56 protein-coding genes, 1 tRNA gene and 1 pseudogene (2 of these 58 running past the window's edge) are annotated in these 55,374 nt (G+C 65.4%); 32 read left to right on the top strand and 26 right to left on the bottom strand.

Going from position 1 to position 55,374, the window contains the following annotated elements; translation table 11 throughout:
* From bioB to GEV01_RS24525, 4 genes are all read left to right on the top strand, one after another.
* Positions 1-229, top strand: the 3' portion of a protein-coding gene (gene bioB / locus GEV01_RS24540) for a biotin synthase BioB (protein ID WP_152808082.1). The gene continues 821 nt to the left of window position 1, outside the view; 229 of the gene's 1,050 nt are visible here — the last part of the coding sequence; its start codon lies beyond the left edge, outside the window; the stop codon is at positions 227-229.
* 122 nt (positions 230-351) lie between these two features.
* Positions 352-2,388: an acetyl/propionyl/methylcrotonyl-CoA carboxylase subunit alpha gene (locus GEV01_RS31555; protein WP_152808080.1), complete on the top strand. Its 2,037-nt coding sequence runs from the start codon at positions 352-354 to the stop codon at positions 2,386-2,388.
* A 10-nt stretch (positions 2,389-2,398) separates the two neighbouring features.
* Positions 2,399-3,331, top strand: a complete 933-nt coding sequence (locus GEV01_RS24530) for a 2-hydroxyacid dehydrogenase (protein ID WP_152808078.1) — start codon at positions 2,399-2,401, stop codon at positions 3,329-3,331.
* Between the two features lies 1 nt (position 3,332).
* Entirely contained in the window at positions 3,333-4,244 is a 912-nt protein-coding gene (locus GEV01_RS24525; protein ID WP_152808076.1) for a hydroxymethylglutaryl-CoA lyase, read from the top strand.
* Positions 4,245-4,246: 2 nt separating this feature from the next.
* On the opposite strand, the gene GEV01_RS24520 is transcribed toward GEV01_RS24525, so the two are convergent.
* From GEV01_RS24520 to GEV01_RS24495, 6 genes are all read right to left on the bottom strand, one after another.
* Positions 4,247-6,598 (bottom strand): beta-galactosidase, encoded by a 2,352-nt coding sequence (locus tag GEV01_RS24520; RefSeq protein ID WP_152808074.1) that lies wholly within the window; start codon positions 6,596-6,598, stop codon positions 4,247-4,249.
* Positions 6,599-9,373, bottom strand: a complete 2,775-nt coding sequence (locus GEV01_RS24515; protein WP_152808072.1) for a TonB-dependent receptor — start codon at positions 9,371-9,373, stop codon at positions 6,599-6,601.
* A gap of 341 nt (positions 9,374-9,714) precedes the next feature.
* Positions 9,715-10,446 (bottom strand): hypothetical protein, encoded by a 732-nt coding sequence (locus GEV01_RS24510; protein WP_152808070.1) that lies wholly within the window; start codon positions 10,444-10,446, stop codon positions 9,715-9,717.
* Positions 10,443-11,288 (bottom strand): CPBP family intramembrane glutamic endopeptidase, encoded by an 846-nt coding sequence (locus tag GEV01_RS24505; protein WP_152808068.1) that lies wholly within the window; start codon positions 11,286-11,288, stop codon positions 10,443-10,445. The genes GEV01_RS24510 and GEV01_RS24505 overlap by 4 nt, the downstream gene beginning before the upstream one ends.
* An 11-nt stretch (positions 11,289-11,299) precedes the next feature.
* Entirely contained in the window at positions 11,300-11,773 is a 474-nt protein-coding gene (locus GEV01_RS24500) for a MarR family winged helix-turn-helix transcriptional regulator (protein ID WP_152808067.1), read from the bottom strand.
* Positions 11,774-11,886: 113 nt separating this feature from the next.
* Positions 11,887-11,963, bottom strand: a tRNA-Pro gene (locus GEV01_RS24495).
* A gap of 123 nt (positions 11,964-12,086) precedes the next feature.
* On the opposite strand from GEV01_RS24495, the gene GEV01_RS24490 reads away from it, so the two are divergent.
* Positions 12,087-12,737: a hypothetical protein gene (locus GEV01_RS24490; RefSeq protein WP_152808066.1), complete on the top strand. Its 651-nt coding sequence runs from the start codon at positions 12,087-12,089 to the stop codon at positions 12,735-12,737.
* On the opposite strand, the gene rsmI is transcribed toward GEV01_RS24490, so the two are convergent.
* Positions 12,738-13,646 carry a 16S rRNA (cytidine(1402)-2'-O)-methyltransferase gene (gene rsmI, locus GEV01_RS24485; protein ID WP_008443181.1) on the bottom strand — a complete coding sequence of 303 codons (909 nt, stop codon included), beginning with the start codon at positions 13,644-13,646 and terminating at the stop codon, positions 12,738-12,740.
* 10 nt (positions 13,647-13,656) lie between these two features.
* Between rsmI and GEV01_RS24480 the strand changes: the two genes are divergently transcribed.
* The 5 genes from GEV01_RS24480 to GEV01_RS24460 are packed head-to-tail and all read left to right on the top strand — an operon-like array spanning position 13,657 to position 17,284.
* Entirely contained in the window at positions 13,657-15,060 is a 1,404-nt protein-coding gene (locus GEV01_RS24480; protein WP_152808065.1) for a penicillin-binding protein activator, read from the top strand.
* 7 nt (positions 15,061-15,067) lie between these two features.
* Positions 15,068-15,418 (top strand): YraN family protein, encoded by a 351-nt coding sequence (locus GEV01_RS24475; protein WP_152808064.1) that lies wholly within the window; start codon positions 15,068-15,070, stop codon positions 15,416-15,418.
* Positions 15,419-15,475: 57 nt separating this feature from the next.
* On the top strand, positions 15,476-16,072 hold the full coding sequence (locus GEV01_RS24470; protein WP_008443191.1) for a phosphoheptose isomerase: 597 nt from the start codon (positions 15,476-15,478) through the stop codon (positions 16,070-16,072).
* On the top strand, positions 16,065-16,715 hold the full coding sequence (locus GEV01_RS24465; protein ID WP_008443193.1) for a BON domain-containing protein: 651 nt from the start codon (positions 16,065-16,067) through the stop codon (positions 16,713-16,715). The genes GEV01_RS24470 and GEV01_RS24465 overlap by 8 nt, the downstream gene beginning before the upstream one ends.
* Positions 16,716-16,765: 50 nt before the next feature.
* A complete protein-coding gene (locus GEV01_RS24460; protein WP_152808063.1) occupies positions 16,766-17,284 on the top strand; it encodes a peroxiredoxin family protein in 519 nt (172 codons plus the stop codon).
* Here GEV01_RS24460 and GEV01_RS24455 read toward each other — a convergent pair.
* The 5 genes and pseudogenes from GEV01_RS24455 to GEV01_RS24440 form a co-directional block, all read right to left on the bottom strand.
* Positions 17,281-18,138: a DUF3034 family protein gene (locus tag GEV01_RS24455; protein ID WP_152808334.1), complete on the bottom strand. Its 858-nt coding sequence runs from the start codon at positions 18,136-18,138 to the stop codon at positions 17,281-17,283. The two genes, GEV01_RS24460 and GEV01_RS24455, sit on opposite strands and share 4 nt — an antisense overlap.
* Positions 18,136-18,582 (bottom strand): annotated as a pseudogene (locus GEV01_RS31355) (group I truncated hemoglobin); the annotation flags it as partial. The pseudogene GEV01_RS31355 and the gene GEV01_RS24455, both read right to left, overlap by 3 nt.
* 49 nt (positions 18,583-18,631) lie before the next feature.
* Positions 18,632-19,054, bottom strand: a complete 423-nt coding sequence (locus tag GEV01_RS24450; protein ID WP_152808062.1) for a PaaI family thioesterase — start codon at positions 19,052-19,054, stop codon at positions 18,632-18,634.
* Positions 19,055-19,114: 60 nt separating this feature from the next.
* A complete protein-coding gene (locus GEV01_RS24445) occupies positions 19,115-19,819 on the bottom strand; it encodes an anti-sigma factor (protein ID WP_328595613.1) in 705 nt (234 codons plus the stop codon).
* Positions 19,816-20,403: a sigma-70 family RNA polymerase sigma factor gene (locus tag GEV01_RS24440; RefSeq protein WP_328595612.1), complete on the bottom strand. Its 588-nt coding sequence runs from the start codon at positions 20,401-20,403 to the stop codon at positions 19,816-19,818. The genes GEV01_RS24445 and GEV01_RS24440 overlap by 4 nt, the downstream gene beginning before the upstream one ends.
* 146 nt (positions 20,404-20,549) lie before the next feature.
* On the opposite strand from GEV01_RS24440, the gene GEV01_RS24435 reads away from it, so the two are divergent.
* The 5 genes from GEV01_RS24435 to GEV01_RS24415 all read left to right on the top strand — a co-directional run bounded on the left by GEV01_RS24435 (position 20,550) and on the right by GEV01_RS24415 (position 26,798).
* Complete coding sequence (locus tag GEV01_RS24435; protein WP_152808060.1) at positions 20,550-22,571, top strand: TonB-dependent receptor; 2,022 nt, start codon at positions 20,550-20,552, stop codon at positions 22,569-22,571.
* A 108-nt stretch (positions 22,572-22,679) separates the two neighbouring features.
* Complete coding sequence (locus GEV01_RS24430) at positions 22,680-24,206, top strand: DUF4331 domain-containing protein (protein ID WP_152808059.1); 1,527 nt, start codon at positions 22,680-22,682, stop codon at positions 24,204-24,206.
* A complete protein-coding gene (locus GEV01_RS24425; RefSeq protein WP_152808058.1) occupies positions 24,203-24,445 on the top strand; it encodes a hypothetical protein in 243 nt (80 codons plus the stop codon). The genes GEV01_RS24430 and GEV01_RS24425 overlap by 4 nt, the downstream gene beginning before the upstream one ends.
* Positions 24,446-24,504: 59 nt before the next feature.
* On the top strand, positions 24,505-25,680 hold the full coding sequence (locus GEV01_RS24420; RefSeq protein WP_152808057.1) for a tetratricopeptide repeat protein: 1,176 nt from the start codon (positions 24,505-24,507) through the stop codon (positions 25,678-25,680).
* The gene (locus tag GEV01_RS24415; RefSeq protein ID WP_152808056.1) at positions 25,677-26,798 is read left to right on the top strand and encodes a HupE/UreJ family protein; all 1,122 of its coding nucleotides are present in this window, start codon (positions 25,677-25,679) and stop codon (positions 26,796-26,798) included. Before GEV01_RS24420 ends, GEV01_RS24415 begins: the two co-directional genes overlap by 4 nt.
* On the opposite strand, the gene GEV01_RS24410 is transcribed toward GEV01_RS24415, so the two are convergent.
* The 6 genes from GEV01_RS24410 to yfcF all read right to left on the bottom strand — a co-directional run bounded on the left by GEV01_RS24410 (position 26,799) and on the right by yfcF (position 30,539).
* Positions 26,799-27,461, bottom strand: a complete 663-nt coding sequence (locus GEV01_RS24410) for a uracil-DNA glycosylase (protein ID WP_152808055.1) — start codon at positions 27,459-27,461, stop codon at positions 26,799-26,801. It abuts the gene before it with no gap.
* A gap of 12 nt (positions 27,462-27,473) precedes the next feature.
* Positions 27,474-27,779, bottom strand: a complete 306-nt coding sequence (locus tag GEV01_RS24405) for a Txe/YoeB family addiction module toxin (protein WP_152808054.1) — start codon at positions 27,777-27,779, stop codon at positions 27,474-27,476.
* Positions 27,742-28,032, bottom strand: coding sequence for a type II toxin-antitoxin system Phd/YefM family antitoxin (locus GEV01_RS24400; RefSeq protein WP_408014837.1), 291 nt, complete (start codon positions 28,030-28,032; stop codon positions 27,742-27,744). The genes GEV01_RS24405 and GEV01_RS24400 overlap by 38 nt, the downstream gene beginning before the upstream one ends.
* A gap of 123 nt (positions 28,033-28,155) precedes the next feature.
* Positions 28,156-29,142, bottom strand: coding sequence for a lipoyl synthase (gene lipA, locus GEV01_RS24395; protein ID WP_152808053.1), 987 nt, complete (start codon positions 29,140-29,142; stop codon positions 28,156-28,158).
* Between the two features lie 31 nt (positions 29,143-29,173).
* Complete coding sequence (gene lipB / locus GEV01_RS24390; RefSeq protein WP_070267974.1) at positions 29,174-29,860, bottom strand: lipoyl(octanoyl) transferase LipB; 687 nt, start codon at positions 29,858-29,860, stop codon at positions 29,174-29,176.
* 43 nt (positions 29,861-29,903) lie between these two features.
* Positions 29,904-30,539, bottom strand: coding sequence for a glutathione transferase (gene yfcF, locus GEV01_RS24385; protein WP_152808052.1), 636 nt, complete (start codon positions 30,537-30,539; stop codon positions 29,904-29,906).
* Between the two features lie 122 nt (positions 30,540-30,661).
* Here yfcF and GEV01_RS24380 point away from each other — a divergent pair, with 122 nt between their 5' ends.
* The gene (locus GEV01_RS24380) at positions 30,662-31,561 is read left to right on the top strand and encodes a transcriptional regulator GcvA (RefSeq protein ID WP_152808051.1); all 900 of its coding nucleotides are present in this window, start codon (positions 30,662-30,664) and stop codon (positions 31,559-31,561) included.
* Position 31,562: 1 nt separating this feature from the next.
* Here GEV01_RS24380 and GEV01_RS24375 read toward each other — a convergent pair whose 3' ends face one another.
* The 4 genes from GEV01_RS24375 to GEV01_RS24360 form a co-directional block, all read right to left on the bottom strand.
* Complete coding sequence (locus tag GEV01_RS24375) at positions 31,563-31,838, bottom strand: DUF493 family protein (protein ID WP_152808050.1); 276 nt, start codon at positions 31,836-31,838, stop codon at positions 31,563-31,565.
* A gap of 79 nt (positions 31,839-31,917) precedes the next feature.
* Positions 31,918-32,730 (bottom strand): coiled-coil domain-containing protein, encoded by an 813-nt coding sequence (locus tag GEV01_RS24370; protein WP_152808049.1) that lies wholly within the window; start codon positions 32,728-32,730, stop codon positions 31,918-31,920.
* Positions 32,731-32,756: 26 nt separating this feature from the next.
* A complete protein-coding gene (locus GEV01_RS24365; RefSeq protein WP_152808048.1) occupies positions 32,757-33,542 on the bottom strand; it encodes a DUF2491 family protein in 786 nt (261 codons plus the stop codon).
* 1 nt (position 33,543) lies between these two features.
* Positions 33,544-34,317 (bottom strand): flagellar biosynthesis protein FlhF, encoded by a 774-nt coding sequence (locus tag GEV01_RS24360; RefSeq protein ID WP_235914557.1) that lies wholly within the window; start codon positions 34,315-34,317, stop codon positions 33,544-33,546.
* Positions 34,318-34,451: 134 nt separating this feature from the next.
* Between GEV01_RS24360 and GEV01_RS24355 the strand changes: the two genes are divergently transcribed.
* Positions 34,452-34,916: a phage regulatory CII family protein gene (locus GEV01_RS24355; RefSeq protein ID WP_235914556.1), complete on the top strand. Its 465-nt coding sequence runs from the start codon at positions 34,452-34,454 to the stop codon at positions 34,914-34,916.
* A 111-nt stretch (positions 34,917-35,027) separates the two neighbouring features.
* Here the strand turns inward: GEV01_RS24355 and GEV01_RS24350 are convergent, their stop codons facing one another.
* Together GEV01_RS24350 and GEV01_RS24345 are read right to left on the bottom strand one after the other, a co-directional pair.
* The gene (locus GEV01_RS24350) at positions 35,028-36,929 is read right to left on the bottom strand and encodes a DUF6600 domain-containing protein (RefSeq protein WP_152808045.1); all 1,902 of its coding nucleotides are present in this window, start codon (positions 36,927-36,929) and stop codon (positions 35,028-35,030) included.
* An 89-nt stretch (positions 36,930-37,018) separates the two neighbouring features.
* Positions 37,019-37,660, bottom strand: coding sequence for a LysE family transporter (locus tag GEV01_RS24345; protein WP_152808044.1), 642 nt, complete (start codon positions 37,658-37,660; stop codon positions 37,019-37,021).
* 155 nt (positions 37,661-37,815) lie between these two features.
* On the opposite strand from GEV01_RS24345, the gene GEV01_RS24340 reads away from it, so the two are divergent.
* The 3 genes from GEV01_RS24340 (at position 37,816) to GEV01_RS24330 (ending at position 41,412) form a co-directional block, all read left to right on the top strand.
* Positions 37,816-38,748, top strand: coding sequence for a DUF808 domain-containing protein (locus tag GEV01_RS24340; RefSeq protein WP_152808043.1), 933 nt, complete (start codon positions 37,816-37,818; stop codon positions 38,746-38,748).
* 63 nt (positions 38,749-38,811) lie between these two features.
* The gene (yiaA, locus tag GEV01_RS24335) at positions 38,812-39,246 is read left to right on the top strand and encodes an inner membrane protein YiaA (protein WP_152808042.1); all 435 of its coding nucleotides are present in this window, start codon (positions 38,812-38,814) and stop codon (positions 39,244-39,246) included.
* 66 nt (positions 39,247-39,312) lie between these two features.
* On the top strand, positions 39,313-41,412 hold the full coding sequence (locus tag GEV01_RS24330) for an EAL domain-containing protein (protein WP_152808041.1): 2,100 nt from the start codon (positions 39,313-39,315) through the stop codon (positions 41,410-41,412).
* Here GEV01_RS24330 and GEV01_RS24325 read toward each other — a convergent pair.
* Complete coding sequence (locus GEV01_RS24325; RefSeq protein WP_175023203.1) at positions 41,409-42,206, bottom strand: glutamate racemase; 798 nt, start codon at positions 42,204-42,206, stop codon at positions 41,409-41,411. The genes GEV01_RS24330 and GEV01_RS24325 overlap by 4 nt on opposite strands.
* A 136-nt stretch (positions 42,207-42,342) precedes the next feature.
* Here GEV01_RS24325 and GEV01_RS24320 point away from each other — a divergent pair, with 136 nt between their 5' ends.
* From GEV01_RS24320 to GEV01_RS24270, 11 genes are all read left to right on the top strand, one after another.
* On the top strand, positions 42,343-43,980 hold the full coding sequence (locus GEV01_RS24320) for a methyl-accepting chemotaxis protein (protein ID WP_152808039.1): 1,638 nt from the start codon (positions 42,343-42,345) through the stop codon (positions 43,978-43,980).
* Positions 43,977-45,395 carry an oxygen-independent coproporphyrinogen III oxidase gene (gene hemN / locus GEV01_RS24315; RefSeq protein ID WP_152808038.1) on the top strand — a complete coding sequence of 473 codons (1,419 nt, stop codon included), beginning with the start codon at positions 43,977-43,979 and terminating at the stop codon, positions 45,393-45,395. The genes GEV01_RS24320 and hemN overlap by 4 nt, the downstream gene beginning before the upstream one ends.
* Before the next feature lie 7 nt (positions 45,396-45,402).
* Positions 45,403-46,179 (top strand): sulfite exporter TauE/SafE family protein, encoded by a 777-nt coding sequence (locus GEV01_RS24310; RefSeq protein ID WP_152808037.1) that lies wholly within the window; start codon positions 45,403-45,405, stop codon positions 46,177-46,179.
* Positions 46,158-48,641: a heavy metal translocating P-type ATPase gene (locus GEV01_RS24305; RefSeq protein WP_152808036.1), complete on the top strand. Its 2,484-nt coding sequence runs from the start codon at positions 46,158-46,160 to the stop codon at positions 48,639-48,641. Before GEV01_RS24310 ends, GEV01_RS24305 begins: the two co-directional genes overlap by 22 nt.
* The gene (ccoS, locus tag GEV01_RS24300; protein WP_152808329.1) at positions 48,641-48,796 is read left to right on the top strand and encodes a cbb3-type cytochrome oxidase assembly protein CcoS; all 156 of its coding nucleotides are present in this window, start codon (positions 48,641-48,643) and stop codon (positions 48,794-48,796) included. Before GEV01_RS24305 ends, ccoS begins: the two co-directional genes overlap by 1 nt.
* 97 nt (positions 48,797-48,893) lie before the next feature.
* The gene (gene ccoN / locus GEV01_RS24295) at positions 48,894-50,321 is read left to right on the top strand and encodes a cytochrome-c oxidase, cbb3-type subunit I (protein WP_008443253.1); all 1,428 of its coding nucleotides are present in this window, start codon (positions 48,894-48,896) and stop codon (positions 50,319-50,321) included.
* Positions 50,322-50,335: 14 nt separating this feature from the next.
* Positions 50,336-50,950 (top strand): cytochrome-c oxidase, cbb3-type subunit II, encoded by a 615-nt coding sequence (gene ccoO / locus GEV01_RS24290; protein ID WP_152808034.1) that lies wholly within the window; start codon positions 50,336-50,338, stop codon positions 50,948-50,950.
* A gap of 1 nt (position 50,951) precedes the next feature.
* The gene (locus tag GEV01_RS24285) at positions 50,952-51,119 is read left to right on the top strand and encodes a cbb3-type cytochrome oxidase subunit 3 (RefSeq protein ID WP_152808033.1); all 168 of its coding nucleotides are present in this window, start codon (positions 50,952-50,954) and stop codon (positions 51,117-51,119) included.
* Positions 51,112-52,065 carry a cytochrome-c oxidase, cbb3-type subunit III gene (gene ccoP, locus GEV01_RS24280; protein WP_152808032.1) on the top strand — a complete coding sequence of 318 codons (954 nt, stop codon included), beginning with the start codon at positions 51,112-51,114 and terminating at the stop codon, positions 52,063-52,065. The genes GEV01_RS24285 and ccoP overlap by 8 nt, the downstream gene beginning before the upstream one ends.
* Positions 52,062-53,447, top strand: a complete 1,386-nt coding sequence (gene ccoG, locus GEV01_RS24275) for a cytochrome c oxidase accessory protein CcoG (protein ID WP_152808031.1) — start codon at positions 52,062-52,064, stop codon at positions 53,445-53,447. Before ccoP ends, ccoG begins: the two co-directional genes overlap by 4 nt.
* A gap of 10 nt (positions 53,448-53,457) precedes the next feature.
* Positions 53,458-53,982 carry a FixH family protein gene (locus GEV01_RS24270; protein ID WP_152808030.1) on the top strand — a complete coding sequence of 175 codons (525 nt, stop codon included), beginning with the start codon at positions 53,458-53,460 and terminating at the stop codon, positions 53,980-53,982.
* On the opposite strand, the gene fnr is transcribed toward GEV01_RS24270, so the two are convergent.
* The gene (gene fnr / locus GEV01_RS24265) at positions 53,983-54,741 is read right to left on the bottom strand and encodes a fumarate/nitrate reduction transcriptional regulator Fnr (RefSeq protein WP_070268356.1); all 759 of its coding nucleotides are present in this window, start codon (positions 54,739-54,741) and stop codon (positions 53,983-53,985) included.
* Between the two features lie 224 nt (positions 54,742-54,965).
* Between fnr and GEV01_RS24260 the strand changes: the two genes are divergently transcribed.
* Positions 54,966-55,374, top strand: the 5' portion of a protein-coding gene (locus GEV01_RS24260) for an alpha/beta fold hydrolase (protein ID WP_152808029.1). Its footprint extends 338 nt past the window's final position; the window shows 409 of its 747 coding nt (coding positions 1-409); it begins with the start codon at positions 54,966-54,968; its stop codon lies off the right edge, out of view.

The following is a 55,374-nucleotide window of genomic DNA, read 5'->3' as shown; positions in this document are numbered from 1 at the left end:
CACGATGCCGAAGGCGCGCGTGCGTTTGTCGGCGGGCCGTCGCCAGATGGGCGAAGCGGTGCAAGCCATGTGCTTCCTGGCCGGCGCCAATTCGATCTTCTACGGCGACAAGCTGCTGACCACCGATAACCCGGAAGCGGAAGACGACCGCACGCTGCTGGCAAAACTGGGCCTGAAAACCCGCGGTGCCGTGCTGGACTCGGCACCGAAGGAGAAGTGCGGCTGCTAATGCGTCACTCCCGCGAAAGCGGGAGTCCATGCTGAGTATGGATTCCCGCCTGCGCGGGAATGACGGTTTCACGGTTAACTAAAGAAAAAAACTTCCAGCCACAAGCTGCAAAGAGAGAGACCATGTTCACAAAAATACTGATCGCCAACCGTGGTGAAATCGCCTGCCGTGTGGCCGCTACCGCGCGCCGCATGGGCATCAAGACCGTCGCCGTGTACTCGGAGGCGGACGCCAATGCCAAGCACGTCGCGGTGTGCGATGAAGCGGTCCTGATCGGCCCCGCCGCCGCCAAGGAAAGCTATCTGCGCGGCGAGAAGATCATCGCCGTCGCCAAGGCCACCGGCGCGCAAGCGATCCATCCCGGCTATGGCTTCCTGTCCGAGAACGCCGAATTCGCCGACGCCTGCGCCGAAGCGGGCCTGGTGTTCATTGGTCCTCCTGCATCGGCGATGCGCGCGATGGGCTCCAAGTCCGCCGCCAAGCAGCTGATGGAAAAGGCTAACGTGCCGCTGGTGCCCGGCTACCACGGCGAACAGCAGGACGCCGACTTCCTGCACGCGCAGGCCGACAAGATCGGCTACCCGGTACTGCTGAAGGCTTCGGCCGGCGGCGGCGGCAAGGGCATGCGCGTGATCGAGAACTCGGCGCAGTTCAAGGACGCGCTGGCATCGTGCAAGCGCGAGGCGATCAGTTCCTTCGGCGACGACAAGGTGCTGGCGGAGAAATACCTCCAGCGTCCGCGCCACATTGAAATCCAGGTGTTTGCCGATACCCTCGGCAACTGTATCTACCTGTTCGAGCGCGATTGCTCGGTACAGCGCCGCCACCAGAAGGTGCTGGAAGAAGCACCCGCACCGAACATGCCGGCCGAACGCCGCGCAGCCATGGGCGACGCTGCCGTCGCCGCCGCCAAGGCCGTCGGTTACGTGGGCGCCGGCACGGTGGAGTTCATCGCCAACCAGGACGGTTCGTTCTACTTCATGGAGATGAACACCCGCCTGCAAGTCGAACACCCTGTCACCGAAATGATCACCGGGACCGACCTGGTGGAATGGCAGCTGCGCGTGGCCGCAGGCGAGCCGCTGCCCAAGCAGCAGCACGAGCTGGCCATCAACGGCCACTCGATCGAAGCCCGCATCTACGCGGAGAACCCGGAGAAGGGCTTCCTGCCGTCGATCGGCACGCTGCGCCACATGGAGACGCCCGGCGCGGTCTCCTTCGAACTGGGTGGCGCCGTCAACCTGCCGGCGGGCGTGCGTATCGATTCCGGCGTGCGCGCCGGCGACGCCATCTCGCCGTTCTACGATCCGATGATCGCAAAGCTGATCGTCTGGGGCGCGGACCGCAAGCAGGCCTTGGCCCGCATGGCGCAGGCGCTGTCGCAGTACCAGATCGTCGGCCTGGCCACCAACATCGCCTTCCTGAAACGCCTGGTCGAAGGCCAGGCCTTCTCGACGGCCGACCTGGACACGGGCCTGATCGAACGCAATCACGACGCGCTGTTCCCGGCCGCCCACGCGGCGCCGGATGCTGCGCTGGCGCTGGCCGCCGTGTCGCTGATCGAATCCGAGAAGGACCGCTCGGCCGCGCAATCCGGCGCCAACGCCGCCGACCCGTGGGGCCAGGCGCTGGGCTGGCGCATGAACCATCCGTATCTGCGCACGCTGTCCTTCGGCGACGAGTTCGCGGCGGAGCAGCCGTACAAGGTCAACATCAGCTACCGCGCCGCCGACTGGCTGTTCAGCGTCGGCGCCGCGCAGCCGCAGGTATTGAGCCTGATGTCGCAAGATGGCAATGACTTGAGCATCAAGCTGGGCGAGCAGGCCGTGCACGGCACCGTGCGCCGCGATGGCGACGTGCTGCACGTATTCACCAACGGCGCGCACTACCCGCTGTCCTACAACGATCCGATGGCACACGCCGGCGAGACCGAGGCCGAAGGCGGACGCCTGACCGCGCCGATGCCGGGCAAGGTAGTGGCCGTGCTGGCCGCCAAAGGCCAGGAAGTGAAGAAGGGCGACGCGCTGGTCATCATGGAAGCAATGAAGATGGAGCACACCATCGCCGCGCCGCACGACGGTGTGATCGACGACATCCTGTACAGCGTGGGCGACCAGGTCGCCGACGGTGCACCGCTGCTGGCGTTCAAGACGGCGTAAGGAGGACATCATGCGTATTCTGCTACATCGAGCGGACGGCAAGACCGAGCCGTGGATCAAGGACTTCGCCAAGTACCTGCCGGAGGCCGAAGTCGAAATCTGGCATGCGGGTGAAAAAAACCGCGCCTGCGACTACGCCGTCGTGTGGTCGCCGCCGGAGGCCATGCTGCCGGAACTGGCGCAGGTAAAGGCGATCTTCGTCACCGGCGCCGGCGTCGACGCGCTGCTCAAGTTTAACGACGCGCTGCCGTCGCACATCCCCATCATCCGCCTGGAAGATGCCGGCATGGCGCTGCAGATGGCGGAATACGTGACGCACTCGGTGCTGCGCTACTTCCGCCGCCTGGACGAATACGAAGTCCAGGCGCGCGCCGGGCAATGGCTGCCGCTGCCGCAGCATCCGAAGGAAGACTTCGCGGTCGGCGTGCTGGGCATGGGCGTGCTGGGCACGCGCGTGCTGGAGGCGCTGGCGCCGTTCGGCTTCCCGCTGCGCGGCTGGAGCCGCACAGAAAAGAGCATGGCGGGCGTGCAGTGCTTCCATGGCGCCGACGGCTTGGACACCTTCCTGCGCGGCAGCCGCGTGCTGGTCTGCATGCTGCCGCTGACACAGGACACCAACAACCTGATCAACCGCACCAATATGAGCAAGCTGCCGCAAGGCTCGTACCTGATCAACGTGGCGCGCGGCGCACATGTGGCCGAGCCGGACCTGCTGGCGCTGATCAAGTCGGGCCACATCGCCGCCGCCACGCTGGACGTGTTCCGCAACGAGCCCTTGCCGGCGCAGCATCCGTTCTGGCAGGAGCCGCGCATCACGATCACGCCGCACATCTCGGCGCTGACCCTGCGCCGCGAGAGCGTGCAGCAGATCGCCGAAAAAATCCGCAAGACTGCACAGGGCGAAACCGTCGCCGGCGTGGTCGACCGCAACCGAGGATATTGATATGAACAGTTTGCCGAAACAGGTAAAGATCGTCGAAGTCGGCCCGCGCGACGGCCTGCAAAATGAAAAAGAGAGCGTTCCCGCCGAAGTGAAGATCGAGCTGGTGAACCGCCTGACCAGCGCCGGTTTCCAGAACATCGAAGCGGCGTCCTTCGTGTCGCCGAAATGGGTGCCGCAGATGGCGACCAGCAAAGAGGTGATGGCCGCGATTGCGCGCAAGCCGGGCGTGATCTACTCCGCGCTGACGCCGAACATGCAGGGCTTCGAAGCGGCGCTGGCCGCGCAAGCCGATGAAGTGGTGATCTTCGGTTCGGCCTCGGAGGCGTTCTCGCAGAAGAACATCAACTGCTCGATCGCCGAATCGATCGCGCGCTTTGAAGGCGTGGCGAAAGCGGCCAAGGATAACGGCCTGCGCCTGCGCGGCAGCATCAGCTGCTCGTTCGGCTGCCCGTACCAGGGCGAAGTGCCGCTGGAGGCGGTGGCCGACGTGGTGGGCCGCATGCGCGACCTGGGCTGCGACGAGATCGACATCGCCGACACCATCGGCGTGGCCACGCCGCGCAAGACGCAGGCGGTGATGGAGACGGCGATCCGCGCTTTCCGCATCGACGGTTTGTCCGGCCACTTCCACGACACGTATGGACAGGCGCTGGCCAACATCTACGCCAGCCTGGAGCTGGGCATCGCGATTTATCACTCGTCGGTGTCGGGCCTGGGCGGTTGCCCGTACGCCAAGGGCGCCACCGGCAACGTGGCCACCGAGGACGTGCTGTACATGATGCAGGGGCTGGGAATTGAAACCGGCATCGACCTCGATATCGTGGTCGACGCCGGCCAGTTCATCTCGCAGTTCCTGGGCCGCAAAGGCGCCAGCCGCGCCGGCAACGCCATCGCCGCCAAGCGCGCGGGCTGACCTCATTCGCGGACCAGTTTGTCCGCGACGTACATGCGGTACTGCCTGATGCGCCCGGTGACGGTGTCGGGCCCCTGGCGCGGCGTGTAGCGCACGCCCGCCACTTCCACTTGCTGCCCCAGGTCGATGATCAGCTGATGCGGATGGCCGGCCGCCGCGCCCGAAAACGCGGTGTGCCAGTGATCCGACGCCTGGCCGTTGATGGCGTTGAGCGCCGAACCGTCTTCCTTCTTCAACTCCTCGCTGCTGGCATAGGCGATCGTCCACGACTGCTGGTTGATCGTCTTGCCGTCCTTGCCCAACAACGAAATCTCCGCCACCGCAGCGTACTGCTTGCCATCGAAAGCGTTCAACGACTCCAGGCAGAACTGGCGGCCCTTCACCGGCGCGGCGAACAGCACATCCTGCGTCGCGCCACCGGCGGCGAATTCGCCCGTGTGCGCCGGTGCGACGCCTTCCAGCGCCGGCTTGACCGTGCTGGCGGGACGCGCCAGATCCAGCTCGGGATTGAGCTGGTCGAGTATCGGCTCGGTCAGTCCGGCGATGCGCGCGCTTCGCGGGCCGGTCAGGTCCAGCACCACGATTTCGTTGCGGCCCTTGTTGATCCATGGGCCGGGCAGATACATGGTCTGCGTCGGCCCGATGCTCCAGTAGCGCCCGAGGCAGCGGCCATTGATCCACACGATGCCCTGTCCCCAGCTGGACATGTCGAGGAAGGTGTCGGCCTGCTTGCCCGCCTCGAAGCCGCCGCGCCAGAAGGCCGGACCCTTGGCCCGCCCGCGCTTGAAGGCCAGCGGCGGCAGCGTGCCGTCGGCGTCGAAGTCGATGGCGCGTATCTCCCAGTTCTCCAACGCCTGCGCCGCACCGCCCTTGGCCGTGAACGTCACAGGACCGTGCAGGCCCTTACGGTCGTGCACCTCCACGCCGAAATTCACGCGGGCGATGGTGTACAGCAGGATCTCCACCGTCACCGCCTTGCTGCGCGCCGGAACCGCAACCGAGAAGCGCCGATGGCGCGTATCCATCGTGCCCACTTGCTTGCCGTCGATGTAGACCCAGGCCAGATCGCGCACCTTGGCGGCTGCCAGCAAGCCCGCCGGCCCGGCCGGCAGCTGCACGCGATAGGCCACCAGGCCGCGGCTAATGTCGTACTGTTCGATCGGCGCCGGCGTCCGTGCCTTGATCGTGCGCGGCGGCAGATTGGCCAGCACCGGCGCCGATTCGCTCAGCGCGAACGCGTCGATGCGCATGACCGGATTGCGCGCCGGCGGCTCGGGCAGCACTTCGCCCGCCGCCAGGAACGGCCGCATGCCTTCGCGGTAGGCGTTGAACTTTGCGCCCACCCATCCCGCCTCGCTGATCGGCGCGTCGTAATCGTAGCTGGTGGTGTCCGGCCGGAAGGGACGGTCGCAGCCGCCCCACAGGCCGAAGGTGGTGCCGCCGTGGGCCATGTAAAGGCTAAACGAACCATTCGCCTTGAGCATGGCCTGGATGTCGACAACGGCGCTCGTGTTGTCGCCACGGCGGTGCGGATTGCCCCAGGTGTCGAACCAGCCCGAGTAGTATTCGCCGCACATCAACGGCGCCTGCTGCACCGCCGCCAGCGCCTTGAAGCCGCCGGCCGGATCGCTGCCGAAGTTAGCCACCGTCAGCATGCCGGGCAAGTGGGTCTTCGCCACCGCGTTGGTCGGGTTGCACTGGAATAGCGGCACGTCGAAGCGCGCGTCGAGCAAGGCCTGGCGCATCGTGCGCATGTACTCCAGGTCTTCGCCGAAGAAACCGTACTCGTTTTCCACCTGCACCATCAGGATAGGACCGCCCTGCGTGACCTGCATCGGCCCGAGCACCCGGCCCACTTCGCGCAGGTAGCGCCGCGCCGGATCGACGAAGGCCGGATCGCGTGTGCGCAGGAAGGCGTCGCCCGGGTGCTTGTTGAGCAGCCACCATGGCAGGCCGCCCATCTCCCACTCGGCGCAGGCATATGGCCCGGGGCGCAGGATCACCCACAGCCCCTCCTGCTGCGCCAGGCGGCAGAACTCGACGGCGTCGCGCTGGCCGCTCCAGTCGAACTTCCCTTCGCGCCATTCGTGGTAATTCCAGAACAGGTAGGCGCATACCGTATTCAGGCCCATGGCCTTGATGGCCTTCAGGCGGTGCGGCCAGTACTCGCGCGGCACGCGGGCGAAGTGCATCTCGCCGCAGCGTATCTGCAGCGGTTTGCCGTCCAACAGAAAATCATGCGAGCCGACTGCGAAGCGCGGCGACGCTCCGACCTGGGCGACGGCTTGCAGCGGCAGCAGGGCGGCAGCGGCGCCTTGCAGCAGGCGGCGGCGGGGCAGGTTCGCACGCATCATTTAGAACGCCACCCGCAGGCCAACGTTGGCGCGGCGGCCGACATCTTCGAGGGTAAGGAACTGCGTTTCGTTGTTGGCATATTCGCGCATCCGTGCGTTGTTCAGGTTAATAAAGTCCGCGTACAGGGCCATCTTCGGCGTGATGTTGTAGCGCAGGCTGGCGTCGCTCTGGCCGTAGGCTGCGCGGGTGCGCGGCAGGGTGCTGCCGCCGCCGCAGTCGACGGAGAAGTGGTTACGCCAGTTGTAGCTCACCCGCGCCATGAACTTGTCATTCTCGTAGAACACCGAGCCGTTGTACGACTGCGGCGACAAGCCGGGATAGCCGCAGGCAGGCGCTCCGCTGTCGGAATCGCGGGTCGCGCTGGCATCCACGTAGGTGTAGTTGGCGGCGACGCCGAATCCCTTCAGCCAGGAGATGCCGTTGTCGAAGGCATACTGGCCCGCCAGTTCCACGCCCTTGATCTTGCCTTGCTGGCCGTTGCGCACGCGGGTGTCGTGCACCACTTCAGTGTACTGCGGGATTTTCATATCCACCATCTTGGTCTCCAGGAAGTTGGAGACGTCCTTGCGGAAGACGGCGAGGCTGACGTAGTTGGTCTTCGACAGATACCATTCATACGACAGGTCGTAGTTCTTCGACTGCATAGGCTTCAGGTAGGGATTGCCGCCGCCGGTCTGCACATCGCCATAACGGCCGCCGTAGGAATTGCTGACGCCCATCTGGTTCAAGGTAGGACGGGTCTCGGTCTTCGATGCGGCCAAACGCAGCAGCATGTCGGACGTCAGGTCGAACTTCAGATTGGCCGATGGCAGGAAGCTGTTGTAGCTGTTGGTGACGGTGTTGACGGCGGTCGGCCCCCAGTTCAGGATGTAGGTCGTATCGTTGGGGCTCTTCGTCGCCGACAGCAGCACGCGGCTGATGCCGGTCGACGCCGAGTTCACATGCACCACGCGCATACCGGCATTGGCCGACCAGCCAGCGCCTTCCCATTTGGAGTCGAGGAAGAAGCTCGATACTTTTTCCTTCACGCCCCACATATCCGGCTTGGTGTAGTCGATCGCCATCGGGCCGTTCGGGTACTTGGTCTTGTCCAGGTACAGGGCCGGGTCGTTGGACTGCGCCAGCAGGGAAGGCTGGTTCAGGTAGTTCATGTACTCATACGGATTGAAGCGGAGATAGGCGCTTGGAATCTGTGCGCCATTGCCCATGAAGTTATCCATCGGCGTCACGGTGAACAGCGACGATGGCAGGGCAACGTGGTAGCCGCTGAAGGCATTCCAGGCGTCGTTATTCCACTGGGTCCGCTCGACGTTGCGCTGCGAGTAGGCCACGCCGCTATCGATGCCCTTGAAATAGCCCATCTCGTGATTCCAGGCCAGGCTGAAACGTCCTTCCTGCAGATCGTCGAGATTGCGGATGTCGCCATACGATACGGCGTGCGCGCGCACCGCGGTCGGATCGGCGATGCCGTCGCCGAACACCAGGCCGGGGGTGGCGCCGAAGGTCAGCGTGTCGCCATTCTTGGGCACCATGCCGGCCACGATCCACATATTCGGCGACTTGGAAGTGGTGCGCGAGCTGGAGATATCGCCTTCCAGTTTCAACTCCGGCGCCACGGCCCATTTTGAGTTCAGGCCGAACGCCTGCGTGGTGGACAGGCGATCGCCGCCCTTGACGATCATGTCGTTCGAATTGGCTTCGCCCAGCAGCTTGCCGCTGCCGGCCAGCGCCGGGTTATTGGCGTAAAAGATCGAACCGGGCCGCAGGAAGCTGGTGACTTGGTTGTTGGAGTCATACTTGACGCCGAGCTGTTGGGGATTGTTCCAATCGGAGAACGCGATCACGTCATTCTTTTGATCGAGGCGCGAGTACAGCGCGTCCGCCGTCAGTTTCCAGGTCGGCGACGGGTTGTATTGCACCGTCAGATTGCCGACCAGGCGCTTGCGGCTTTCGTTCTCCTGCTGGAAGCCGTAGCTCTGCGGCATGTAAAGCTTTTTGGTGGTCACGTCGGCCATCGTCAACCCTTTGGAGTTGAGGTCGCCGTTGATCATGGACACATCGCGGTAGTTCCAGGCGTCGTTGACGGCCTTGTTCTGCTTGGAAGCGCGGTCGGTGTAGGACAGCGATCCGGTCACGCCCAGGGTCCGGTTTTCATTGGCGAACGAGTACATGCCGCTGATGTTGGGCGTGTTCTTCTTGGAGTTGGTATCGTAGGAGTCCGAGACATTGACCACCGAGCTGTGGCCCAGTTTTCCCGACAGCGGCCGCGCGGTCTGGATATCCACCGTCGAGCCGATGCCGCCCTCCGGCAGGAAGGCCTGGGAAGTCTTGTAGACCAGCGCCTTCGAGATCAGGTCGGAGGACAGCAGGTCGAAGGAGAATTCGCGGCCGCCGGTGTCGCTGGTCATGGTGCGGCCGTTGACCAGCACATTGTTGAACTCCGGCCCCAGGCCGCGCACCGAGATATAGCGTCCTTCGCCGTTGTTGCGCTGGATTTGCACGCCGGTGACGCGCTGCAGCGATTCGGCGATATTCGTGTCCGGGAACTTGCCGGCGTCTTCGGCCGACACCGCGTCCACCACGCCGTCCTGTATGCGCTTGGTGGTCAGCGACGAGGACAGCGAGGCGCGGATGCCGCTGACGACGACGGTCGCCCCGGTATCGATAGGCTTGGCTTCGCTGGACGTTTGCGCATAGGCGCCGCTCATCATCAGCATTTCGGCAATCACGGCGGCGATGGCCGTTCTACGCAAAGCAGGTTGATTCGTTTTCATTGTGTCTCCGTATTTTTGATTTTTGGACGGACGTACGCCTGCCTGCCCGGGACGGCGCTAAGCTCTAATGTTGCGGGAACAGGCGATCGCCGCTGGGGCGAACTAACAGGAGCTGCTGCGCTCCGGGCCGGACATGGCCGCTTGCTGTGGGGACGTGGCCAGTTGCGAAGTCATGGCGCACACGCTGGCCGTGGGCCAGTTGAACGTAGTCTGTTGCATGGTATCTCCATAGTTTTTATTGCGCGTTTTACACCGCGCTGAAAACCATGGTACGCAAGAAGTGGATGGCCAACCAATTGCGTATTCAACTGGAACTATGATCAATTCGTATAGCTCGTTGCTTAGCCGGGCGGCTGGATGAACTCGAATTCCAGCAAGGCGTCGTCCGGCCAGTCCTGGTCGTGGACCGGCGCCAGGTACACTTTGCCGCCGTCTTCCAGCAGGCTGGCCGGCAGCTGGGTGCGGCGGCCGTTCAGGCTGAGGTACATCGCGGCGATGGGACGCGGGGCGATATTGTCGACCTTGATCCGTGCCGTCACGCAGGGCTGGCCAGCCGCGTTGAGCATCTTGCGGAACAGATAGGGCAGCTCGTATTGCTCAACCGCCCAGCGCACCGCGCACTCCAGCCGCAGGTCGCCCAGGCGGCGCGCATTCTGCGGCACGCCGGGCGTGTGCACGTCCGGACGCCAGCGGAAGGTGCCTGGTCTGCGGTTGAGCATCAGCTCGGCATCCTCCTTGAGGGCCGCCTCGCTGCGCGGCACGGCGAAGGTGCCATCGTCCGCGACCGCCAGCGGAATGCTCATGTCATCGCCGGCGACGCGCAGCTTGATGTCCTTGAGCGAGGCGCCGGCCGCCTTGGGCAGCAGCACGAAGCGCAGCGACGCGGCGGGCGCCATGCTGTGCTGCTGGTCGAAGACGTCCAGTCCGGCGTTGAAGGCGCGGTAGGTTTTCCAGTCCGGGTCTTTGCTGGTGCTGACGACTACCGCCGCAGGACCATCCTCGGCGCACGCGGGATTCATCAGCAGCCCTTGCAACAGCAGCCAGCCGGCCAGCGGCACGCATCGCATGATCATGCGCGGCGGAAGACGTTGCGCAGGCAGTACAGGGCGGCGGCCGTGATCAGCAGCAGCGGGATCAGGGAGCCTTCGACGCCGAATACGCCGCCGGTCAGCAGCGTATTGCCCACCAACTCGCCGCGCAGCAGGCCGTCCGTGGCGGCGTGGCCGGAGACGGTCGCCGAGAACACGGTGCTGACGCAGTAGTTCCAGGCCACGTGCGAGCCGATGCAAACCCACAGGCGGCGCGTCTTCATGTAGAGCGCGGCCTGCAGCACGCCGTAGACGGTGATCACGCCGACCGCGAGGAAGGACACGCCTTCGTTCGGCAAGTGGCCCAGGCCGAACACCAGCGACGAGATCACGATGGCGGCCTTGCTGCCCAGCGAACGTTCGGTGACGCCGAAGATCACGCCGCGGAACATCGCCTCCTCGGCCAGGCCGACCAGCGCCAGCTCGGCCAGCGGCACCAGCATCATGACGCTGAAGGGATTGATGCCGTCGAAGCGGTAGACGCCCAGCGCGCCCAGCAGCGCAAAGGTCAGCGCCACCAGTCCGCCGCCGAGCAGCAGGCCGGCGCCCAGTTCGCGCGCCATGCCGGACGTGGCCAGCTCGGTCGGCTGCCGCTTTTCGACGCGGCGCAGGTAGAAGCGATAGCCGAACCACACCAGCACCGCCGCCAGCAGCTGCGGCCAGACGATGCGGTAGGGCTTGGCTACCAGTTGCGAGGCGACGATCATCGTCAGCGGCACGGCGGCAAAGGTCAGCACGAGGCCGAGCACGATGCGGATCAGCGGATGGGCCATCAGGCGCGATGCCAGGGAGGGTTTGGTGCTTGCCATGCTCAGCGTGTTTTCCATCGTCTCTGTCCTCAAAGGGTAGCTTTTGTTTTGCTGTGTGCGGCGCGGATGCGGTCGCCGAAGGAGCGCTGCTCCAGCACGGCGATGGCTTGCGCCAGGCATTCGGACAAGGGGAAGTCCAGGTCCGCATCCAAGCTGTCGGCCGCGCGCTTGGTGGCTTGCCAGCATTCCTGCAGGCGGGGCAGCAGCACCTCGCCCTGGCTGCTCAGGCGTACTACGCGCTGGCGGCCGTCCGCGCCGCTGGCCTCGACCAGCAGCAGGCCTTCCTTTTTCATCAGCGCCACCGTCTGCGTCACCGCCGGCTGGGTGATGCCGGCCACCTCGGCAAGCTGGCCGATGGTCGCGCTGTGCTGCTGCGCCAGGGCGCGCATCACCGGCGTGTAGCGGGGCCGGTAGTCCAGGCCTGCATCCGTATAGGCCTGTTGAACCGCGCCGTCCAGCAGTTCGATCAGGTGTCGTAGTTGGGTTCCGAGTCCTTGTTTCATGAAGCGATGGTAGCACTATTTATATAAGCGCTTATATATATTTTCAAAAAAAATGGGTTCGGGATAAAAAAAAGACCCAAGAGCCTGAGCTCTTGAGTCTTTTTTCTTGAATCTGGTCGGAGTACAAGGATTCGAACCTTGGACCCCCTGGTCCCAAACCAGGTGCGCTACCGGGCTGCGCCACACTCCGAAGAAGCAAGATAATACAAGCTGCTCCAGTATCCGTCAAGTGTCACTATGAAATCAGTATGTACCATGGCGATTTTTTTTCAATGTGAGATTATGGCGGTGTGCAGACCTTATCTAAACAACCATGAGCGCGATCCTCACCCAAGTCCAGCCTGCGACTATGCGCCGGCCGGGGATAGTCGCGGGCATCGCCGTCTCGCTGGTGCTGCATGCGGCGCTGATCTTCGGCTGGCGGCTGGCGGCCCCCAGCGCGCCAGACGAGCCGCGCCCGGCCAAGGCCATGACGGTCTGGCTACAGCCGCCCGCACCGCCCAAGCCCATCGTCGCCAAAGTGGAACCGCCGCCGCAAAAACCGGAGCCTGTCCAACCGCGCAAGAAAGAACGCCCCCAGGTGGCCGAGCGCGCCAGCCCGCCGAAAGCCGTCATCGCGGCCGCAGCCGAGCCAACACCGGCGCCCACCGCCGCCCAGGCGATCACGCTGCCGCCGGCCGGCACGGCGCCCGATCCGCTGCACCCCGAGCTGCAACCGAAGAAATTCGACATGGACGCGGCGCTGAAAACGGCCCGCAAAGAAGCCAACGCCAAGGACCCGGCCCGCGCCGGCCTGCCGGTGGCGCAGCTGGAAGACCATCCGCTCTATCCGGAGCAGCGGGATAGCAAGCTGACGCGCGACATCAAGGGCGCCGCCCGGCCAAGCTGCCTGAAGGAAGGCGGCAACCTGTTGACTCCGCTGTTCTGGCTGCTGGACAAGAAGGACAGCGGCTGCAAGTTCTGACTATTCTTCGCCCTTGAGCTGCAAGGCGCGGTCGTACAGCGCGTTCTTCTTGCGGCCGGTGATCTGCGCCGCCAGGTTGGCGGCCTGCTTGACCGAGCACTCGGTCAGCAGGATCTTGAGGATGCGCTCCGCTTCCACATCCTGCTCGTCCTCGGCGGCCGGGGCGCCGGCCAGCAGCACGACGAACTCACCCTTCTCGCGATGCGCATCGGCGCGGATCCAGGCTTCCGCCTCGGACAGCGGGCAGCGGTGGATTTCCTCGAACATCTTGGTCAGCTCGCGCGCGAACACCACCTGGCGCTCCGGCTCGAACACCGCCGCCAGCGCCGTGGCGCAATCGAGGATGCGGTGCGGCGCTTCGTAGAACACCATGGTGGCCGTCACCGCGCGCAGCGTGCCGAGGAAATTCTCGCGCTGCTTGGCCTTGGCCGGCAGGAAGCCGACGAAGTAAAACTGATCGTTCACCAGTCCGCTGGCCGACAAGGCCGTCACCGCCGCCGACGCGCCCGGCAGCGGCAGCACGCGCAGGCCGGCCGCCCGCACCGCATCGACGATGCGCGCGCCCGGATCGGACACGGCCGGCGTGCCGGCGTCCGACACCAGCGCGATGCGCTCGCCGGCCTGCAGGCGGGCGATCAGCGTGTCCGCCACTTCGCGCTCGTTGTGCTGGTGGGCGGCGATCAGCGGCTTGTGCAGGCCGAAGCGGGTCATCAGCTGGGCGGTGTTGCGGGTGTCCTCGCAGGCCACGGCATTGACCAGGCTCAAGACGTGCAGCGCCCGCAGGCTAATATCCGTCACATTGCCGATCGGGGTCGCCACGACGTACAAGGTTGCGCTAGGATAGGTCTGGTGCGCCATTTCGCCCATCACGGGCAGGGTGGCGATGGAGCTGGATTCTTGTGCGGTCATTGGGGGTAGGATGAATAGTGTGAGGTTGTCGCTGCTGTGTGCGGTCGCGGCACTGGTCAGTGCGTGCAGCACGCCTTTCTGCAACGCGCCCGGAGGATTGTGCGCGCCCGGCTCATCAAATACAAGTGCGGCGCCGCCGGCCCGGCCCGCGCCGCTGCCCAAACCACCCCCGGAACCGACACCGCCGCCGGCGGAAACCTTCGCCGTCACGCTGCCGGGCATGGCCGCCGCCGCGCCTGCCGCAGCCGGAGCCGGCCCGACCGCCAGCGCCGATCCGGGCCGGACCCGCGCTGCCGACGAGGCCGCCCAGCCATCCAACGCCCCGATCCGCATGACGCTGCTGCTGCCGCTGCGCTCCGAGGCTCTGGGCCAAGCCGCGTCGTCGGTGCGGGCCGGATTCCTGGCGGCCTGGGAGCGCGACCGCGACAACATCGCCGTCACCGTGATCGAAACCGGCGACGTACCGCAGGACGTGCTGGCCAGCTACGCCCGCGCCCAGCAGCAGGACGACATCATCATCGGCCCGCTGGCGCGCTCCGCCGTGGCAGCCATCGCTGCCAGTCCGCTGACGCAAAAGCCGACCATCGCGCTCAACTATCCCGAAGGCCACGGCCTGCCCGGCGCGACGCCACTGCCGCCGTCCATGCTGGCGATGGGCCTGTCCATCGAAGAAGAAGCCCGCCAGGCCGCCCAGTGGGCCGCCGCCGCCCATCCGGGCAGCACGGCCATGGTGTTGAGCACCAGCACGCCATGGCAGCGCCGCGTGGCGGCCGCCTTCGCCGCCCAGTGGCAGCGCCACGGCCTGCCGGTCAAGCTGGTCGAGCTGAGCGCGCCGGACGGCTACCTCAGCGATCCGGAACTGGTGCAACTGCGCGCCCGCCTGCGCGACGACCTGCCCGGCCTGCTATTCTCCGCCATGGGCGCGGACCAGACCCGCCAGCTGCGCGCCGCCCTCGGCGACAATTTCAACAGCGAGCCGGCCAACCCCATCTTCAGCACCGCCGACGCGCTGCCGCCGCCACCGGCCCCGGCGCCGGCCGGGCCGCTGCGCGGACTGCCGGTCTACGGCACCTCGGCGCTGAACGCCGGCAGCGGCAACAACAGCCCGACCCAGGAGCTCGACGGCGTGCGCCTGCTGGACCTGCCATGGCAAATCCAGCGCGACCACCCGGCGGTGATGGTCTACCCGCATCCGCCGCAGCCCGGCAGCGCCGACCTCGAACGCCTGTACGCGCTGGGCATCGACGCCTACCGCGTGGCGCGGGAGATCGCCCGCCATCCGGTCGGCCGCTTCCACCTGGACGGCGTGACCGGCCGGCTGACCATCGATTTCGGCCAGGGCGCCGCCAGTTTCGAGCGGGTCGAGCAATCGGCGGTGGTGAAGAACGGCGTGCCGCAGCCGGTCACGCCGTGAGGCCGCCATGCCGCAGACCGAGCAACAGCGCCTGGGCCGTCTCGGCGAAGACCGCGCCCTGGCCCATTTGCTGCTGCACGGCCTGGTGCTGGTCGAGCGCAACTTCCTCTGCAAGGCGGGCGAAATCGACCTGATCATGCAACATGGCGCCCACCTGGTGTTCGTCGAAGTGCGGCGCCGGGCGGGCAGCCGCTACGGCGGGGCCGCAGCCAGCGTCACCCCGGCCAAGCAGCGGCGCCTGATCCACGCCGCCCAGTTCTATCTGCTACGCTACCCCAGCCTGCCGCCATGCCGCTTCGACCTGGTCGCCATCGACGGTGAAAAGTTGTCATGGATACAAAACACACTCGAAATGTAAGCATTTTTAACAGCGCTTGTCCGGCTCGTTGAGCGGCTGCACTATAATCAGCACACTATGAATAATCAACGCATACTCTCGCACTTCCACGAAAGTGCCGAACTCAAAATCCAATCCGCCACCGTCCTCGCTCCGCACATCGCGCAAGCGATCGAGCTGATGTTCTCGGCGTTGTCCAACGGAAACAAGATTCTGGTGTGCGGCAATGGCGGTTCCGCCGCCGACGCCCAGCACTTCGCGGCCGAGCTGGTCGGGCGCTTCGAGCGCGAGCGTTTCCCGCTGCCGGCGATGGCGCTGACCACCGATACGTCGATCCTGACGGCGGTGGCCAACGACTACAGCTACCGCGAGATCTTCTCCAAGCAGGTGCAGGCCTTCGGCCAGGCCGGCGACATCCTGCTGGCGTTCTCGACCTCGGGCAACTCGGCCAACGTGATGGCGGCGATCGAAGCGGCGCTGGAGCGCGAAATGCGCGTGGTGGCCATGACCGGCAAGGGCGGCGGCGCCATCGGCAAAATGTTGACCGACGCCGACGTGCATATCTGCGTGCCGGCCGACCGTACTGCCCGCATCCAGGAAGTCCATCTGGTGACCATACACTGCATTTGCGACGGCATCGACGTCGCGCTATTCGGAGGAGATGTGAATGAGTAATCCCGGCGATATCTGGAAAAAAGTACAACGGCCGCTGGCCATGAGCGTGCTGTGCGGCGCCATGCTGGCGTCGCTGTCGGGCTGCGTAGCGCTGGTCGCGGGCGGAGCCATTTCCGGAACGCTGGCCGCCACCGACCGCCGCACCCTGGGTGCGCAGACGGAAGACCGGGCGATCGAAGTCAAGGGCGGCATCAAGCTCAACAACGTCATCGGCGATGCGGGTCACACCAACATCAACAGTTTCAACCGCCGCGCCCTGCTGACCGGCGAAGTGCGCGACGAGGCCATGAAGGCCGCCGCCGAGCGCGAACTGCGCGGCATCGAGGGCGTGCTCTCGGTCATCAACGAGCTGGAAATCGCCGGACCGTCGAGCTACACCTCGCGTTCCAACGATGCGCTGATCACCACCAAGGTCAAGGCCAGCCTGGTCGACATGAAGGATATCTCGGCCAACTCCTACCAGGTGGTGACGGAGCGCGGCGTGGTCTACCTGCAGGGCCGCGTGACCCAGCGCGAAGGCCAGATCGGCGCCGACGTGGCGCGCGGCGTCAGCGGCGTGAACAAGGTGGTCAAGGTGTTCGAGTACATCACCGAAGAAGAGTGGAAGAGCTACCAGCCTAGCAAGCCGGCCGGCAACTCGTAATTCCGGGGAGGTCTATAATGGCCTCACCTTCCTCGATGTCTGGGCTTATCATGCAAGAGACCAAATCCTCCCCCGGCTGGGTCAAGCCGGTCGTGGCCGCCGTGTTGATCGGCGCCATCGGCCTGGGCGGCTACCTGACGCTGAACCAGCGCCAGAGCGCGCCGGACGTCACCTTCGTCAGCATCAAGGGCGAAAAGATTTCGCCGGCCAGCCTGCGCGGCAAGGTGGTGATGGTCAATTTCTGGGCCACCTCGTGCACCACCTGCGTGGCCGAGATGCCGAAGATGGTCGACACCTACAACAAGTTCAAGGGCCAGGGCCTGGAGTTCGTCGCCGTGGCGATGAACTACGACCCGCCCAACTACGTGCTGAACTATGCTGAAACGCGCCAGCTGCCGTTCAAGGTGGCGCTGGATGCCGACGGCTCAGCCGCCAAAGCCTACGGCAACGTGGCGATGACGCCGACCACCTTCGTGATCGGCAAGGACGGCAAGATCCTCAAGCGCTACCTGGGCGAACCCGATTTCGCCGCCCTGCACAAGCTGCTGGAAGAATCGCTGCACGGCTAGAAGCCGGCCTGCAGCGACAGGTACAAGCCGTGCTGCTTCTTCGGATTGAAGATGGTGATGTCGCCCAGTTCCGCATACGCGGCCGTCACTGAAAAGTTCTTGCTCGGGAACCAGGCAACGAAGGCATCGTAATACGCCTTCTCGTTGTCCACGCCCAGGTTGTGCGGCTTGCGCCGGTACTCGGCGCCCACCGCCAGCTTGCGGTTGACCAGGTAGGCCGCCGACACTTCCGGCATCAGCCGCTGGCTGTCGCCCTTGTCCCCGCCGAATCCCAATATCCCCATCTGGTTGGCGCGGGTCGCCCGCAGCGTGCCGTTCAGCAGCAGGCTCTGCTCGAACAAAATCTTGGTGGCCGCCACATAGTAGTCGTAGCCATGGTCGTCCTTGGCGCCCAGTTGCGTCACATTGGTCACGCCCAGCGCGCCCAGCCCGCCTATGCCCTTGTTGCGCTTGTACAGCACGCCAATCGCCACCTGCGGCATCCAGTTGTCCTGCTCGTAGACGGCATCGCCCGCCACCTTCAGCTTCAGGCCCAGGATATCCTGCTTGATGTTCAGCAGGTTCAACGGCGCCAGGCTGCCCTTGAACTCCTGCTTGGCCAGCGAAATCTCCAGCCGGTCGGCGATGCCCACCGCCACGCCGTAGCTGTTGAGCTTGTAGTCCTGGGTGTCGATGTAGGTGTAGTGCGCGTTCGCACTCCAGCTGTCGCGCGTGCCGTAGCCGCTGATCAGCGCCCATGGCGTGATGCCGCCGCCGCCCGCGCCCTCCACCTGGCTGACGCCGCCGGTGGCGAGGAACTTGCCCAAGTCCGGCTTGGTCTGCGCGACCGTGGTGGTCACGATGGCGCGCTGCATCGGCGCCAGCTTCGCGATCAGCTTGTTCGATACGCTGCTGGGCACATTATTCTGCTCCATCGCGATCTGCAAGTCTTCCGCCAGCGCGTTGAACATGGCGTTGGTGATCTTCAAATCCTGGTGCACGGTGGCCATGTCGCGCACGGTACCGACGCCGTCCATCGTCTTGTCGCGGTATTTGCCGGTGTACTTGCACGGACCGCCGGCAAACTCGCAGAACTGCTCCTGCAACCGCACGTTGAGCTGCACCATGTCGAAGTCGGCGAAGCTTTCCTTGATGCGCGGATCGGCCAGCAGCATGGGAACAAAGGTATCGACGATTTTCTTGATGCCTTCCTTGCCGCCCAGCCCGCGATAGGTGGAGTCGTCGGTGTAGGGAGTTTGCGCCGTGGCCAGCGAGGAGGCCAACAGCAGGCCGAGTGCAGCCGTTCTGGAGAATTTCATCATGTCGTATCCTTATGAATGGGGTCCATGCCCGGCTACAATTTAGCAGTTATTTCGGATACAAAACCATCTGTGTGCAGCGGAACAACGCTATCGTTTTACCAGTCGCCTTGTTGGTGACAATGGCGTCCCACACCTGCGTGGTGCGGCCCAGGTGCACCACCTTCGCGGTCGCCACCACCACGCCATCGCGCGCCGTGCCCAGGTGGTTGGACTTCAACTCGATCGTGGTAAAACTGTTCGCGCCTTCCGGCAGGTGCGAGAAACAGGCGTAGCCGCAGGCGGTATCGGCCAGTGTGACCACGCTGCCGGCGTGCAGGAAGCCGTTCGGCGCCAGGTGGCGCGGCGTGACCGCGAACTCGGCCACGATCTCGCCTTCGGCCACGCCGGTGATGACGATGCCCAGGTGATCGGGCAAGGTGCCTTTGCCGAACTCGTTAAAATATTCGGGGTTGAATTTGCTGGCGTCCATGACAGTCTTTCGCGAGAAGGGGGCTTGCGCCCGACGCCAGCGATGATAGCAACTTTCACCCTACATCACACGGACCCAGCTGCCTTTGTACAGTATCGGCCCGGTCGGCCCTTTCGGATCCGGCGAGCCGCCCTTCGGTTCCAGCGTGACCGCCAGCAGCGCCACGTCGTCGCCGATGGCCTTGCTGGTCATCGCCAGCCTGACCTCCCCATGATCGCCCACCAGGCCCAGCGAACGCGGGTTGCCCGACTTCGGCACCGCCCACAGCTCCAGCGATTTATCGCCCGGCACCGCCGCCGCACCAACCACGCGCACCGTCATCGCCTGATGGCGGCTGTCGCCGGTCAGCACCAGCGCGGTCTGAGCCTTGTCGTCGGCCAGCGTGGCGATGTAGTCGAGCTGTGGCGCCTCCAGCGTGCGCGTGGCCACAACGACCACCAGCAAGGCCGCGACGGCGCTCGACGCCACGCCCAGCGAACGCCAGAACGTCACCGACTCGTTGCGCCAGAACTGCCAGGCCGCATAGGCGCTCGGCAGGTTCAGGCGGCGCTCGATGCCGCGCCACACCTGCTTGCGCGGCGCCTGCGCGGTCGAGAACTCGGCCAGCGGCGTCAACCGGTCCTGCCATTCGACGACGATGCGGCGCAGCGCCGCGTCGTTGTGCAGATAGCCTTCGAAGCGGCGGCGCGCGCCGCCCTTCAACGTGCCCAGCACGTATTCGGCTGCCAGCTTTTCGCGCAGCGGGGCGTTGTCGCGGAGGTTCACGCGCGTTCTCCCTTGGCCAGGCACGTCTTCAGTTTTTCCAGGCTCCGACGTATCCAGGTCTTGACGGTGCCGATCGGCAGCGCCATCTGCTGCGCCACTTCGCTGTGCGACAGGTCATGGAAAAAGGCCAGGCCGAGCACCTGCCGGTGCAGCCCTTCCAGCGCGGACATGCAATAGGCCAGCGCCTTGGCATCGCGGCTCATTTCGAGTGCCTCGATGGGCGTGGCTCCGGGATCGTGCAGTGCATTGATAACCTCGCTGTCAAACTGTTCCCCGTCGATTTCGGTGGTGGCGTCGCTACGGCGCAGCAGGTCGAAGGCCTTGTTGCGGACGATGGTGGTCATCCAGGTCATCGGTGCGGCCAAATGACTCTGATAGCTGCCGGCGTTATTCCAGATCGCGACGAAACTCTCTTGCAGCACCTCTTCGGCAAGTTCGCGCTTGATCAATATACGCAGCGCGAAGCCAAACAGTTTCGCTGAGGTTGCATCGTAGAGTGAACGAAATGCGACAGCATCGCGCTTGGCCGCGCCGTGCAGCCAGGTGCGCAACTGCTGGGGATCGAGAATATTCGCGTCGGACACTGCGGGCCTTGGGGGAAGTGGAGGAAATGGGCAAGCGTGAGAAAAATACCATATCCCGCGTACGCGCGAACACAAATATATTTTGAATCCGATCGCCCCATCCTCGCGTACATGCCCCATCGATAACGCACTGCGAGGGCAATACCATGATCGAACGCAGCATCGCCGGGCTGATCGCCGCCGCCATCGCGGGCTGCGCCGGTGCGGCCGAGGCCGAACCAGGCGCCAACGATGCGCCGTCCAACCGCGTGGTCGTGTTGGCACATTACGACAACGCGCTCGGCACCTCGGACGCCGCCAGCCAGGGCACGGTGACGTCGGCGCTGATCGCCAGCCGTCCGGCGCTGCGCACCGGCGAGCTGCTGGAGTTCGTGCCCGGCATGATCGTCACCCAGCACAGCGGCGACGGCAAGGCCAACCAGTACTTCCTGCGCGGCTTCAACCTCGACCACGGCACCGACTTCGCCACCTATGTCGACGCCATGCCGGTCAACCTGCGCAGCAACGCCCACGGCCAGGGCTACTCGGACCTGAACTTCCTGATCCCGGAACTGGTGCAGCGCATCGACTACAAGAAGGGCAGCTACTACGCCGACGAAGGCGATTTCTCTTCGGCCGGCGCGGCGCACATCCGGCTGGCCGACCGCCTGGCGCAAGGCAGCGCCAACCTGACCTTGGGCAGCTACGGCTACCAGCGCGGCGTGCTGGCCGACTCGTTCGCGGCGGCCGGCGGTACGCTGCTGTACGGCCTGGAGCTGAGCCGCAACAACGGCCCGTGGCAGACGCCGGAGCAGGTGCGCAAAGCCAGCGCCACGCTGCGCTACACGCGGGGCGACGCGCAGGACGGCTACAGCGTCACCGCCATGGCCTACCGCAACCGCTGGAACGCCACCGACCAGCTGCCACAGCGCGCGGTGGACGACGGCCGCTTCGACCGCTACGGCAGCGCCAATCCCAGCGACGGCGGCGACACCTCGCGCACCAGCCTGGCGTGGGCCATGCACAGCCGCGGCGAGGGCAGCCTCGCCGAAGCGTCGGCCTATCTGGTGCGCTCCAGCCTGGACCTGTACAGCGACTTCACCTACCTGCTCAACGACCCGGTCAACGGCGACCAGTTCCAGCAAAGCGAGCGCCGCACGATGGTCGGCTTCAATGCGAGCCAGACGTGGGTCAGCCAGTTTGCCGGCATCGACATGCGCAACAAGTTCGGCGTGCAGACGCGCTACGACCACATCGCGCCGCTCGGCCTGTACCACACGGTCGCGCGCCAGCGCATCGCCACCGTCAGCGAAGACCGCGTCAACGAAGCCAGCGCCGGCCTGTATTGGGAGAACACCAGCTACTGGTCACCATCCTTCCGCAGCATCGCCGGCTTGCGCCATGACGCCTATCGCTTCAACGTCAACGGCGCGAGCACGCAGGCGCACAAGACCTCGCCCAAGCTGTCGCTGATCTTCGGGCCGTGGCGCAGCACCGAGTACTTCGTCAACTACGGCGCCGGCTTCCACAGCAACGACGCACGCGGCGTGCTCAAGGCCGCCGATCCGGCCACGCCGCTGGTGGGCACGCGCGGCGCGGAACTGGGCGTGCGCGGCGCATGGCTGCCCGGCCTGCAAAGCTCACTGTCGCTATGGACGCTGGATATCGATTCCGAACTGGTGTTCGCCGGCGACAGCGGCGACACCGAGGCGAGCCGCCCCAGCCGCCGCCGTGGCGTCGAATGGAGCAATCACTATATCGCCGCGCCGTGGCTGCTGTTCGATCTGGACCTGTCGGCATCGCACGCGCGCTATCGCCGCGACGACCCGGCCGGCAACCACGTGCCGGAGGCGCTGGACAAGGTGGCCTCGTTCGGCGTGACGGTCAAGGATATCGGCCGCTGGTGCGGCGGCTTCGAGCTGCGCTACTTCGGCCCTCGTCCACTCATCGAGGACAACAGCGTGCGTTCTGCCGCGACCACGCTGGCCTATGGTCGCATCGCCTGGCAGCTGGACCGCAAGACCAGGCTGACGCTGGACGGCTTCAACCTGTTCAACCGCCGCGCCAGCGATATCGACTACTACTACGCCTCGCGCCTGCCGGGTGAGCCGGCGCAGGGCGTCAACGGCGTGCACTTCCATCCCGTCGAACCGCGCACGCTGCGGCTGACGCTGAACCGGAATTTTTAAAACGAATTTTTAAAACATAAATATTGGCGAACCTGAATCCGATTTGAATCGCGCAGCGTATATCACCGTGCAGTACCTGCCAGATCAACCTAGAGGGGAGAACACAAGATGCAAACCATCGTCAAACACGCAATGCGCGCGGCCGTCATCGGCGCCATCGCCAGCGCATTCGCACCGGCGGCCATGGCGTCCAGCCACCGCGAAGCACCGTTCGTCACGCAGAGTCCCAAAGTCGACGGCACCGACTTCTACATGTTCCGCAGCTACGAAAGCGGCCGCGCCAACTTCGTCACGCTGATCGCCAACTACATCCCGCTGCAGGATGCCTACGGCGGTCCGAACTACTTCGCCATGGACCCGAACGCGCTGTACGAGATCCACATCGATAACAACGGCGACGCCAAGGAAGACCTGACCTTCCAGTTCCGCTTCACTAACACCAACAAGGACAGCAAGCTGACCGTCGGCGGCAAGCAGGTATCGATACCGCTGGTGATCAACGGCGGTGCCATCGCAGGCCCGAACGCGGCCGGCGCCAATGTGCGCGAGACCTACACCGTCAACGTGGTGCGCGGCGACCGCCGCACCGGCACCAAGGCCGCCGTCACCAACGCGGCCGACGGCACCAGCACCTTCGACAAACCGCTCGATAACATCGGCAACAAGTCGATTCCTAACTATGCGGCCTATGCCGCGGCGCACGTCTACAACGTCAACATCCCCGGTTGCAGCACGCCTGCGCGGATGTTCGTCGGCCAGCGCAAGGATCCGTTCGTGGTCAACCTCGGCGAGACCTTCGACCTGGTCAACATCAAGGCGCCGGCGACGGAGTTCAGCGCCAACGCCGAGAAGGCCGCCAAGGACGACCTGGCCGACAAGAACGTGACGTCGATTGAAATCGAAGTCGCCGCCTCCTGCCTGACCGCCGCCGGCAGCAGCGATCCCGTCATCGGCGGCTGGACCACCGCCAGCGTGCGCCAGGCCCGCCTTCTGAACCCGACGCCAAACACCAGCACCGCATCGAAAGAGGGCGGCGCATGGACACAGGTATCGCGCCTCGGCATGCCACTGGTGAACGAGGTCGTCATCGGCCTGAAGGACAAGGACACCTTCAACAGCAGCAAGCCTTCCGGCGACGCGCAGTTCGCGACTTACGTCACCAATCCAACGCTGCCTGCGCTGATTGAAATCCTGTACGGCAGCGCCGGCGCCAAGGCGCCCACCAACTTCCCGCGCAACGACCTGGTGGCGGCCTTCCTCACCGGCGTCAAGGGCCTGAACCAGCCGGCCACCGTGGTCGCTTCCGAGATGCTGCGCCTGAACACCTCGACGCCAGCCGTCGCGATGGGCGCGCAGAACCGCCTGGGCGTGATCGGCGGCGACAATGCCGGCTTCCCGAATGGCCGCCGTCCCGGCGACGACGTGGTCGACATCGCACTGCGCGTGGTGATGGGCAAACTGTGCACGCTGAACCTGGGCTGCGCTCCAGCCGACGCACCGGCCGGCGGCCTGCACTTCACCGACGGCGCCTATCTGGACGACAGCTACTTCACCGCCGCCTTCCCGTACCTGAAGACGCCGATCGCCGGTTCGCCGCAAACCTCGGGCATCACGTCCGGCCGGAGCAAGCCATGAAGTACCTCGGCCTGATAGCGCTGCTGGTGCTCAGCGCATGCGGGGGCAGCACCAGTTATGAAGACCACACGCCGGCGACACCGCCGCCGCCACCTCCACCGGTGGTGACGCTCGATGCGTTCTATTCAGCCGTGCTGGCGTTCATCGGCGACGGCAGCGAAAGCTCCGCCGAACCCATGGCGACGGACACCGTCGCCGCCACCGCGCCGGAAGATACGGAACCGGTCGCGTACAAGTAAGCCTTGCAGCACAAGGGCGGATGCGAGTGCATCCGCCCGTTTTTCCGTTTGAGGTCGATATGAAGAAGCCGATTTACGCCTTGCTGCTGCTGGCTGCCGCCACCGCGATCCAGGCGGCGCCCTATATTCCCGCCAGCGGCGCGCAAGTGATCGAGACTCTGCCGCGTCGCGGCGATCCCGTGCAGCAGGAACTGCGCCGCATGCGCAGCGAGTTGAACGCCCGTCCCAACGACCTGACGCTGGCCACCACCCTGGCCACGCGCTACATCACGCTGGCCCGCAGCGAAACCGATCCACGCTACCTCGGTTATGCGCAAGCGGCGCTGACGCCGTGGTGGTGGCTGACATCGCCACCGGCGCCGGTGCGCCTGCTGCGCGCTACGCTGCTGCAAAGTACCCACCAGTTCGAACCGGCGATGGCAGACCTGAAGGCCGTACTGGCGGCCGATCCGGCCAACGCGCAGGCCTGGCTGACGCAAGCCACCGTACAAACCGTGCAGGGCGACTACGCTGGCGCCACCGCCAGCTGCGCGCATCTGTCCACGATGTCGATAGAACTGATCACCATCACCTGCATCGCCAACGTGGGCACGATGACGGGACGCTCGCTGAAAAGCGAACAGCTGCTGGACCTGACGCTGGAACGCAGCAGCAACGCGCCAGCCGGGCTGCAGGTATGGGCCTTGACGCTGCTGGCGGAAATGGCTCAACGGCGCGGCGCGGCGGACATCGCCGAGGCACGCTACAAACGCGGCCAGGCCCTGAACCCGCGCGACAGTTATCTGCTGGGCGCCTACGCCGATTTCCTGCTGGAGCAGCGGCGCGCCGGCGAAGTCGTCGCGCTGTTGAAAGACCAGACGCGCATCGACGCGCTGCTGCTGCGCCGTGCATTGGCCTTGCAGCAGCAGGGCAACGCCCGCAAGGCGCTGGCGGAAGACGTGAAGGAACTGGCGGCCCGCTTCGACGCCGCCGCCCAGCGCGGCGACACCGTGCACCAGCGCGAACAGGCGCGCTTTGAGCTGATGCTGCGCCACGATCCGGCCGGCGCACTGGCGCTGGCCCGCAAGAACTGGGCGGTGCAAAAAGAACCGGCTGACATCCGCATCTATCTGGAATCGGCAGCGCAGGCACGCGATGCGGGCGCCGCCAAGCCGGTGCTGGACTGGATCGCGCTGCATCACACCGAGGACGTGGCCGCAACGCGCCTGGTCCGTCAACTGCAAACGGGGACATGATGGGACGCCTGCTCTTATTCTTCGCGCTGTTATGTGGCGCGGTGCTGCCGGCCCAGGCGCACAAGCCGAGTGACAGTTACCTGTCGCTGGAGGTGCAGGGCGAGCGCATCGCCGGCCAGTGGGACATCGCGCTGCGCGACCTGGATTTCGCCATCGGCCTCGATCAGGACGGCGACGGCAAGCTGACCTGGGACGAGATCCGCGCCCGGCATGCAGCGATTGCCGCCTACGCGCTGGAACGCCTGAGCATCGCCACCGACAAGGGCGCCTGCCTGATCGACACCGACGAACAACTGATCGACGACCACACCGACGGCGCCTACAGCGTGCTGCGTTTCCACGTCACGTGCCCAAGCCCGCTGGCTTCGCTGACCGTCAACTACCGGCTGTTCGCCGATCTCGATCCGCAGCACAAAGGCTTGCTGCGACTGGTGCATGACGGGGTGACGTCGACAGCGATTTTCGATCCTGCGCATGCGCGTCAGAGTTTGTCGCTATCGTCGCCGGACCGATTGCAGCAGTTCGGCGCGTACGTGAAGGACGGCGTATGGCACATCTGGATCGGCTACGACCATATCCTGTTCCTGCTATCGCTGCTACTGCCGGCGGTGATGCTGGGCGCGCGCGGCACGCCGTCGGCCAGCCTGCGCGAGTCCTTCATCGATGTGCTGAAAGTGGTGACGGCGTTCACGCTGGCGCATTCGCTGACGTTAACGCTGGCGAGCCTGTCCTTGATTGCGCTGCCGTCGCGCTGGGTGGAGTCGGCGATTGCGGCCTCGGTGGTGCTGGCGGCGTTGAACAATGTCTACCCGCTGTTCCGGGGTCGGCGGCCGTTGGCGGCGTTTGTGTTTGGGCTGATCCACGGCTTCGGCTTCGCCAGCGTGTTGATCGACCTGGGCTTGCCGCAGGGGGCTTTGCTGACGAGTCTATTCGGCTTCAACCTGGGCGTGGAGATCGGGCAGTTGTGCATTGTCGCCGCCTTCCTGCCGCTGGCGTTCGCGTTGCGCGGCACGTGGTTCTACCGCAGGCTGTTGACGGGCGGCTCGGTGGCGATTGCGCTGGTGGCGGTGGTGTGGCTGGTCGAACGCGCATTCGACCTGAAACTGATCGGCGCTTGATCAGGCCCACTGGATCGGCGTTTGCCCGTTGGCGGTGAGGTAGTCGTTCGCGCGCGAAAATGGTTTGCTGCCGAAGAAGCCCTTGTGAGCGGAGAACGGCGATGGATGCGGCGAGGTGATGACCAGGTGTTTTCGCCCGTCGATAAAGGCTTTCTTTGAAATCGCGTAGCTGCCCCACAGGATGAACACCAGCCGTTCGCGCTGCTCGGACAGATGGCGGATGGCGCTGTCGGTGAAGGTCTCCCAGCCTTTCTGGGCGTGCGAGCCGGCCTCGCGGGCGCGCACGGTGAGCACGCTGTTCAGCAGGAACACGCCTTGCTGTGCCCAGTCCGTCAAATCGGTCTGGCGGTGGTCGATGCCGAGGTCGTTGTGCAGTTCCTGGAAGATGTTTTGCAGGCTCGGTTGCGGGCGGTTGCCTTCCGGGACCGAGAAGCAAAAGCCCATCGCCGCGCCGGGCGTGTGATACGGATCCTGGCCGAGGATGACGACTTTGACGTCATCGAACGGCGTCAGATCGAAGGCCCTGAAAATGTTCTTGCCGGCCGGGCAGCACTGATACGCCGCATACTCCGCCCGCACGAAGGAAGTGAGGCTTTCCCAATAAGGCTGTTCAAACTCCTGCTCCAACCGCGCCTTCCAGGAAGCCTCGATGCGAACACTCATTCATCCTCCTTGTTATTTGTCGTCATAGTGATGCCGGCAAGCGGCGACGTAAATGCAGCCTTCGTCGGGAAGATAGACCAGCCGGTGCTGGCGGTCTATTCTCCTGGACCAGAAGCCGCTTAGCTCGCCCCTCAAGGGCTCCGGCTTGCCGGTGCCGTGAAATGGATCTTTAAGGCATTCGTCGATGAGATCATTAATCCGCTCGGCAATTTTAGGATCGGCATGCTGCCAGTGGAGGTAATCTTCCCACGCATGATCCGACCATGACAAGGCAGGTTTTTTAGCCTGCTGCTTGTTTTCGGTTTTTTTGTTTTTCATCGCGAATAAGTTCCCTCGCCTGAGCCTTACCGGCTTTGATCTGCGCTACGGATTCCATCAGGCGACTGGCATTCTTAGCCGAGCCCAAGAGGTGCATGGTTTCTTCCATGCTGTTGAAGTCCGCCAATGACAGCATGACGACATGCTCACCGCTGACACGGGTGATCACCGTCGGAGTGTGGTCATTACAAACATCATCCATCACGCTTTTCAAGCTAGCTCTAGCCTCGCTAAAAGTCAGAATGTTCATCATTGCCCCCTCAGGCGATTCGGTTACGTGAGTTATTGTACAGGATGTTGTACGTTAATTTCTGTGCATGCGTAAAAAAAGCAAGCCGTCTTGCGAGGGCTTGCTTCTCTTGGTGCCGCTGAATTTTTAGCCGGCGGCCAGCACGTTATGCGCTTGCTCGTCCGCGTGGTACGAGCTGCGAACCATGGCGCCGACGGCGGCGTGCTTGAAGCCCATTTTGTAGGCTTCGGCTTCGAACATCTTGAACACGTCCGGGTGCACGTAGCGGCGCACCGGCAGGTGGCTGTTCGACGGCGCCAGGTACTGGCCGATGGTCAGCATGTCGATGTTGTGCTCGCGCATATCGCGCATCACTTGCAGGATCTCTTCGTCGGTCTCGCCCAGGCCGACCATGATGCCGGACTTGGTCTTCACCTCTGGGTACAGCTCCTTGAATTCCTTCAGCAGCTGCAGCGAGTGCATGTAGTCCGAACCCGGACGCGCTTCCTTGTACAGGCGCGGCACGGTTTCCAGGTTGTGGTTCATCACGTCCGGCAGGCCATCCTTGAAGATGTCCAGCGCCTTCTGCAGGCGGCCGCGGAAGTCCGGCACCAGCACTTCGATCTGGGTCTTCGGCGACAGCGCGCGGGTGTTCTGGATGCACTCGACGAAATGGCCGGCGCCGCCGTCACGCAAGTCGTCGCGGTCGACCGAGGTGATCACCACGTAGCTCAGGCGCAGCTCGGCGATGGTCTTCGACAGGTTGAACGGCTCTTCCTTGTCCAGCGGATCCGGGCGGCCATGGCCGACGTCGCAGAACGGGCAGCGGCGGGTGCACTTGTCACCCATGATCATGAAGGTGGCCGTGCCCTTGCCGAAGCATTCGCCGATGTTGGGGCAGCTCGCTTCTTCGCACACCGTCACCAGCTTGTTCTCGCGCAGGATGTCCTTGATCTCGTAGAAGCGGGTCGAAGCCGACGCCGCCTTGACGCGTATCCACTCCGGCTTTTTCAGACGCTCGACCTGTTCGATCGGCACGATCTTGATCGGAATGCGCGCGGTCTTGCTGGCGCCTTTTTGCTTTTCGCTCGGGTTGTAAGCCGGGGCAACGCTGGTAGTGGTTTCAGAAGTCATTTGGCTGCGTGCCCTCGCGGGCAAAGTTTGGTTATTCGTGTACTGCTGGTTCGGCAACATGCGCCAGGACGCGGATCAACTCCTCGGCCAGCTGCTGTTGCACGTCGGACAACTGTGCGGTCGCGCCGACGGTGCGCATGTCGACTGTTTCCAGTCCGGCATAGCCGCAGGGGTTAATCCAGGAAAACGGGGCCAGATCCATCGCCACATTCAGCGACAGCCCATGATAGGTACAACCGTTGCCGCGCACTTTCAAGCCGAGCGCGGCGATCTTGGCGCCTTGTTTCGGGCCGCCGGCCATGTAGATGCCGGGCGCCCCTTCAACGCGCTCACCGGCGAGATTATACGCCCCTAACACGTTGATGATCGCCTGCTCGATTTTATGGACGAATTGCCGGGCATACAGCTTGCCGCCCGGCTTGTTGCGGCGCAGGTCCATCAGCATGTAGATCACCACCTGGCCGGGGCCGTGGTAGGTGACTTCGCCGCCGCGGTCGGTCTGCACCACCGGGATGGCGGACGCGCCGGCCAGCAGGTGGCCGCGGTCGGCGCCCAGGCCCAGCGTGAAGACGGGCGGATGCTCGACGATCCACAGTTCGTCGCGGGTATCCGGCGTGCGCGCGTCGGTGAAGGCGCGCATCGCGGCGAAGGTGCTGTCGTAGTCGGCGCGGCCCAGGTGGCGTATCAGCGCCGGCTCGCTAGGGGTAGGGAACGTCATGCCGACATTATAAATCAGCCCGCCAATCGGGGCTGCGGCGGGCTTAGCCGGGCTGGTGGCGCGCCAGCCATTGCTGGATCGACGGCCGCTGCCATTGGCCGGCGGCGTAGTCCTGCAGCTTCTGCGGCACCGCGTCGCCGTTGAGGATCAGCCGGTTCAGCATCACGGTCAGGTCGACGTCGGCAATCGACCACTCGCCGAACAGGTTGGGCCCCTGCACCAGCCGGCCGGCGGCGTGCAGCAGCTTGTCGGCGGCGGCCTGGCCGGCCTCGCTCAGCGGCTGGCAAGCTTTACCAAAAAACACTGTTTCCGTATCCCGCTCGACGCGCAGCTGCACCATGTCGCTGCGCAGCCAGGCCTGCACCTGCCGCGCCTGGGCCCGCTGGCGGCGGTCTTTCGGATACAGCGCGATGTATTCCGGCGCCGGGAAGCTCTCTTCCAGGTATTCGGTAATTGCCGTCGATTCGGTCAGCACGAACGGGGTGGCGCCGCCATCCTCCACCAATGCCGGCACGCGGGCGGTCAGCGCGCGGTCGCGATAGGCGCCCAGTTTTTGCTGGCCGGCCTCCAGATCCACGGTCTGCATGGCAAACGGCAGGCGTTTTTCGGTCAGGGCCACGAAGGCGGACAGGGCGTATGGGCTGGTGAAAAGGCTATCGACGTACAGCGTGAATGGCATGGCGGCTCCCCTTGGTGTAGATTTATTCACATGGTAAGCCTTGCCGTAGCGCCTGTATAACGTTATATTTTCGTGATTCTTGCTAATTTTATTCACATAGTTATCCACAGCATGCCGACCTGATGAGCGCCAGCCGACGCCTGCCCAATTTTTCCGCACTGCGCGCCTTCGAGGCGGCGGCCCGCCACGAGAACTTTTCTCGGGCGGCGGAAGAGTTGCATCTGACGCATGGCGCGATCAGCCATCAGGTGCGCGCTTTGGAGCAGGAGTTGGGCCGGGAACTGTTCGTGCGCAATGGCCGACAGGTGAAAATAACTAGCGATGCGCTGAAATTTGCCCAGTTTTTAGGCAAGTCCTTTGCCGACATCACCGCTGCGGCGGACGCCATGCGGGTCGCCAGCGTCAACCGGCGGCTGACGATTTCATCGATTCCATCGTTCGCGGCGCGCTGGCTGGCGCCCCGGCTGGGCCGGTTTATCGACCGCTATCCGGATATCGAGGTGGTGCTGCAATCGAGCGGACAGCTGCAGGACCTGGCGCGCGATGGCATCGATGTCGGCATCCGTTTCGGGCGCGGCAACTATCCGGGGCTGGTGGTGCAGCGGCTGATGGGCGACGTATATTATCCGGTAGTGAGTCCTCACTACCGTGGCGGACAGCAGCCGGCCACGCCGAAGGACTTGCGCCAGCACACGCTGCTGCGCTCGGTGGAGCCGTGGTCGCCGTGGCTGCATGCGGCCGGGGTCGATATGGCCGAGCCGTCCGGCGGCCTGATGTTCGAGGATTTGTCGATGCTGATACGTTCCGCCGCCGACGGCAACGGCGTGGCGCTGGTGCGCCATGTGGTGGCGATGCAGGAGATCGCCTCCGGGCAGCTGCTGCGGCTGTTCGATACCGCCACGCCGTGCCCGGACGAGTATTTCTTCGTGTCGCCGCCCGGTGCGGCCGGCAAGCCGCAGGTGCAGGCCTTCCGCGACTGGCTGCTGGAGGAGATAGCCGCCTTCCAGCGCCAGCAAGCGTGATTTACATGACGATTTTCACCATCGGGTGGGCCGACAGTTCGGCGTACAGCGCGTCCAGCTGCTCGCGGCTGATGGCGCGCACGATCACGGTCAGGCCGGTGTAGTTGCCCTTGGCCGAAGGCCGCACTTCCATCTTGCCTTCATGGAAATCCTTGTCGTGCTTCTGCACCACCAGCACGATGGTCGGGGCGAAATCGATATGAGTCGGGCCCATCACCTTGATCGGGAAGTCGCTCGGGTACTCGATGAGGGACTCTGACGGCGGGATCGCTTGCATATTCATTCCAATCAAAAAAGAAAACCGGCGGCGTCAACGCGACGCCACCGGCCTCTATTGTAGCCAATTCAGCGCGGGCTTATGCTTTGCCCAGTGCCAGGGTGGCCGTTTCCGCCGACGCCGCCAGCTGGGCCGGCTGCTGGCCGGACAGGCGCTGCAAGCGCGCCAGCGCCGATTCGTTGGCGATGGCCGGCTGGCTGACCGACTTGCGGATCGCCTCCAGCTCGGCCGCCTGCTCGTACGGACGCTGGCCGATGTCGGTGACGATCTTCATGCCGGCCGCCTCGTTGCTGATGGCCTGGGCGCGGCGGGTCAGCGCGTTCAAGGCGCTGGAGTTGCCGCGCATGCCGGCCAGGCCGGCCAGCTGGGCCTGGCGCTCGGCGCGCAGGTTTTGCAGGTCTTGCTGGGCGCGGGCCGAGGCCAGCGCCTGCATCGCCTTCTTCGCCGCCGAATCGAAATCGGCCAGCTGCTTGGACAGCGCATCGACGATGGTTTGCAGTTCGTCCATGTACTGGCGGGCGTCGGCTTCCTCCTGCAATTCCTGCGGCATGCGCGCCTTGTTCGCTTCCAGCTCGTCGCAGAACAGGGTGATGGTCGCCTCCGAGATCTTGCCGGCGGCCAGACGGTCGCCCAGCGTGCCGGCGGCCTGCTCGTCGGTGGCGATCAGCTGGCGCAGCTTGACCACGTCGTCCGCTTCTTTCTGGAAAGAGCTGCGGGCGGCGGCCAGTTTCTGCGCGGTCTGGCGCAGGCTGTCGGCCAGACGGTCGCGGTCGGCCTCGGTGGCCGTTTCCGGATCAAAATTGGCGATCGCTTCGGAAACACGGTCGCCCAGCGCGCCAAAATGTTTGGAAATCAAGCGCGCGGTCAAACCCCAGCCATTCAAGTTGCTCATGTCAGTCTTCCTTTTCAAGTTGCGCATCATTGGATAACGATGCGTTGCTGCTCAACCGGGATGCCAATGACGAAGTCGACATGGATCCCGCGTTTTGATGCATCGCCGTTCACGCTGTTGATGATTTCAGTCGTGATCAGCAGATATTCCTTGCCGCCGCCGCGCAATTCCCGCACATACGGCATGAAGTACATTTCCTGGCGCAGGCCGGTGCGGCCGCTGCTGTCGTCCAACCGGGTCTCGGTGCCCGAGAACGGCTTGACGAATTCGGCGTCCGGATCGCCGGCGTCGCGCCAGTAGTCGAGGCCGTCGCGGTCGCCGAACACCAGCTCCAGGTCGGCCTCGTCCAGCCCGGCATCGCCCAGCTGTTCGCGCCACAGCGTGTAGCTGCGGTCGCCCAGGCCGGCGCCGGCCAGGCCCATGTAGGCTTCCTGGTCTTCCGCCGTTTCCGGGATCACGCGGGCCAGCTGGGTGCAGTACATCAGCTCGGCCACCTGGCCCTGGGCGTTCTGGTACACCTGCAAAAACCTCTCCTTCGTGTCGCGCTCGCCGGTGTCCAGGTAGTAGCGGTACAGGCCGCCGCTCTGCTGCAAGCGGATTTGCGACACCGCCACGATGCACGGGTCGCCCTCGCCGGGCAGCGCGATCAGCGAACCGTCGCCGGCGGCGCGCAGCAGCGGCGACTGCTGCAACTGCATCACGCTGCCGATGCGCGCACCGAGCGGCAAATCGCGGTCCGTGCGCGGCGCCTCGGCCCCGCCCAGCTTGGCAGCGCCATTGCGCAGGTAGTTGTATGCGTCCGACCAGCCCATCTCAATTCCTTTCAAATGAATAATTCGTTGCGTTGCCCGCCCGCAGGCGGCGCAGCTTGCGCACCGCGTACACCACCGCCCAGCCCATCGCACCCAACACGCCCAGCCAGACCATCCAACGCGCCACGCTGGCCAGGAAGGACGGCGCCGGTGGGGCGGCCGGGACCGGAGCGCCCAGTCCCGGCATGCCGTTGATCATGCCGGCCTGCGCGTCACCGCTGCTGGCCGGGCTGCCACCTGTGGCTGCGGTCCCGGCCGCTGGCGCCGTCGTGGTCGGGTAGGACACCGGCTGATGGCTCTGGCTCATCGCCCGTCCCAGCATGAAGCCCAGCACGCCGTGCATCAGGCCATTGCTCGGCTGCTGCACGATGACCGGCGCCTGCTGGTACACCGGCGGCGCTTGATACCCCGGCGCCTGATATGCCGGCGCCGACTGCTGCCGCGCCGGCGTATCGTTCAGCGGCGGCGGTGGCGGCACGGCGGCGGCGTTGCGGCGCGCATCCAGCGTCCTCATCGCATTGGCCTGGGCCGCGCTCTGGTCGAGGTCGCGGGAGGCGGCCGAGGTGTTGCGCGGCGTGGCCGAAGCCGGCGAGCCGGGCGCCTTGCCGAAAGCGCCGGGACCGCTCTGGCGGCCGGCCGGCGGCGCCGCCGGCTGGCTCCTGGCGTTGTTCTTTTGTGAAGAAAATCCACTTTTGTAAGACGACGATGTGCCAGAATGCGAAGACGTGCGGGCGTCGGCGTAGGCATTGCTTCCCAGCGCAAGGCACAAACTCAATAACAGGGCAGAATGAAAAGACTTCATGATGTCGTTTCGCAAAGAAGTTGAATGAAAATCAGCATAGCGCCGCGCGTCGGCGACTGCATCGGTAATAAAAGGCTCGCTTCACCATGACACGCAAATACCTGGACATGAATCAACACGACGCGCTCTACAAAGTGGCGCGCAGCTACCCCGGCGGCATCGACGCGCTGGCGCAGGCGATGGGCATCTCGGTCAACGTCCTGCGCAACAAGCTGGCGCCGACCATCGCCTCGCACTACCCCTCGTTCGAGGAAGTCTCGGCGGTGGTCGACCTGTGCCACAAGGCCGGCGTGGCCGACGCCCACCTGCCGCTGCACGCGCTGCTGGTGCGGCACGGCATGGCGGCCTTCGTGGTGCCGACGCCGGACAACATCGGCGACGACGACCTGTCGCAAACCGTGTGCAAGGTGATGAGCCAGGTGGGCGCGGTGGCGGAGGCGGTATCGACCGCGCTGCTGGACGGCAAGGTGACGGCGGCCGAGGCCGACCTGATCGAACGCGAGTTCCAGGGCGCGCTGTCGGCGCTGGGCGAATGGCGGGCGCGGCTGCGCCTGAAGGCGGAGCGGGGCTGAACCGCCGGGCAAAAAAAACCAGCCCGGAGGCTGGCTAAAACTATTCCCTGATCGGAAGTCCGGAAAATAGTTGGGGCAAAAAGGTTGGGGACTCGACGGCCCTGAACACTGCTAATTGCGATTCTGGTTGCGGTTGTTGTCGTTGCGGTCGCGGCCTTCTTCCTTGCGGCGCTCCTGCTGCTTGTCGTGGCCGCTTTCGCGGTTCTGCTGCGGCTGAGCCTGCGGTGCGACCACCGCGCGGGGTTGCTGCGGTTGCGGCTGCGGCTGGACCGGCTGCGGACGCGGCTGCTGCACCGGTTGCGGCTGCTGCACCGGTTGCGGCTGCTGGACCTGGCGCCTATCCTCCGGCTGGCGATACCGGCGGCCGTCGTCGCGGTCGCGGCCGGCCGGGTACGGCGTCGGCACGGTCGGAGCCGCCACCGGCGCCGCCGTGATCGGCGGGTTCGCCTGCTGGATATTCGGCGTCGCCGTGATCACCGGATTGGCCTGCAGGATATGCGGCGCCGGCATCACCGGCATCGGCTGGTTAGGCGCCTGGCCCGGCCGGCCGTGCGGACGCAAATCGATGCGCACATCGCCCGGCTGAATGGTCTGCGGCGGCGCATCGGGACGGCCGAACTGGCCCGGCGCCAGCGTCGAAATCTGCGGACGGCCCGGCTGCAAGGGCGTCGTCACCGGCTGCGGCACCGACGGCGCGGTCAGCACGCGGTCCGGGCGGCCGTCATGGTCGCGGTCTTGCCAGCCGCGGCGGTTGGTGTCCAGCACGCGCGCGACGGCTGGCTGCGGCGGCGCCACCGTCGTGGCGGTCGCCGCCAGGCCGGGCGCCGGTATCACTTGCGGACCACGCGGCACCTGCACGCTGCGGTGGCGGCCTTCGAACTGCTCGCGCGGCAGCACCGTCAAGCCGTCGCGACGGTGATCGAACTGGCCCGGCTGCAAGGTGCGCGGCTCGAACGGCTTGCCGTTGTGGGTCCAGATCAGGCGGCGTTCCTGCTCGGACGACACCCGGTAACTCGGCACAAAGCGCTCACGCGGCGACAGCGGGAACCAGCCCAGCCCCGGCCGGTGATCGCGCGAGAAGCCATCGCCGCCGACCCAGCCCACCAGCGCCGGCGCCCACACCGGACGCCCGGCAGGCCGCCCCGGCGCCCAGCACCAGCGGCGGTTGACCACCACCCAGCGGCCGTAATGCGAAGGCGCATAGCCCCACGGCGCGTTGTCGACCCAGGTCCAGCCCCACGGCGCCAGCCAGATCCAGCGGCCGTCGCGATAGGGCGCCCAATCGACCGCGACATTGCGCGGCGTCCACAGCGCGCCGTACTCGACGTTGTCGGTCCAGCTGCCGTTGCGGTCCAGTTCTTCATAGCCGGTGATGCCGCTGGAAACAAAACGCGTGCTCACCACCACCTCGGCGGCGCGGTCGCGCTCGTCAGACCAGATATCGAAGCCGTCGCGCCGGGCGACGCTGGTGCTGACATCGGCGCTGCCGACATCGACATGGCGGCCGGGGCCCACCGTCAGCGACGAGCCCGCGCCATCCACCCGCGCGCTGCCGGCCAGCACGCTGACCTGGCTGGTGTCGGCCACGCGTTCGACGTCCACCCGCAGCAGGCCCGGCTCCAGCAAGGTGATGCGGGCCTGGGGCGTGTTCAGTTCGAAGTCGCGCAGCAGCTCGGGGCTGCGCACGCGGATGCTGATGCTGCCGTAATTCAGGCGCAGCCGCAACAGGTCGTCATCCAGGTCGCTGATTTCCAGATCGGAATCGCCATCGAGCCGCACCGCCGTCGAACCGACGCGGAATTCGGTGCGGGCGCCGCTGGCCGTCGTCAAATGGCTGGCGCCGGTGACGGGCCAGTTCAGCGAGGCGGCCACCGGCTCGTCGTCGCCGACCAGCGTGACCTGGCCGTGCACCGCCGAAATGCGGCCCACCATGGCGGGCGGGTCGGCCAGCGCATAGGCACTGGCGCCGACCAGCGCGGCCAACATGATGAAATGAATAAGCTTGCGGCCCATGACGACGTCTCCTTGTTATATTCCAATTTAACGCCGTGGCGGCGGATACGCCTACCGGGGTAACGCCCTGTTACAAATCAGCTATCTTTTCAGGCGCTGGCGGCGCCCCGCTTGACGAAGAACAGCGCCGCGCCGACCGCCATCAGCAGGCCGCCGAACACCCGGTTCTGCTTCTTGACGGCGCTGGCGTCGCGGAAATAGCGCTGCATCGACGAAGCCAGGAAGGCGTAGCTGTGCATCACCACCAGGTCGATGCAGCACATGGTGGCGGCCAGGATCAGCAGTTGCGGCAGCAGCGGCGAGCCCTGGGTGATGAATTGCGGCAGCACCGCCACCATGAAGATGATGCCCTTGGGGTTGGTGGCGTTGGTCAGGAAGCCGGTCAGGAAGCGTTTGCGGGCGGTCGGCACCACCAGCTCCGCCCGGTCCTGGCTGGCGCCGACGCTGACCTTGGCCCGCCACTGGCTCAGGCCCAGGTAGATCAGGTACAGCGCGCCCACCGTCTTGACGATGCTGAACGCCACCTCCGAGGCCAGCAGCAGCGAGCCGACGCCCGCGCCGGCGATGCAGAAAATCATCATCAAGCCGGTCTGCAGGCCGAAGATGGTGGCGCTGGTGCGGCGCACGCCGTACGACAGCCCGTGCGACATCGACAGCACCGCGCCCGATCCCGGCGAGACGGCGATGATGCAGGCGGCGATGAAAAAGGTGATCCAGGTGGCGAAGCTCATAGTTATCCCGTGCGGTCAGCCGCAGCACCGTGCTGCGGGGCAAAGTACATTGTAGCGGTGCTTGCGTCTCGCCGCCCGGCGCGTCATCGGTTAATATTGCCGATCAACTAAGGAACCCCCATGACCCAGCCACATTTCCCCTCGGAGCAGCACTAATGGCCGGCACCAGCCTGCTGGCGCTGATCGATGACATCGCCACCATCCTCGACGACGTCGCCCTGATGAGCAAGATGGCGGCCAAGAAAACCGCCGGCGTGCTGGGCGACGACCTGGCCCTGAACGCCCAGCAGGTGGCGGGCGTGCGCGCCGAGCGCGAACTGCCGGTGGTGTGGGCGGTGGCGCTCGGCTCGCTGAAGAACAAGGCCATCCTGGTGCCGGCCGCGCTGGCGATCAGCGCCTTCGCGCCCTGGGCCATCACGCCGCTGCTGATGGCGGGCGGCCTCTACCTGTGCTTCGAAGGCTTCGAGAAAATCACCCACACGCTGCTGCACCGCGAGGAAGCCGACCAGCACCTGGGCGAGCTGGCCGACGCCGTCAGCGATCCCGACGTCGACCTGGTGGCGCTGGAACAGGACAAGATCAAGGGCGCCATCCGCACCGACTTCATCCTGTCGGCCGAGATCATCGTCATTGCGCTGGGCACGGTGGCCGGCGCGCCCTTCCTGCAACAGGTGACGGTGGTGGTCGGCATCGCGCTGGTGATGACGGTGGGCGTGTACGGCATCGTGGCCGGCATCGTCAAGATGGACGACGCCGGGCTCTACCTGAGCCAGCGCGGCGGCAGCGCCGTGCGCGCGCTGGGCCGCGTGCTGCTGGCGGCCGCGCCCAAGCTGATGAAGCTGCTGTCGGTGGTCGGCACGGCCGCCATGTTCATGGTCGGCGGCGGCATCCTGATGCACGGCCTGCCCGGCACCCACGACCTGGTCCACCACGCGGCCGACGCGGTCGCCACGGTGCCGATGCTGGGCCCCTTGCTGGCCTGGGCCACGCCGGCCGCGCTGGACGCGGTGGCCGGCGTCGTGGCCGGCGCGCTGGCGCTGGCGGTGGTCATGCTGGGTGGAAAACTATTGCGTCTAGTCAAAAAATAAGGCGGGCAGCTTTGTTATGGTTCCGAGGTGGGCGCCCCGCCCACCTTTCTGAAAGGAACAACGATGGCCCAACCTGCCCAACAAGGCCCGACCGGCGCCTTCATCGCCGCCTCCTGGGTCGCCCTGATCGCCGGCGCGCTGACCTACCTGATCGGCCTGTGGAACGCCGGCATGCAGCTGAACGAAAAAGGCTATTACTTCACCTTGCTGATGTACGGCCTGTTCGCCGCCGTCTCGCTACAGAAATCGGTGCGTGACCGCAGCGAAGCCATCCCGGTCAGCGGCCTGTATTTCGGCCTGTGCTGGATATCGGTGATGCTGGCGGTCGGCCTGCTGGGCGTGGGCCTGTTCAACGCCAGTCTGGCGCCCAGCGAAAAAGGCTTTTACGCGATGGCTTTCGTGCTCAGCCTGTTTGCCGCAGTGGCGGTGCAGAAAAACGTGCGCGATGTCGCCGCCATCAAGGGCACGCCCCATGCCGGCAGCGGCGAAGCGGGCTAACTTTCGCACAAAATCCAGGGAACTCCCTGCCGCCGTCCCACTCCAATGGCGTAGGGGGTGGAGAGCATGGAGCATGTGCAGCGGCACTTGCGCATGGCGCTGGACGCCGCGCGCATGACGATCTGGGATTCGGAACTTCACGATGGCCGCGTGGTCGACAGCACGGTCAAATGGTTCGGCGCAGGCGCCACCTTGCTGGGCCTGCCCTCCGGCGACCTGAAGCAGCCGTTTTCCGTCTTTCTCCAGCACGTCTGCCAGGAAGACCGCGACCAGCTGCTCGACACCATGCAGACCGCGGTCGACAACCGTGCCGGCTATGAAGTCGAATACCGCGTGATCTGGCCGGACAAAAGCCGGCACTGGCTGGCCGCCAAGGCCCACGTGTTCTGCAACGGCGACGACCGCGCCCAGCCGCTCGGCACGCTGGGCGTGGTCTGGGACATCACCGAACGCAAGAACAGCGAGCAAACCACCGCGCGCCAGCGCGAGCTGGCCGCCGTCACGCTGCGCTCGATCGGCGAGGGCGTCATCACCACCAACGCCCACGGCGAAACCGACTACCTGAACTACATCGCCGAACAACTCACCGGCTGGACCCACGACGAGGCGCGCGGGCTGCACATCGCCAGCACGCTGAAGCTGGTCGACGACGCCGGCGAGGCCATCCCGGAGCACGTGGCGCTGCAATGCCTGCGGCTGCGGCAGGCGATCGGCATGTCGTCGCAAAACCAGCTGGTCACGCGCGACGGCCGCCATGTGGCGGTCGAGGAATCGGCCGCACCGATCTGGTCCGACGGCGGCGAGCTGCTGGGCGCGGTGGTGGTGTTCCGCGACGTCAGCCACGAGCGCAAGCTGACCAAGCAGCTGTCGTGGAACGCCAGCCACGACACGCTCACCGGCCTGATCAACCGGCGCGAATTCGAAGTGCAGATCGCCGCCGCGCTGCACAGCGCCAAGGAGGACGGCCACGTGCACGCGCTGCTGTACATGGACCTGGACCAGTTCAAGATCGTCAACGACACCTGCGGCCACAGCGCCGGCGACCTGCTGCTGCAACTGCTGTCCAAGATGCTGCAGACGCAGATGCGCGACAGCGACATCCTGGCCCGCCTCGGCGGCGACGAGCTGGGCGTGCTGCTGCCGCACTGCCCGCCGGACCAGGCGCTGCTGATCGCCGACGTGCTGCGGCAGTCGGTCAAGAACTTCCGCTTCGTGTGGGACGACCACACCTTCGAGCTGGGCGTAAGCATCGGCCTGGTCGAGGTCAACCACCACAGCAAATCGATGACCGAGCTGCTGATGGCCGCCGACCAGGCTTGCTACCTGGCCAAGGAGCGCGGCCGCAACCGCGTGCACCTGTACCAGGAATCGGATCAGCGGCTGGCGCGGCGGCAGGGCGAGATGCAGTGGGTGTCGCGCCTGAACGAAGCCTTCGAGCACCAGTACTTCCGGCTGTACGCCCAGCCCATCGTGCGCCTAGGCCAGCAGGACGAGGAGGAGCACGACGAGGTGCTGATCCGCATCCAGCCGGCCAAGGGCGACCTGATCCTGCCCGGCGCCTTCATCCCCGCCGCCGAGCGCTACGACATGATGACGGCCATCGACCGCTGGGTGATACGCGCCGTCTGCCGCCATGTGCAAAGCCTGGGCGCGCAGCCGGACGCCAACGGCCGGCTGCCGGCGCAGTACTCGGTCAACCTGTCCGGCACCTCGCTGGGCGACGAGGGCTTGCACGACTACATCGTCCAGCAGTTCGCCGAACACGGCATCTCGCCGGCGCAGATCTGCTTTGAAATCACCGAGACGGCGGTGATCGCCAACCTGGTCAAGGCGCAGGACTTCATGGCCGGGCTGAAGGCGCTGGGCTGCCGCTTCTCGCTGGACGATTTCGGCAGCGGCCTGTCGTCGTTCGCCTACCTGCGGGCGCTGCCGGTGGACTTCCTCAAGATCGACGGCGTGTTCATCCGCGGCATCGCCACCAACGCCATCAACCGCGCCCTGGTCAAGGCCATCAACGAAGTCGGCCACGTGATGGGCCTCAGCACCGTGGCCGAATACGTCGAGGACGAGCCGACGCTGGCCGTGGTGCGCGAACTGGGCCTGGACTACGCCCAGGGCTACGCGGTCGGCACGCTGCGGCCGCTCAGCGCCAGCGCCGGCGCTTAGTCCACGGCCAGCTCAACCAGCTCGGCCTGCAACGGCGTGCCCAGCGCGCGCAGCGCCGTGTTGAAATCGTCCAGACTCAGCTCGGCGCTGGCGGTGGCCACGCAGCGCGTGTGGCCGCCGCCGGCCGACGTGTGCGGCGCCAGCTCCTGCAGCACGCCGTCGGCCGGGTCGAGGAACTGCACATCCGGTGCCGCCGCCTCAAAGAAGGGCTTGAGCCACGGCAGGTGGGTGGACGACATCGTCATCACATCGACCTGCGGATGAGCGGCGCGCAGCTCGGCGATGAAGCCGCTGACGGCGGCCTGGGTTTCCTGCGGCCTGTGGACAAAGGCGAAGTTTTCCACAAGGTCCACCAGCGCCGATGCATTCACCAGCACCACCTCGTCATCGCCGCGATGGACGTCGGCATAGGCTTGCATGGCCGCGCTGCCCACCATCGAGCGCACGCCCAGCACCGCCACCTTGCCGCTGGCCGAACGCCGCACCGCCTCCGCTACCGGCGGGAAGATGCCGATCACCGGCACGCCGGCCGCCGCGCGCAGCGGCTCCAGCACCACCACGCTGGGCGCGTTGGACGCCAGCACCACCGCCACGCAACCCTGCGCCTGCAAGTAGGCGGTAGCACGTTGCACCGACGCCAGCAACTGCTGCGGCGTCTTGGCGCCGTAGGGGAAGCTGGCGCGGTCGGCGAAATACACGATGTCCTGCGCCGGGAAGGCCGCGCGCACGCGCTCGACGATGGCGTAGCTGCCGATGCCGGCGTCGAAGATGCCGACAGGTCGTTGAAGTTCCATGGTTTTCCTTAGCCAACCCCAATCCGGGGAATTTTGATCTACATCAATAAAATTGCGGGTCGGACTCCGTAAACTGGACACATCAATTGCGATAGAGCAATAAACGGCCGAGCCGGCCCAACTGTGGAGTCCCGAAATGCGCAACAACCAGCCCGTTACCAACCGTGAAGTGGAAGTCCTGGACGACCAGGCCATCGTTTCCAAGACTGACTTAAATGGCAACATTGTCTACGTAAATCCCTACTTCACGCAAATCAGCGGCTACAGCGAGGCGGAGCTGCTGGGTGCGCCGCAAAACATCGTGCGCCATCCGGACATGCCGGCCGACGCCTTCGCCGACCTGTGGAGCTCGATCAAGGGCGGCACGCCGTGGACCGGCATCGTCAAGAACCGCTGCAAGAACGGCGACCATTACTGGGTGCGCGCCAACATCACGCCGATCCGCGACAACGGCAAGACCACCGGCTACATGTCGGTGCGGGTCAAGGCCGAGCGCCAGCAGATCGCCAAGGCCGAACAAGCCTACCGCGCCATCCGCGAAGGCGGCCGCCACGGCATCCGCATCAAGAACGGCCAGGTGATCCAGGCCGGCGCCGGCTCGCTGATGTCGCGCCTGAGCCATGTGTCGCTGGCCATGCGCATCTGGCTGGCCACCAGCGTGGTCAACGTGCTGCAGGTGATCGTCTGCGCCGCCGCGCTGATGAGCGGCGGCGCCAACAACTACCCGATCTTCTTCGCCACCTTCTTCGGCCTGCTGATCAACGTCTTCCTGTGGTACACGCTGCGGGTGTCGGTGCTGCAGCCGCTGGGCCGCGCATTGGAAGGCGCGCGCGCCATCGCCGCCGGCGACCTGTCGGGCTCCTTCGACACCGAGGCCACCGACGAAGTGGGCCAGCTGCTGCGCGCCCTGCAGCAGATGAACAGCAACCTGATCGCCACCATCCGCGATGTCCGCAACAATGTCGAGACCATGGCCGTGGCCACGCGCCAGATCGCCGCCGGCAACGCCGACCTGTCCGGCCGCACCGAGGCGCAGGCCGCCAGCCTGGAGGAAACCGCATCCAGCGTCGAGCAGTTCTCGTCCACCGTCAAGCAGAACGCCGACAACTCGGCGCAGGCCAACCAGCTGGCGCAGAACGCCTCCAGCGTCGCGGTGCAGGGCGGCGAGATCGTCGCCGACGTCATCGCCACCATGGACGAGATCAACGCCTCGTCGCGCAAGATCGTCGACATCATCGGCCTGATCGAAGGCATCGCCTTCCAGACCAACATCCTGGCGCTGAACGCCGCCGTCGAAGCGGCGCGTGCCGGCGAACAGGGCCGCGGCTTCGCCGTGGTGGCGGGCGAGGTGCGCAACCTGGCCCAGCGCAGCGCCACCGCCGCCAAGGACATCAAGAACCTGATCGACGTCTCGGTCGGCAAGGTCAGCGCCGGCATGGTGCAGGTCGACCGCGCCGGCGCCACCATGAAGGAAGTGGTGGCCTCGGTGCAGCAGGTGACGTCCATCATGCATGAAATCTCGGTCGCCTCGCACGAGCAGAGCATCGGCGTCGACCAGGTCAACGCCGCCATCGCCCACATGGACCAGGTCACGCAGCAGAACGCCGCGCTGGTCGAAGAAGCGGCCGCCGCCACCGCCAGCCTGGCGCTGGAAGCCGGCGGCCTGACGCAGGCGGTCAGCCTGTTCAAGTTCGGCAGCACGCGCACCAGCAGCGGCGCGCGCAAGGCACGGCCAGTGCGTAGCGCCGCCCCCATGAAACGTCTGGCAGCATGACCATGAATACCGCCTTCCCCGCCGTGGAATTCGACGCCGAGATCATCGGCAAGCTGAGCCAGTCCGGCCCGCGCTACACGTCGTATCCGACCGCCGACCGCTTCCAGCAGGACTTCGGCTACGGCCAGTTCCTGGAGGCGGTGGCCGGACTGCGCATGCGCCGCAGCCAGCGGCCCTTGTCGCTGTACGTGCACATTCCGTTCTGCGACACCATCTGCTACTACTGCGGCTGCAACAAGATCGTCACCAAGGACCACAGCAAGGCCGCCACCTACCTCGGCTACCTGAAGCAGGAGATCGACATGCAGGGCCGCCTGTTCGCCGGCATGGGCCAGATCGAACAGCTGCACTTCGGCGGCGGCACGCCGACCTACCTGAGCGACCGCCAGATGGGCGACCTGATGACCCATCTGCACGAGAACTTCAGCTTCGTGCCGGACGCGCAGGGCGAGTACTCGATCGAGATCGATCCGCGCACCGTCAGCGTCGATCGCGTGCACTCGCTGCGCGCGCAAGGCTTCAACCGCATCAGCCTGGGCGTGCAGGACTTTGACCCAGAAGTGCAAAAGGCCGTCAACCGCATCCAGCCGGAAGCGGAAACCCGCGCAGTGATGGACGCAGCGCGCGCCGCCGGCTTCCGCTCGATCAGCATCGATCTGATCTACGGCCTGCCCAAGCAGACCATGGCCAGCATGGAGCAAACGCTGGACAAGGTGATCGACGCCGACCCGGACCGCATCGCGCTGTACAACTACGCGCATCTGCCGCACCTGTTCAAGCCGCAGCGCCGCATCGCCGACGCCGACCTGCCGACGGCCGCCGTCAAGCTCGACCTGCTGGCGCTGTGCATACGCCGGCTGTGCGCGGCCGGCTATGTCTACATCGGCATGGACCATTTCGCCAAGCCCGGCGACGAGCTGGCAGTGGCGCAGCGCCAGGGCCGTTTGCAGCGCAACTTCCAGGGCTACTCGACGCGCGCCGAGGCGGACTTGATTTCCTGCGGCGTGTCGGCCATCAGCGCGGTCGGCGCCACCTACAGCCAGAACGAGAAAACGCTGGAAGCCTATTACGAAAAACTCGACGACGGCAAGCTGCCGGTCACGCGCGGCATCAAGCTCGATACCGACGACCTGCTGCGGCGCATCGTGATCCAGAAGCTGATGTGCAATTTCGAATTGTCGATCTCGTCGATCGAACAGGCGTATCCGATCCGCTTCCCGCTGTACTTCGCGGCCGAGCTGGAAAAGCTCAAGGCCTTCGAAGACGACGGCCTGGTACAGATCGATCCGCAATGGATCAGCGTGACGCCGAAAGGCCGTCTGCTGATACGCAATATCTGCATGGTGTTCGACCGCTACCTGAGCATGCCGCGCGTCGACGGCCCGCAGCCGCTGCGCTACTCGAAAACGATATGAACGCATCATGAACCTGCTTCAGCTACTGCCGGTGATGGTGGTCGGACTGGCCGGCAGCGTGCACTGCATCGGCATGTGCGGCGGCATCGTCGGCGCGCTGTCGGTCGGCACGGCGGTGCCAGCACCGATGCGTAACGTGATTCCGATCGTCGCCATGCCGGCCCCCGCCAGCACCAGCACCTTGCCGCGCGTGCTGTCGTACAACGCCGGCCGCATCGCCAGCTACATGGTGGCCGGTGCGCTGGCGGGCGGCCTGGCCGGCGGTGCGCAAAGCCTGTCGGCGCTGGCCGGCGTGCAGCTGCTGTTCTACTGGCTGGCCAACCTGATGCTGGTGGCGCTCGGCCTGTACCTGATGAACGCCTGGCGCGGCCTGGCCTTGCTGGAGCAGGGCGGCCGCGTGCTGTGGCAGCGCGCGCAACCGGCCATCGCGCCGATGATGAAAACCCTGATGCCGGCACAACGCCCGCACCAGGCCTTCGCGCTGGGCGCACTGTGGGGCTGGCTGCCGTGCGGCATGGTCTACAGCGTGCTGCTGACCGCGATGCTGAGCGGCTCGGCCAGCGACGGCGCCGCCGTCATGCTGGCCTTCGGCCTGGGCACGCTGCCCATGCTGACCGCGCTGGGCCTGGCCGGCGCCCGCCTGCAACGCGCGCTGCAGCAGCGCCGCGTGCGCATCGCCTGCGGCCTGCTGGTACTGGCCTTCGGCGTGCTGGGACTGGCGCGCGCGGCCGGCGGCATCGCGCCAGACTGGATGGACACCTTATGCCTGACACCACATCAATAAACCGCCACACGGCGCCCGGCGCGCAAGTGCACGTCTGCTTCCACTGCGGCCAGCCGCTGCCAGCCGTCGCCAAGCCCGAATGGCAGGTGCGCATCGACGGCGTCGACCACGCCATGTGCTGCCCCGGCTGCGCGGCGGTGGCGCAGACCATCGTCGACCTGGGCCAGGCATCGTACTACCACGAGCGCTCGGCCTTCGCCGCCAGCGCCGAGGGCGCGCAAATGCTGCCGCCGGAACTGCGCCTGTACGACAACGCCGACCCGCGCTTCGCCCTCGATGAAGGCAGCCGCGAAACCACGCTGGCGGTCGAAGGCATACGCTGCGCCGCCTGCGTGTGGCTGATCGAACAGCGCCTGGCCAAGCTGCCCGGCGTGCAGAGCGCGCAGCTCAACGTCGCCACCGAACGCCTGTACGTGCGCTGGCGCTCGGACGATTGCCAGCCCGGCGACATCCTGGCCGCGCTGCACGCGATCGGCTACGCCGCCTATCCCTACGACGCGCAGCGCCACGGCGAACAGCAGCGCCAGGCCGCCAAGACCCTGGGCCGCCAGCTGTTCGTGGCCGGCCTGGCTATGATGCAGGTGATGATGTACGTGGCCCCGGCCTACCTGGCGGACGACGGCACGCTGGACGACAGCATGGCCGCGCTGATGCGCTGGGCCAGCCTGCTGCTGACGGCGCCGGCCATCTGCTATTCGGCGCTGCCGTTCTGGCGCGGCGCCTGGAACAGCCTGCGCGCCTACACCTTGGGCATGGACGTGCCGGTGGCGCTGGGCATCGCGGCCGCTTTCGGCGCCAGCGTGCTGGCCACGGTGCGCGGTCACGGCGAAGTGTATTTCGATTCGGTGACGATGTTCATCTTCCTGCTGCTGTGCAGCCGCCACCTGGAACTGCGCGCGCGCCGCAAGGCTGGCGCCGCGCTGGAGCGCTTGCAGCACGCGCTGCCGGCATCGGCCACGCTGCTCGACGATTACCCGGCCAGCCACGCGGCCACCCTGGTGCCGGCCGCCGCGCTGGCGGTGGGCCAGGTCATCATGATCAAGCCCGGTGAAGCGGTGGCGGCCGACTGCGTCATCGTCGACGGCCGCACGCAGCTCGACCTGTCGCTGCTCAGCGGCGAAAGCGCGCCGGTGGCCAAGGACAGCGGCGACGCGCTGCCGGGCGGCGCCATCAACGCCGGCTCGGTGGTGCTGGCGCGCGTGACCAGCATCGCCCAGGACAGCACCTTGTCCAAGCTGGTCAAGCTGGTCGACCGCGCCGGCCGCGACAAGCCGCGCATCGCCCAGTGGGCCGACGACGTCGCCGGCTGGTTCGTGCTGGCGCTGCTGCTGTTCGCGCTGGCCACCTTCGTGTTCTGGTACTGGATGGACGGCGACAGCGCCGCCCGCGCCTGGCCGATCGCCATCGCGGTACTGGTGGTGTCCTGCCCGTGCGCGCTGTCGCTGGCGACGCCGACCGCGCTGGCCGCCGCCACCGACCGCCTGCTGCGGCAGGGCGTGCTGATCACCGGCCCGCAAACGCTGGAGACGCTGCACCGCGCCACCCACGTGGTGTTCGACAAGACCGGCACGCTGACCTTCGGCCGCCCGGCCTTGCAGCAGACCGTGCAACTGGGCTTGATGCAGGCCGACTTCTGCCTGCAAGTGGCGGCCGCGCTGGACGCCGGCAGCGGCCACCCGCTGGCCCGCGCCATCGTCGATGCCGCCGCTGCGGCGCAAGGCGGCACACGCGCCGACTGGCAAGCCACGGCGGTCGATGAAATCGCCGGGCGCGGCATCGAAGGCGTGCTGCACAACCGCCTGTACCGCCTGGGCAGCGCCGGCTTCGTCGCCGAGTTGAGCGGCTCGGCGCCGCCGCATGATGCGGGCAACGGCGTCACGCCGGTCTATCTCGGCGTGGCCGGCCAATGGCTGGCCTGCTTCCATTTGCGCGACGGCCTGCGGCCCGATGCGCAAGCCACGGTCGACTACTTCCGCAAGGCCGGCAAGACCGTGGTGCTGCTCAGCGGAGACAACGCCGACCTGGCGCGTCAGGTCGGCGACCAGCTCGGCATCAGCACCACCGTGGGCGGCTACCTGCCCGATGAAAAACTGGCCTTCGTCAAGCGCCTGCAGCAGACCGGCGCCGTGGTGGCGATGGTCGGCGACGGCATCAACGACGCCGCCGTGCTGAGCGCGGCCGACGTCTCCTTCGCGATGGGGGCGGGCGCAGCACTGGCGCAAGCCCATGCCGACGCCGTGCTGCTGTGCGGCCGCCTCGGCGCCGTCGCCGACAGCGCCCGCGTGGCGGCGCGCACCATGGGCGTGATCCGCCAGAACCTCGGCTGGGCCAGCGTCTACAACGCGCTGGCGATCCCGGCGGCGGCGGTCGGCCTGCTCAACCCGTGGCTGTCCGGCGTGGGCATGGCGCTCAGTTCCGCCGTGGTGGTGGCCAATGCGCTGCGGCTCAGAAGGGGGACATGATGGAAGCGCTCTACCTGCTCATTCCGCTCAGCGTGGTGCTGGTGTTTGCCGCGCTGTGGGTGTTCTTCAGCGCTTCCGACAGCGGCCAGTTCGACGACCTGGTCGGCCCGGCGCTGCGCGTGCTCCAGGACGATGACAAGCCACCACTAGAATAGTTTGATCTGGGAAATTTTGATCCACATCAAGGTTTTTTCACTCCCACAAAAGTAACCTTTGATACACATCATTAAAGCGTTCTTGGGAGAACTTCAAGTGGACCTTGCACAGAACTACAACTACAAGATTGTGAAGCAATTCGCAATCGCCACCGTGGTCTGGGGCATCATCGGCATGCTGGTCGGCGTCATTATCGCCGCCCAGCTGGCATGGCCGGCGTTGAACCTGGACATACCATGGTTGACCTACGGCCGCCTGCGGCCCCTGCACACCAACGCGGTGATTTTCGCGTTCGGTATCTGCGGACTTTTCGCGACGTCCTATTACGTCGTGCAGCGCACCTGCCAGGTGCGGCTGTTTTCGGACAAGCTGGCCGCCTTCACCTTCTGGGGCTGGCAAGCGGTGATCGTCAGCGCCGTCGTCACGCTGCCGATGGGCCTGACCCGCGGCAAGGAATACGCCGAGCTGGAATGGCCGATCACGCTGCTGATCGCCGTGGTGTGGATCGCCTACGCGGTGGTGTTCTTCGGCACGCTTTTAACCCGTAAGGTCAAGCACGTCTACGTCGCCAACTGGTTCTTCGCCGGCTACATCATCGCCGTGACGATCCTGCACGTAGTCAACGGCGCCAGCATGCCGGCCACCTTGTTCAAATCCTACTCCGCCTACTCGGGCGTGCAGGACGCCATGATCCAGTGGTGGTACGGCCACAACGCGGTGGGCTTCATCCTGACCGCCGGCTACCTGGGCATGGTCTACTACTTCATCCCGAAACAGGCCGAACGTCCGGTGTACTCGTATCGCCTGTCGATCGTGCACTTCTGGGCGCTGATCTTCACCTACATGTGGGCCGGCCCGCACCACCTGCACTACACCGCGCTGCCGGACTGGACGCAATCGATCGGCATGGTGTTCTCGCTGATCCTGCTGGCGCCAAGCTGGGGCGGCATGATTAACGGCATCATGACGCTGTCGGGCGCCTGGCACAAGCTGCGCACCGATCCTATCCTGAAGTTCATGATCGTCTCGCTGTCGTTCTACGGTATGGCCACCTTCGAAGGCCCGATGATGTCGATCAAGACCGTCAACGCGCTGTCGCACTACACCGACTGGGGCATCGCCCACGTCCACGGCGGCGCACTGGGCTGGGTCGGCTTCATCACCATGGGCTCGATCTACTACCTGCTGCCGCGCCTGGCCGGCCAGCAAAAAATGTACAGCACCAAGCTGATCGACCTGCACTTCTGGGTCGCCACCATCGGCATCGTGCTGTACATCGCCGCGATGTGGATCGCCGGCGTGATGCAGGGCCTGATGTGGCGCGCAGTCAATCCGGACGGCACGCTGACCTACACCTTCGTCGAAGGCGTCAAAGCCACCTACCCGTACTACGTGGTGCGCTTCGCCGGCGGCCTGCTGTACCTGAGCGGCATGTGCGTGATGGGCTACAACACCTGGATGACCTTGCGTAACCGCGAGACCGCCGTGGCGCGCATCCCCGCGCTGACCGCCGGCCACGCCTGATATCGGAGCTGAGTATGAAATTTTCACATGACTGGATCGAGAGAAATCCCTGGCTGCTGATCGCGCTGGTGACGCTGGTGGTCAGCGTCGGCGGCGCCGTCGAGATCGTGCCGCTGTTCTTCCAGAAGTCCACCACCGAGCCGGTGGCGGGCCTGAAGCCTTACTCGCCGCTGCGCCTCGCCGGCCGCGACATCTATGTACGCGAAGGCTGCTACAACTGCCACTCGCAGATGGTGCGTCCGTTCCGCGCCGAGACCGAACGCTACGGCCACTACTCGGTCGCGGGCGAGTTCGTCTACGACCGGCCGTTCCAGTGGGGTTCCAAGCGCACCGGGCCGGACCTGGCGCGCGTGGGCGGCCGCTACAGCGATGAATGGCACCGCACCCACCTCGCCAATCCGCGCGACGTGGTGCCGGAATCGAATATGCCGAACTACCCATGGCTGGCGAAGACCTCGCTGGTGCCGGACTCGATCGTGCCGAAAATGAAGGCGCTCAAGCGCCTGGGCGATCCCTACACCGACGCCGAGATCGCCGCCGCACCGGACGAGCTCAAAGACAAGACCGAAGAAGACGCCCTGGTCGCCTACCTGCAAGGCCTGGGCACATTAATCAAGACGAGGAACTAGCATGGCTATCGATACCCTGTTTGATCGCGCCAGCAGCGTGATGACGGTGATTTCCTTCATCACATTTGCCGGCATCCTGTGGTGGGCCTTCATCCACAACAAGGAAGCCGACTTCGCCACGGCGGCCCAGCTGCCGTTCGACGACGAGAAGGAGCACGGCCATGGCTGATTTCACCAACGGTTTCTGGGACATGTACATCGTCGTGCTGACCCTGCTCGGCATCATCGGCTGCGGCGTGCTGCTGTTCTCGCAATCGAAGATCAAGGGCAAGGCCGGCGAAACCACCGGCCACGTGTGGGACGAAGACTTGAGCGAGCTGAACACGCCGATGCCGCGCTGGTGGATGTGGCTGTTCTACATCACCATCGTCTTCAGCCTGGGCTACCTGGTCCTGTATCCCGGCCTGGGCAGCTATGCCGGCAAGCTGGGCTGGAAATCCTCGGGCCAGTACCAGGCCGAGCTGAAGCAGGCCGAGAACGACTACGGCCCGCTGTTCGCGCAATACCAGAAGCAGGATCTGAAAAAGGTGGCGGCCGATCCCAAGGCCCACGCCATCGGCGAACGCCTGTTCCTGACCTACTGCGCGCAGTGCCACGGCTCGGATGCGCGCGGCAACAAGGGCTTCCCCAACCTGACCGACAAGGACTGGCTGTTCGGCGGCGCCCCCGAGACCATCAAGGAAACCATCCTGCACGGCCGCACCGGCGTGATGCCGGCTATGGGCGCGGCGCTGGGTTCGGACAAGGATGTGGAAAACGTCGCCCACTACGTGCTGAGCCTGTCCGGCTCGACCGCCGATCCGATCAAGGCGGTGTTCGGCAAGGACAAGTTCGGCGCCTGCATGGCTTGCCACAGCGCGGGCGGCACCGGCAACCAGGCCATCGGCGCACCGAATCTGACCGACAAGATCTGGCTGTTCGGCGGCAGCGCCGAGACCATCATGGAAACCATCCGCAAGGGCCGCAGCACCACCATGCCGGCGTTCGCGGACTTCCTCGGCGACGCCAAGGTGCACGTATTGGCCGCCTATGTGTGGAGCTTGTCGAACGACGTCAACCATGTTGAACCCTCACCGGTCGCGGCGGCGACAGAAACCGCCACGGCAGCAAAATGAACGATCCTGCACCACAAGTCATCAAGATGTATGCGGCGCGCGAGGAAATCTATCCGCGCGAAACCTCGGGCCGCTACGCCCGCCTGCGCTGGCTGTGCGTTTGGCTGACGCAGCTGGCGTTCTACTGCACGCCGTGGATGCAGTGGAACGGCCGCCAGGCCCTGCTGTTCGATCTGGCGGCGCGCAAGTTCTACATCTTCGGCCTGGTCTTGTGGCCGCAGGACTTCATCTACCTGGCGGCGCTGCTGATCATCTGCGCCTACCTGCTGTTCCTCGCCACCGCGGTGGCGGGGCGGGTGTGGTGCGGCTTCGCCTGTCCGCAAACGGTTTATACCGAAATCTTCCTGTGGATAGAACGCAAGATCGAAGGCAAGCGCAGCGCGCGCATGGCGCTGGACCGGCGGCCGATGTCGCCGGCCAAGTTCGGCAAGAAGAGCGCCAAGCACCTGGCCTGGGGCGCGGTGGCGCTGTGGACCGGCTTTACCTTCGTCGGCTACTTCACGCCCATCAAGCTGCTGGGCAACGAGGTGCTGACTTTGAGCTTCGGCCCGTGGGAATGGTTCTGGGTGCTGTTCTACAGCCTGGCCACCTACGGCAACGCCGGCTGGCTGCGCGAGCAGGTGTGCAAGTACATGTGCCCGTACGCCCGCTTCCAGAGTTCGATGTTCGACCGCGATACGCTGATCATCACTTACGACGGCGAACGCGGCGAACCTCGCGCGCCGCTCAGCAAGCGCGATGAGGTCAACGGCGGCTCGTGCATCGACTGCAGCCTGTGCGTGCAGGTGTGCCCGACCGGCATCGATATCCGCAAGGGCTTGCAGTACGAGTGCATCGGTTGCGCCGCCTGCGTCGACGCCTGCAACGGCGTGATGGACAAGATCGGCCAACCGCGCGGCCTGATCCGCTACAGCACCGAGCGCGCGCTGATGATGCACTACACGCCGACCGAGATCCGCCAGCGCACGCTGCGGCCCCGCGTGAAGATCTACGCCGGCATCCTGGCGCTGATCGTGGCGGCGGTCGGCGTCGCGCTGTGGCTGCGTACGCCGCTCAAGCTGGACGTGATACGCGACCGCGGCGCCATGGGGCGCGAGGTCGAGGAGGGCATGATCGAAAACGTCTACCGCCTGCAGATCATGAACACGACGGAGCAGGCGCACACCTACCGCATCCGCGTCGGCGGCCTGGCCACGCTGTCGCAGGTGACGCCGGAAGAGGTGCGGGTGGAAGGCACCGAGACCAAGGCGTATCCGATCCGCCTGCGCACCGCGCACGGCGCCGGACAGCCGGGCTCGAACAAGATCGAAATCGAACTGACCGCAGTCGACCAGCCGTCGCTGCATGTGAAGGAACACGCGGTATTCTTCGTGCCGCGCTAAGGAGAGCAAGATGAGCGTATCGATGATGGCGCAAGCGCCGACGACGCCGTGGTGGAAGCAGCGCTGGCCGTGGCTGCTGATGCTGGGTCCGGCCGTGGTGGTGGTGGCCGGCAGCTACACCGGCTATCTGGCTTACTCGCAGCAGGACGCGCTGGTGGTGGGCGATTACTACAAGCAGGGCAAGGCCATCAACCAGGACTTGCGGCGGGACCGCCTGGCCTCGACGCTGGGCCTGTCGATGGCGCTGGGCTACGACGCCACTACCGGCACGCTAAACGGCCAGCTGCGGCGCAATAGCAGCGACCAGGGCCGGAGCGAGCGGCTGTTCGTCCACCTGTCGCACGCGACGCTGCCGGAGAAGGATATCCAGCTGGTGGTGCAGCCGGACGAGTTCGGCGCGTTCCAGATCAATCTGCCGATGCTGGAGCGCAGCCGCTGGGTGGTGCTGGTGGAGGGCGAGAAACGCGACTGGCGGCTGGCCGGCGCATGGACCTGGCCGGCGCAGCGCCAGGTGACGCTGCAGGCCGACAACTAATCAGGCACAGGTCTGCATGCCGGCGGTGATGGCTTTCAGCGTCGGCACGTCGAGCAACTCGATCTCGCGGTTGCTCACGCGCAGCAGGCTTTCCTTCTTGAACTTGGACAGCAAACGGCTGATGCTCTCGATCGTCAGCCCCAGGTAGTTGCCGATTTCCTCGCGCGACATGCGCAGCTGGAAGGTGTTCGGCGAGTAGCCGCGCGCCTCGTAGCGCGACGACAGGTTGATCAGGAAGGCGGCAAAACGCTGGGTCGCCTGCATATTCCCCAGCAACAGCATCACGCTTTGCTCGCGCGTGATTTCCTGGCTCATCATGCGGTGGAAGTGGCGCAGCAGCGTCGGCATATCGGCCAGCAGTTGTTGCAGGCTGCCGAAAGGAATCTCGCACACTTCGCTGTCTTCCAGCGCCACGGCGGTGCAATGGTGCAGGTCGGTGCTGATGGCGTCCATGCCCAGCAGTTCGCCGGCCATCTGGAAGCCGGTGATCTGTTCGGCGCCCTCGCGGTTGACCTGGTAGGTCTTGAAATGGCCCAGCCGTATCGCAAACAGGCTCTGGAAGGGATCGCCGATGCGGAACAGCGTGGCGCCGCGCGCAACTTTGCGCCGGCGGCCGATGATCTGGTCGAGCCGGTCCATGTCGTTGTTGTCCAGCCCCATGGGCAAACACAGCTGGTGCATGCTGCAGGTCGCGCAACTGGCCTTGAGGATCTCGATGGTGGCGCTGGGCAGGACCAGCTCTGGAAGTTCTCGTATCATGCAGCCAGTGTAGACCATTTGTCGTCATTTGTGGCTGATGCCGCAGTTAGCCGATCAAGTATTTCCGCCCCGTGCAGCTTGCTGCATGCAACTTGAAGTATCACAAAATATTTAGAATTTTTAGCTTGCATGCGATTAAATTGTGAGCTATAGTTCAACACATCAAGTAGCACACTATTTGATCGCCAACAAACAAAACAACCCACCAACTGAAAGGAAACATCATGAAACGCACCCTGATCGCTACCGCACTGCTGGCATCCGCATTCGCCGCCCAGGCCGCCGCCCCGGCCGCCGACACCACCGTCGTCCTGGTCCACGGCGCGTTCGCCGATGGTTCCAGCTGGGACAAGGTCATTCCACTGCTGCAGGCCAAAGGCTTGAAAGTGGTGGCCGTGCAGAACCCGCTGAGCTCGCTGGCCGACGACGTCGCCGCCACCCAGCGCGTGGTCGATGCGCAAACCGGCAAGGTGGTGCTGGTCGGCCACTCGTGGGGCGGCACCGTCATCACCCAGGCCGGCACCAGCGATAAAATCAAGGCCCTGGTCTATGTGGCCGCGTTCGCGCCGTCCGAAGGCGAGGCCACCGCCAACCTGGGCAAGGACTACGCCGTGCCGCCCGGCATCGCCACGC

It is taken from the genome of Rugamonas rivuli, assembly GCF_009380165.1.
In the GTDB taxonomy this organism is placed as follows: Bacteria; Pseudomonadota; Gammaproteobacteria; order Burkholderiales; family Burkholderiaceae_D; genus Rugamonas; species Rugamonas rivuli.
The sequence above is the reverse complement of the archived record's forward strand: the minus strand, read 5'-3'. Positions and strand labels throughout refer to the sequence as shown.

Excerpts from the sequence above, each read along its gene's own strand:
- GEV01_RS24470 (WP_008443191.1), top strand. The coding sequence starts at position 15,476 with ATGAATAATCAACGCATACTCTCGCACTTCCACGAAAGTGCCGAACTC.
- GEV01_RS24465 (WP_008443193.1), top strand. The coding sequence starts at position 16,065 with ATGAGTAATCCCGGCGATATCTGGAAAAAAGTACAACGGCCGCTGGCC.
- lipB (WP_070267974.1), bottom strand. The coding sequence starts at position 29,860 with ATGACGTTCCCTACCCCTAGCGAGCCGGCGCTGATACGCCACCTGGGC.
- GEV01_RS24380 (WP_152808051.1), top strand. The coding sequence starts at position 30,662 with ATGAGCGCCAGCCGACGCCTGCCCAATTTTTCCGCACTGCGCGCCTTC.
- GEV01_RS24345 (WP_152808044.1), bottom strand. The coding sequence starts at position 37,660 with ATGAGCTTCGCCACCTGGATCACCTTTTTCATCGCCGCCTGCATCATC.
- GEV01_RS24530 (WP_152808078.1), top strand. The coding sequence starts at position 2,399 with ATGCGTATTCTGCTACATCGAGCGGACGGCAAGACCGAGCCGTGGATC.
- GEV01_RS24520 (WP_152808074.1), bottom strand. The coding sequence starts at position 6,598 with ATGATGCGTGCGAACCTGCCCCGCCGCCGCCTGCTGCAAGGCGCCGCT.
- fnr (WP_070268356.1), bottom strand. The coding sequence starts at position 54,741 with ATGATACGAGAACTTCCAGAGCTGGTCCTGCCCAGCGCCACCATCGAG.
- GEV01_RS24455 (WP_152808334.1), bottom strand. The coding sequence starts at position 18,138 with ATGCAGCGCGCCATCGTGACCACCACGGTCGCGCAGACCAAGCCGGAC.
- GEV01_RS24320 (WP_152808039.1), top strand. The coding sequence starts at position 42,343 with ATGCGCAACAACCAGCCCGTTACCAACCGTGAAGTGGAAGTCCTGGAC.
- yiaA (WP_152808042.1), top strand. The coding sequence starts at position 38,812 with ATGGCCCAACCTGCCCAACAAGGCCCGACCGGCGCCTTCATCGCCGCC.
- yfcF (WP_152808052.1), bottom strand. The coding sequence starts at position 30,539 with ATGCCATTCACGCTGTACGTCGATAGCCTTTTCACCAGCCCATACGCC.
- ccoG (WP_152808031.1), top strand. The coding sequence starts at position 52,062 with ATGAACGATCCTGCACCACAAGTCATCAAGATGTATGCGGCGCGCGAG.
- GEV01_RS24475 (WP_152808064.1), top strand. The coding sequence starts at position 15,068 with ATGCCGCAGACCGAGCAACAGCGCCTGGGCCGTCTCGGCGAAGACCGC.
- ccoS (WP_152808329.1), top strand. The coding sequence starts at position 48,641 with ATGGAAGCGCTCTACCTGCTCATTCCGCTCAGCGTGGTGCTGGTGTTT.
- GEV01_RS24285 (WP_152808033.1), top strand. The coding sequence starts at position 50,952 with ATGGCTATCGATACCCTGTTTGATCGCGCCAGCAGCGTGATGACGGTG.
- GEV01_RS24400 (WP_408014837.1), bottom strand. The coding sequence starts at position 28,032 with ATGATGAACATTCTGACTTTTAGCGAGGCTAGAGCTAGCTTGAAAAGC.
- GEV01_RS24460 (WP_152808063.1), top strand. The coding sequence starts at position 16,766 with ATGCAAGAGACCAAATCCTCCCCCGGCTGGGTCAAGCCGGTCGTGGCC.
- GEV01_RS24420 (WP_152808057.1), top strand. The coding sequence starts at position 24,505 with ATGAAGAAGCCGATTTACGCCTTGCTGCTGCTGGCTGCCGCCACCGCG.
- GEV01_RS24350 (WP_152808045.1), bottom strand. The coding sequence starts at position 36,929 with ATGGGCCGCAAGCTTATTCATTTCATCATGTTGGCCGCGCTGGTCGGC.
- GEV01_RS24330 (WP_152808041.1), top strand. The coding sequence starts at position 39,313 with ATGGAGCATGTGCAGCGGCACTTGCGCATGGCGCTGGACGCCGCGCGC.
- GEV01_RS24435 (WP_152808060.1), top strand. The coding sequence starts at position 20,550 with ATGATCGAACGCAGCATCGCCGGGCTGATCGCCGCCGCCATCGCGGGC.
- GEV01_RS31555 (WP_152808080.1), top strand. The coding sequence starts at position 352 with ATGTTCACAAAAATACTGATCGCCAACCGTGGTGAAATCGCCTGCCGT.
- GEV01_RS24500 (WP_152808067.1), bottom strand. The coding sequence starts at position 11,773 with ATGAAACAAGGACTCGGAACCCAACTACGACACCTGATCGAACTGCTG.
- GEV01_RS24325 (WP_175023203.1), bottom strand. The coding sequence starts at position 42,206 with ATGGAACTTCAACGACCTGTCGGCATCTTCGACGCCGGCATCGGCAGC.
- GEV01_RS24405 (WP_152808054.1), bottom strand. The coding sequence starts at position 27,779 with ATGAAAAACAAAAAAACCGAAAACAAGCAGCAGGCTAAAAAACCTGCC.
- rsmI (WP_008443181.1), bottom strand. The coding sequence starts at position 13,646 with ATGACCGCACAAGAATCCAGCTCCATCGCCACCCTGCCCGTGATGGGC.
- GEV01_RS24375 (WP_152808050.1), bottom strand. The coding sequence starts at position 31,838 with ATGCAAGCGATCCCGCCGTCAGAGTCCCTCATCGAGTACCCGAGCGAC.
- GEV01_RS24415 (WP_152808056.1), top strand. The coding sequence starts at position 25,677 with ATGATGGGACGCCTGCTCTTATTCTTCGCGCTGTTATGTGGCGCGGTG.
- GEV01_RS24430 (WP_152808059.1), top strand. The coding sequence starts at position 22,680 with ATGCAAACCATCGTCAAACACGCAATGCGCGCGGCCGTCATCGGCGCC.
- GEV01_RS24270 (WP_152808030.1), top strand. The coding sequence starts at position 53,458 with ATGAGCGTATCGATGATGGCGCAAGCGCCGACGACGCCGTGGTGGAAG.
- lipA (WP_152808053.1), bottom strand. The coding sequence starts at position 29,142 with ATGACTTCTGAAACCACTACCAGCGTTGCCCCGGCTTACAACCCGAGC.
- GEV01_RS24310 (WP_152808037.1), top strand. The coding sequence starts at position 45,403 with ATGAACCTGCTTCAGCTACTGCCGGTGATGGTGGTCGGACTGGCCGGC.
- GEV01_RS24410 (WP_152808055.1), bottom strand. The coding sequence starts at position 27,461 with ATGAGTGTTCGCATCGAGGCTTCCTGGAAGGCGCGGTTGGAGCAGGAG.
- GEV01_RS24425 (WP_152808058.1), top strand. The coding sequence starts at position 24,203 with ATGAAGTACCTCGGCCTGATAGCGCTGCTGGTGCTCAGCGCATGCGGG.
- GEV01_RS24365 (WP_152808048.1), bottom strand. The coding sequence starts at position 33,542 with ATGGGCTGGTCGGACGCATACAACTACCTGCGCAATGGCGCTGCCAAG.
- GEV01_RS24490 (WP_152808066.1), top strand. The coding sequence starts at position 12,087 with ATGAGCGCGATCCTCACCCAAGTCCAGCCTGCGACTATGCGCCGGCCG.
- GEV01_RS24355 (WP_235914556.1), top strand. The coding sequence starts at position 34,452 with ATGAATCAACACGACGCGCTCTACAAAGTGGCGCGCAGCTACCCCGGC.
- ccoP (WP_152808032.1), top strand. The coding sequence starts at position 51,112 with ATGGCTGATTTCACCAACGGTTTCTGGGACATGTACATCGTCGTGCTG.
- GEV01_RS24305 (WP_152808036.1), top strand. The coding sequence starts at position 46,158 with ATGCCTGACACCACATCAATAAACCGCCACACGGCGCCCGGCGCGCAA.
- GEV01_RS24370 (WP_152808049.1), bottom strand. The coding sequence starts at position 32,730 with ATGAGCAACTTGAATGGCTGGGGTTTGACCGCGCGCTTGATTTCCAAA.
- GEV01_RS24510 (WP_152808070.1), bottom strand. The coding sequence starts at position 10,446 with ATGATCATGCGATGCGTGCCGCTGGCCGGCTGGCTGCTGTTGCAAGGG.
- GEV01_RS24515 (WP_152808072.1), bottom strand. The coding sequence starts at position 9,373 with ATGAAAACGAATCAACCTGCTTTGCGTAGAACGGCCATCGCCGCCGTG.
- GEV01_RS24480 (WP_152808065.1), top strand. The coding sequence starts at position 13,657 with ATGAATAGTGTGAGGTTGTCGCTGCTGTGTGCGGTCGCGGCACTGGTC.
- hemN (WP_152808038.1), top strand. The coding sequence starts at position 43,977 with ATGACCATGAATACCGCCTTCCCCGCCGTGGAATTCGACGCCGAGATC.
- ccoO (WP_152808034.1), top strand. The coding sequence starts at position 50,336 with ATGAAATTTTCACATGACTGGATCGAGAGAAATCCCTGGCTGCTGATC.
- GEV01_RS24525 (WP_152808076.1), top strand. The coding sequence starts at position 3,333 with ATGAACAGTTTGCCGAAACAGGTAAAGATCGTCGAAGTCGGCCCGCGC.
- GEV01_RS24450 (WP_152808062.1), bottom strand. The coding sequence starts at position 19,054 with ATGGACGCCAGCAAATTCAACCCCGAATATTTTAACGAGTTCGGCAAA.
- GEV01_RS24340 (WP_152808043.1), top strand. The coding sequence starts at position 37,816 with ATGGCCGGCACCAGCCTGCTGGCGCTGATCGATGACATCGCCACCATC.
- GEV01_RS24505 (WP_152808068.1), bottom strand. The coding sequence starts at position 11,288 with ATGGAAAACACGCTGAGCATGGCAAGCACCAAACCCTCCCTGGCATCG.